The sequence below is a fragment of the Pseudomonas sp. FGI182 genome (assembly GCF_000511325.1).
GTDB classification, from domain to species: domain Bacteria; phylum Pseudomonadota; class Gammaproteobacteria; order Pseudomonadales; family Pseudomonadaceae; genus Aquipseudomonas; species Aquipseudomonas putida_Z.
Genome location: NZ_CP007012.1, coordinates 3,162,064 through 3,219,734 on the forward strand (window position 1 = coordinate 3,162,064; position 57,671 = coordinate 3,219,734).

45 protein-coding genes (1 of these 45 running past the window's edge) are annotated in these 57,671 nt (G+C 65.2%); 12 read left to right on the forward strand and 33 right to left on the reverse strand.

The features are described 5' to 3' along the window. The 3 genes from C163_RS13940 to C163_RS13950 all read left to right on the forward strand — a co-directional run. Positions 1 to 177 carry the 3' portion of a phage receptor gene (locus C163_RS13940; RefSeq protein WP_025339344.1) on the forward strand. 2,829 nt of this gene lie to the left of the window's left edge, so only the last 177 of its 3,006 coding nucleotides appear in the window; its start codon lies beyond the left edge, outside the window; its stop codon occupies positions 175 to 177. After that, complete coding sequence (locus C163_RS13945) at positions 177 to 1,016, forward strand: DUF4434 family protein (protein ID WP_025339345.1); 840 nt, start codon at positions 177 to 179, stop codon at positions 1,014 to 1,016. The genes C163_RS13940 and C163_RS13945 overlap by 1 nt, the downstream gene beginning before the upstream one ends. Before the next feature lie 125 nt (positions 1,017 to 1,141). Beyond that, positions 1,142 to 2,233 carry a diguanylate cyclase gene (locus C163_RS13950; protein ID WP_025339346.1) on the forward strand — a complete coding sequence of 364 codons (1,092 nt, stop codon included), beginning with the start codon at positions 1,142 to 1,144 and terminating at the stop codon, positions 2,231 to 2,233. 116 nt (positions 2,234 to 2,349) lie between these two features. On the opposite strand, the gene C163_RS13955 is transcribed toward C163_RS13950, so the two are convergent. Both C163_RS13955 and C163_RS13960 read right to left on the reverse strand, forming a co-directional pair. Further along, entirely contained in the window at positions 2,350 to 3,648 is a 1,299-nt protein-coding gene (locus C163_RS13955) for an ATP-binding protein (RefSeq protein WP_013972839.1), read from the reverse strand. Between the two features lie 6 nt (positions 3,649 to 3,654). Continuing rightward, positions 3,655 to 4,356 (reverse strand): response regulator transcription factor, encoded by a 702-nt coding sequence (locus C163_RS13960; RefSeq protein WP_003259958.1) that lies wholly within the window; start codon positions 4,354 to 4,356, stop codon positions 3,655 to 3,657. Between the two features lie 272 nt (positions 4,357 to 4,628). On the opposite strand from C163_RS13960, the gene C163_RS13965 reads away from it, so the two are divergent. The 3 genes from C163_RS13965 to mobA all read left to right on the forward strand — a co-directional run bounded on the left by C163_RS13965 (position 4,629) and on the right by mobA (position 9,581). Further along, on the forward strand, positions 4,629 to 5,804 hold the full coding sequence (locus tag C163_RS13965) for an efflux RND transporter periplasmic adaptor subunit (protein WP_025339347.1): 1,176 nt from the start codon (positions 4,629 to 4,631) through the stop codon (positions 5,802 to 5,804). Between the two features lie 11 nt (positions 5,805 to 5,815). Beyond that, positions 5,816 to 8,944: an efflux RND transporter permease subunit gene (locus C163_RS13970; protein WP_025339348.1), complete on the forward strand. Its 3,129-nt coding sequence runs from the start codon at positions 5,816 to 5,818 to the stop codon at positions 8,942 to 8,944. 61 nt (positions 8,945 to 9,005) lie between these two features. Beyond that, complete coding sequence (mobA, locus tag C163_RS13975; protein ID WP_025339349.1) at positions 9,006 to 9,581, forward strand: molybdenum cofactor guanylyltransferase MobA; 576 nt, start codon at positions 9,006 to 9,008, stop codon at positions 9,579 to 9,581. Positions 9,582 to 9,710: 129 nt separating this feature from the next. Here the strand turns inward: mobA and C163_RS13980 are convergent, their stop codons facing one another. The 5 genes from C163_RS13980 to peaA form a co-directional block, all read right to left on the reverse strand. Next, on the reverse strand, positions 9,711 to 11,384 hold the full coding sequence (locus C163_RS13980) for a fatty acid CoA ligase family protein (protein WP_025339350.1): 1,674 nt from the start codon (positions 11,382 to 11,384) through the stop codon (positions 9,711 to 9,713). Between the two features lie 138 nt (positions 11,385 to 11,522). Continuing rightward, positions 11,523 to 12,644 (reverse strand): quinohemoprotein amine dehydrogenase subunit beta, encoded by a 1,122-nt coding sequence (gene peaD, locus C163_RS13985; RefSeq protein WP_025339351.1) that lies wholly within the window; start codon positions 12,642 to 12,644, stop codon positions 11,523 to 11,525. A 32-nt stretch (positions 12,645 to 12,676) separates the two neighbouring features. Next, a complete protein-coding gene (gene qhpC / locus C163_RS13990) occupies positions 12,677 to 13,000 on the reverse strand; it encodes a quinohemoprotein amine dehydrogenase subunit gamma (RefSeq protein WP_004375838.1) in 324 nt (107 codons plus the stop codon). Position 13,001: 1 nt separating this feature from the next. Then, positions 13,002 to 14,432, reverse strand: coding sequence for a quinohemoprotein amine dehydrogenase maturation protein (peaB, locus tag C163_RS13995; protein WP_025339352.1), 1,431 nt, complete (start codon positions 14,430 to 14,432; stop codon positions 13,002 to 13,004). 49 nt (positions 14,433 to 14,481) lie between these two features. Then, positions 14,482 to 16,047 carry a quinohemoprotein amine dehydrogenase subunit alpha gene (gene peaA, locus C163_RS14000; protein ID WP_025339353.1) on the reverse strand — a complete coding sequence of 522 codons (1,566 nt, stop codon included), beginning with the start codon at positions 16,045 to 16,047 and terminating at the stop codon, positions 14,482 to 14,484. A gap of 492 nt (positions 16,048 to 16,539) precedes the next feature. Here peaA and C163_RS14005 point away from each other — a divergent pair, with 492 nt between their 5' ends. Both C163_RS14005 and C163_RS14010 read left to right on the forward strand, forming a co-directional pair. Further along, a complete protein-coding gene (locus C163_RS14005) occupies positions 16,540 to 18,033 on the forward strand; it encodes an aldehyde dehydrogenase (protein ID WP_025339354.1) in 1,494 nt (497 codons plus the stop codon). A gap of 151 nt (positions 18,034 to 18,184) precedes the next feature. After that, complete coding sequence (locus C163_RS14010; protein ID WP_025339355.1) at positions 18,185 to 19,498, forward strand: hypothetical protein; 1,314 nt, start codon at positions 18,185 to 18,187, stop codon at positions 19,496 to 19,498. A gap of 371 nt (positions 19,499 to 19,869) precedes the next feature. On the opposite strand, the gene C163_RS14015 is transcribed toward C163_RS14010, so the two are convergent. From C163_RS14015 to C163_RS14030, 4 genes are read right to left on the reverse strand one after another with little or no spacing between them, the layout of a single operon-like run. Beyond that, on the reverse strand, positions 19,870 to 21,162 hold the full coding sequence (locus C163_RS14015; RefSeq protein WP_025339356.1) for an NAD(P)/FAD-dependent oxidoreductase: 1,293 nt from the start codon (positions 21,160 to 21,162) through the stop codon (positions 19,870 to 19,872). After that, complete coding sequence (locus C163_RS14020; protein WP_025339357.1) at positions 21,155 to 21,832, reverse strand: peptidase S8; 678 nt, start codon at positions 21,830 to 21,832, stop codon at positions 21,155 to 21,157. The genes C163_RS14015 and C163_RS14020 overlap by 8 nt, the downstream gene beginning before the upstream one ends. Further along, positions 21,822 to 23,555 (reverse strand): ABC transporter ATP-binding protein, encoded by a 1,734-nt coding sequence (locus C163_RS14025; protein ID WP_025339358.1) that lies wholly within the window; start codon positions 23,553 to 23,555, stop codon positions 21,822 to 21,824. Before C163_RS14025 ends, C163_RS14020 begins: the two co-directional genes overlap by 11 nt. A 1-nt stretch (position 23,556) precedes the next feature. After that, positions 23,557 to 25,467, reverse strand: a complete 1,911-nt coding sequence (locus tag C163_RS14030; RefSeq protein ID WP_025339359.1) for a sigma-54-dependent Fis family transcriptional regulator — start codon at positions 25,465 to 25,467, stop codon at positions 23,557 to 23,559. 889 nt (positions 25,468 to 26,356) lie between these two features. Here C163_RS14030 and C163_RS26495 point away from each other — a divergent pair. After that, on the forward strand, positions 26,357 to 26,575 hold the full coding sequence (locus tag C163_RS26495; protein WP_256220357.1) for a PAAR domain-containing protein: 219 nt from the start codon (positions 26,357 to 26,359) through the stop codon (positions 26,573 to 26,575). 215 nt (positions 26,576 to 26,790) lie between these two features. Here the strand turns inward: C163_RS26495 and C163_RS14035 are convergent, their stop codons facing one another. The 20 genes from C163_RS14035 to mnxG form a co-directional block, all read right to left on the reverse strand. After that, a complete protein-coding gene (locus tag C163_RS14035; protein ID WP_025339360.1) occupies positions 26,791 to 27,027 on the reverse strand; it encodes a hypothetical protein in 237 nt (78 codons plus the stop codon). Positions 27,028 to 27,818: 791 nt separating this feature from the next. Continuing rightward, entirely contained in the window at positions 27,819 to 28,670 is an 852-nt protein-coding gene (locus tag C163_RS14040; RefSeq protein WP_025339361.1) for a CsgG/HfaB family protein, read from the reverse strand. A gap of 33 nt (positions 28,671 to 28,703) precedes the next feature. Further along, positions 28,704 to 29,117, reverse strand: coding sequence for a curli assembly protein CsgF (locus C163_RS14045; RefSeq protein WP_025339362.1), 414 nt, complete (start codon positions 29,115 to 29,117; stop codon positions 28,704 to 28,706). After that, positions 29,114 to 29,515 (reverse strand): curli production assembly/transport protein CsgE, encoded by a 402-nt coding sequence (gene csgE / locus C163_RS14050; RefSeq protein WP_025339363.1) that lies wholly within the window; start codon positions 29,513 to 29,515, stop codon positions 29,114 to 29,116. Before csgE ends, C163_RS14045 begins: the two co-directional genes overlap by 4 nt. Further along, complete coding sequence (locus C163_RS14055; protein ID WP_013972856.1) at positions 29,512 to 30,039, reverse strand: type II secretion system protein; 528 nt, start codon at positions 30,037 to 30,039, stop codon at positions 29,512 to 29,514. The genes csgE and C163_RS14055 overlap by 4 nt, the downstream gene beginning before the upstream one ends. Further along, the gene (locus tag C163_RS14060) at positions 30,014 to 30,388 is read right to left on the reverse strand and encodes a type II secretion system protein (protein ID WP_024087221.1); all 375 of its coding nucleotides are present in this window, start codon (positions 30,386 to 30,388) and stop codon (positions 30,014 to 30,016) included. Before C163_RS14060 ends, C163_RS14055 begins: the two co-directional genes overlap by 26 nt. A gap of 5 nt (positions 30,389 to 30,393) precedes the next feature. After that, positions 30,394 to 30,873: a type II secretion system protein gene (locus tag C163_RS14065; RefSeq protein ID WP_025339364.1), complete on the reverse strand. Its 480-nt coding sequence runs from the start codon at positions 30,871 to 30,873 to the stop codon at positions 30,394 to 30,396. Beyond that, on the reverse strand, positions 30,870 to 32,735 hold the full coding sequence (locus C163_RS14070; protein WP_025339365.1) for a secretin N-terminal domain-containing protein: 1,866 nt from the start codon (positions 32,733 to 32,735) through the stop codon (positions 30,870 to 30,872). The genes C163_RS14065 and C163_RS14070 overlap by 4 nt, the downstream gene beginning before the upstream one ends. Further along, a complete protein-coding gene (locus C163_RS14075) occupies positions 32,732 to 33,241 on the reverse strand; it encodes a hypothetical protein (protein WP_025339366.1) in 510 nt (169 codons plus the stop codon). Before C163_RS14075 ends, C163_RS14070 begins: the two co-directional genes overlap by 4 nt. Continuing rightward, positions 33,241 to 33,804, reverse strand: coding sequence for a GspMb/PilO family protein (locus C163_RS14080; RefSeq protein WP_025339367.1), 564 nt, complete (start codon positions 33,802 to 33,804; stop codon positions 33,241 to 33,243). Before C163_RS14080 ends, C163_RS14075 begins: the two co-directional genes overlap by 1 nt. After that, positions 33,791 to 34,333, reverse strand: coding sequence for a PilN domain-containing protein (locus tag C163_RS14085; RefSeq protein WP_025339368.1), 543 nt, complete (start codon positions 34,331 to 34,333; stop codon positions 33,791 to 33,793). Before C163_RS14085 ends, C163_RS14080 begins: the two co-directional genes overlap by 14 nt. 1 nt (position 34,334) lies before the next feature. Beyond that, positions 34,335 to 35,126 carry a hypothetical protein gene (locus C163_RS14090; RefSeq protein ID WP_025339369.1) on the reverse strand — a complete coding sequence of 264 codons (792 nt, stop codon included), beginning with the start codon at positions 35,124 to 35,126 and terminating at the stop codon, positions 34,335 to 34,337. After that, positions 35,110 to 36,783, reverse strand: a complete 1,674-nt coding sequence (locus tag C163_RS14095; protein ID WP_025339370.1) for a GspE/PulE family protein — start codon at positions 36,781 to 36,783, stop codon at positions 35,110 to 35,112. Before C163_RS14095 ends, C163_RS14090 begins: the two co-directional genes overlap by 17 nt. Before the next feature lie 165 nt (positions 36,784 to 36,948). Beyond that, positions 36,949 to 37,482: a response regulator gene (locus C163_RS14100; protein WP_025339371.1), complete on the reverse strand. Its 534-nt coding sequence runs from the start codon at positions 37,480 to 37,482 to the stop codon at positions 36,949 to 36,951. A gap of 248 nt (positions 37,483 to 37,730) precedes the next feature. Then, complete coding sequence (locus C163_RS14105) at positions 37,731 to 38,372, reverse strand: SurA N-terminal domain-containing protein (protein ID WP_025339372.1); 642 nt, start codon at positions 38,370 to 38,372, stop codon at positions 37,731 to 37,733. Between the two features lie 12 nt (positions 38,373 to 38,384). Continuing rightward, the gene (locus C163_RS14110) at positions 38,385 to 39,869 is read right to left on the reverse strand and encodes an ABC transporter substrate-binding protein (protein ID WP_256220359.1); all 1,485 of its coding nucleotides are present in this window, start codon (positions 39,867 to 39,869) and stop codon (positions 38,385 to 38,387) included. Between the two features lie 257 nt (positions 39,870 to 40,126). Then, complete coding sequence (locus C163_RS14115) at positions 40,127 to 40,792, reverse strand: SCO family protein (protein WP_025339374.1); 666 nt, start codon at positions 40,790 to 40,792, stop codon at positions 40,127 to 40,129. Continuing rightward, positions 40,789 to 41,445, reverse strand: coding sequence for an SCO family protein (locus tag C163_RS14120; RefSeq protein ID WP_025339375.1), 657 nt, complete (start codon positions 41,443 to 41,445; stop codon positions 40,789 to 40,791). Before C163_RS14120 ends, C163_RS14115 begins: the two co-directional genes overlap by 4 nt. Further along, positions 41,442 to 43,418, reverse strand: coding sequence for a cytochrome D1 domain-containing protein (locus C163_RS14125; protein WP_025339376.1), 1,977 nt, complete (start codon positions 43,416 to 43,418; stop codon positions 41,442 to 41,444). The genes C163_RS14120 and C163_RS14125 overlap by 4 nt, the downstream gene beginning before the upstream one ends. Positions 43,419 to 43,438: 20 nt before the next feature. Beyond that, positions 43,439 to 49,285, reverse strand: coding sequence for a manganese-oxidizing multicopper oxidase MnxG (gene mnxG / locus C163_RS14130; protein ID WP_025339377.1), 5,847 nt, complete (start codon positions 49,283 to 49,285; stop codon positions 43,439 to 43,441). A 966-nt stretch (positions 49,286 to 50,251) separates the two neighbouring features. Here mnxG and C163_RS14135 point away from each other — a divergent pair. The 3 genes from C163_RS14135 to C163_RS14150 all read left to right on the forward strand — a co-directional run bounded on the left by C163_RS14135 (position 50,252) and on the right by C163_RS14150 (position 56,156). After that, complete coding sequence (locus C163_RS14135) at positions 50,252 to 54,832, forward strand: RHS repeat-associated core domain-containing protein (protein ID WP_025339378.1); 4,581 nt, start codon at positions 50,252 to 50,254, stop codon at positions 54,830 to 54,832. A gap of 783 nt (positions 54,833 to 55,615) precedes the next feature. Continuing rightward, positions 55,616 to 55,879 (forward strand): hypothetical protein, encoded by a 264-nt coding sequence (locus C163_RS14145; protein WP_025339380.1) that lies wholly within the window; start codon positions 55,616 to 55,618, stop codon positions 55,877 to 55,879. A gap of 4 nt (positions 55,880 to 55,883) precedes the next feature. Next, a complete protein-coding gene (locus tag C163_RS14150) occupies positions 55,884 to 56,156 on the forward strand; it encodes a DUF3077 domain-containing protein (protein ID WP_025339381.1) in 273 nt (90 codons plus the stop codon). A gap of 231 nt (positions 56,157 to 56,387) precedes the next feature. Here the strand turns inward: C163_RS14150 and madM are convergent, their stop codons facing one another. Both madM and madL read right to left on the reverse strand, forming a co-directional pair. Beyond that, positions 56,388 to 57,152, reverse strand: a complete 765-nt coding sequence (madM, locus tag C163_RS14155) for a malonate transporter subunit MadM (protein ID WP_024087229.1) — start codon at positions 57,150 to 57,152, stop codon at positions 56,388 to 56,390. A gap of 2 nt (positions 57,153 to 57,154) precedes the next feature. After that, complete coding sequence (gene madL, locus C163_RS14160; RefSeq protein WP_003258591.1) at positions 57,155 to 57,577, reverse strand: malonate transporter subunit MadL; 423 nt, start codon at positions 57,575 to 57,577, stop codon at positions 57,155 to 57,157. Positions 57,578 to 57,671: the final 94 nt, after the last annotated feature.

Below are 57,671 nucleotides of genomic sequence, written 5' to 3' on the forward strand. Positions count from 1 at the left end.
TGGCGCCAGGACGCCCGGGCCGGGGTTGGTGTGCGCTGGCAGTGGTGGTTCGATGACGACCGCTACAACGCCTACCGCGGTTCGCTGAAAGTGCGTGCCGAATACCAGCAATCGCTGGGCGGCAATCTATACGAGCGCGCCAACGGCGTGCTGGTCGGTGCGGAGATGACCTTCTGATGCGTACGTTCCTGGCCCTCTGCCTGCTTGCCCTGTGCCTGCCAGCCAGCGCCGACCAGCGCCTGTTCTACCAACCCCTCAACCGCGACGCCAATGTCACCCCCGCCCAGTGGCAGCAACTGTGGCACGCCACCGTGGCCCAGGGCGGCAAGACCCTGATCGTGCAGTGGAGCGCCTATGGCGACAGCGATTTCGGCGGTGCCCAAGGCTGGCTGGCCGACAGCCTGCGCAGCGCGCGTGCCCAGGGCCTGCAACTGGTGCTGGGGCTGTACATGGACCCGGCCTATTACCAGCGCATCGACGAACTGGACGGTGAAGGCCTGAACAGTTACTGGAAAGCGCAGCTGGGGCGCTCGCTCAGCCAGTACCAGCGGCTGCGCCAGGCGTGGCAGTTGCCGGTGGACGGCTGGTACCTGCCCATGGAGCTGGACGACCATCATTTTCGCGAGGCCGAGCGCCGGGATGCCCTGCACACCCAATTGCAGGCTTTCAACCGGCAGTTGGACAAGCCTTTGCATATCAGCGCTTTCAGCGCCGGCAAACTCTCACCGCGGGTCAATGCCGCATGGCTGGATCAACTGGCCGGGTTGGGCTTGACTGTGTGGTGGCAGGATGGCGCCGGGACCGGGCGCTTGCCCGCGTTGGTGCGCCAGGGCTACGAGCAGGCCTTGCCATGCCGGGTGGGCGTGGTGCGCGAGGCGTTCCGCCAGGTGAGCGCGCCAGGCCAGGCGTTTCGGGCTGAGCCTGCCCAGCCGAAGCTGACCGGCGGGTGCCATGCCGAGGCGGTGTTCGACCTGCGTTACCGGCCATGGGCCCGGGGTGTTCTGCCCACCAATTGAGTCTCCAGGCCTGGCCCTTTCGCAGCACAAGGCTGCTCCTACAGGAGAAATGCGTCACCTGTAGGAGCAGCCTTGTGCTGCGAAAGGGCCAGGCCTGGTAAAGCAGTACTCTCAGGAGCCCAGCGATGTTCAAGACCATCGAAGCCCACGTTCGCAAACAGGTCGCCCCCGCCGCCCTGCGCGCCGAATTCCGCCAGCACGAGTTCGAGGCCATGCGCCCATTCTGCCTGTTGGTATTCTGCGTCAGCATCCTGATCTGGCTGGTCTTCGACCTGATCGTCAGCTTCCTCGGCGGCCAGGGTTTCACCTGGCTGTCCTATCTGTTCATCACCCTGCTCGGCGCCCTCACCGTGGTGCTGCGGTTCACCCGTCGCAGCCATCATTTCGATGTGCTCAACCTGCTGTTCATCGCCTCCATCACCCTGGGCATGCGCCTGGTGATCGAAGGCATCCCGGTGGCCCTGCGCCCGGTGTGGCTGGTGCTCGGGGTCTCCACCGTGCTGTATGCCGTGTCGGTGCTACCGGTGCGGCGCTGGTCGTTCTTCTGCGCCATGGCCATCACCTGGGTGGTGCTCAACCCGTTCTACCACACCCGTATCGGGCCGGACGAACTCGAAGGCGCCATGCTGATCAGCTACGCGGTGTTCCTCAGCGGCCTGGTCATCTACAGCTACCTGCAGATGCGCAAGGCCAAGCTGCACAACTTCTACCTGTCCAAGGTGCTGCTGGACCAGGCCTATGTTGATGCCCTGACCGAAATCCCCAACCGCCGTTCGTTCATGGCCCAGGCCGACCGCCAGCTGCGCCTGGCCACGGCCGAGCAGTACCTGGCGATGATCGACATCGACAACTTCAAACGGGTGAATGACCGTTTCGGCCATGACGTGGGCGATGAAGTGCTCAAGCGCGTGGCCCTGCATATCAAGGCGAGCATGGCCGGTTACGAGTTTGCCCGACTGGGCGGCGAGGAATTCGCGATCTTTTTCCAAGGGCTGGACCAGCAAGGCGCCGAGCAACGGGTGGCGGCGCTGTGCCAACGGGTGCGCGAAGACGTTGGCGAGCACCCGGTGACTGTCAGCATCGGCCTGGCCCGGGTGGACCAGGGCGATAGCCTGACCACGGCGCTGGTGCGCGCCGACCAGGCGCTTTACGAGGCCAAGCACAGTGGCAAGGACCGGTTTGTGCTGTGGTCTGCCCGGCTGGCAGAAAGTGATTAGCAGGCCCGGCCTCTTCGCGGGCTCGCCCGCTCCCACAGGGACCGCACCGGCTTCGAACCCTGTGAATGCCCTGTGGGAGCGGGCAAGCCCGCGAAAGGGCCGGTACAGGCAACCCATCACCCGGCAGGCAAGCGAATTCGGAACTGCGCGCCACCCAGCGCCGACTGCGCCACGGTCAAGGTGCCACCTTGCCCCTCGATCGCCCGCCGGCTGATCGCCAAGCCCAGGCCAAACCCGCCGGTATTGCGGTCACGGCTACGGTCCAGGCGGTAGAACGGCTGGAAAATCCGCTCGCGCTCCTCCACCGGAATACCAATCCCGTCATCCTCCACCGTCACCAGGCAGGCGCCATCGTCTTCCAGGCGCAAGCGCAGCAACAGGCTTTCGTCGCAGTAACGCATGGCATTGCGCACCAGGTTCTGCACCGCCCGTGCCGTCAGCCGTGGGTCCAGCACAAAACGCGGCAGATCCCCCTCGGCCCGCACCTCCCACTGGATACCCCGGCCATCCAGCTCCTCGGCAAAGCCGCCGAGCACGCTGTCGACCAGCTCCAGCAACGACACCTCGACCCGCTCGCGGGCCTGGTCGGCGTTGTACAGCCGGCTGTAGGACAACAGCTCCAGCACCAGCTCATCCAGCTCACGCACATGCCCCACCAGCTCCAGCAGGCGCTTGCGGCTGGCCGGCGGCACTTCGTCGAACAGCAGCACCAAGCCGAAATCCAGCCGGGTCAGCGGTGTGCGCAACTCGTGCGACACCGCATTGAGCAGCTCGCGCTGCTGGTTCACGTGGCGCTCCAGGTCACTGGCCATGGTGTCGAACACCCCGGCCAGCTCACCGATGTTGGAGTGCGGCGAGATGTGCGTACGCTCGGCCATCTGCCCCTGGCCCAGGCGCCGGGCGGTTTCCTTGAGGCGCTCCAGGTCGCGCCAGTGCGGCCATACCCACAGCAGCAGGCAACCGAGCATGGCCGCACCGATCAGTACGGTCACGCCCCACGACAGCACGTTGATATCCAGCGGGTCTGGCGGTGAGTGCAGGCGCACCAGCCATTCCTTGTCCAGCGGCGCCAGCACCGTCTCGTAGTAGCCCCATTCGGCGATGCGCACGGCGTACAGGCCGTGCTCCAGGCGCGCCTGCTCGTCCTCGCTCAGGTCAGCCTGGTCCATGCGCAGCAGCTGCAGTTCCAACGGCGCGAAATCACTGGCCAGCTCTTGCTCCACCGCCGGCCACTGCTCACGCGGGGCCTGGCGGAACTGGCGTACGATCAGCGACTGCACGCCCTTGGCCTGGTCCAGGTTGTAGGCCATGAAGCGGTCCTGGAACAGGCCGACGATGGTGTCGGGGATGAACAACAGTGCACCGGCATAGGCAACGATGATCACCAGGTACAGCCGCACCAGAATCTTCAGCATGGGCGGTCAGCACTCCCACTCGACACGGCTGAACAGGTAGCCCTTGCCCCACACGGTCTTGATCTTGCGCGCTTCGCCGGCGTTATCGTCGAACTTGCGCCGCAGCTTGGAGATGGCCACGTCCACCGAGCGGTCGGTGCCGTTGAATTCGATACCCCGCAGTTGCTGCAGGATGCGGTCGCGGTTCAGCACTTCGCCGGCATTGCGCGCCAGTACCACCAGCAGGTTGTACTCGCCGCTGGACAGCTCCACCTCTTCGCCGCGCCAGCTCACGGTGCGCTCGGCCAGGTCGATGCGCAGGCCACCGATCAGGATCAGGTCGTTGTCCAGGCGCGGCTCGTTGACGCTGCTGCGGCGCAGCAGGGTGCGCACGCGGGCCAGCAGCACACGCGGCTCGCAGGGTTTGGTCACGTAGTCGTCGGCGCCCATTTCCAGGCCCAGGACCTGGTCGTGGCTGTCGTCGCGGGCGGTCAGCATCAGGATCGGCAGGCCCTGCGACTCCTGGCGCAGCAGGCGGCACAGCTGCAGGCCATCGATGCCCGGCAGCATCAGGTCGAGGATGACCAGGTCGGGCTTTTGCCGGCGGTACTCGTCCAGCACATGATCGCCACGGGCGATCACCTGGACATGGAAGTCGTTGCGTTGCAGGTAGCTGGCGATCAGCTCGGACAGGGCGCTGTCGTCTTCGACCAGGAAAATATTCGGCATAGGTGCTTGTAAGTCTGGGTTGTGGTAGGCCTTGCCGGCCTCTTCGCGGGTAAACCCGCTCCCACAGGGACTGCACAGGTTCCAGATGCTGTGCGGTCCCTGTGGGAGCGGGTTTACCCGCGAAGAGGCCGGTACAGGTACACGCAGAATATAGAACCCTACAGGTCGGCAGGATTGTTCTTCACACTTTTTCACACTCGTCCTACAGGTATTAACAGCCACCCAAGGAACGCCTGCCGTAGCATACCGGCGGTCATCATCGGAAGATCCGTATGTCTACTACCCTCCCCCCACGCTTGCGCCCGTTGGCGCTTCTGGCGTTCCTGAGCCTGTCCCTGGCCGGCTGCGACGACAGCGCCGAACAGGAAGAACAGGCCCCCACCCCGCAAGTGCGGGTGGAAACCCTGCAACTGCAGCCACTGGCCATCAGCAGTGAGCTCAGCGGCCGTATCCTCGCACCGCGCACCGCAGAAGTGCGTGCGCGCGTGGCGGGCGTGGTGCTCAAGCGGGTGTACCGCGAAGGCAGCGACGTCAAGCAGGGCGATGTGCTGTTCCTGATCGACCCGGCACCGTTCAAGGCCGACCACGACAGCGCCCGCGCCACCCTGGCCAAGGCCGAGGCCACCCTGTACCAGGCACGCCTGCAGGAGCAGCGCTACCGCGAGCTGGTCGACGACAAGGCCGTCAGCCGCCAGGAATACGACAACGCCAAGGCCAGCTACCTGCAGGCCGATGCCGCAGTGGCCGAGGCCAGGGCCGCCCTGGAGCGCGCCCGCCTCAACCTCGGCTACGCCACCGTGACCGCGCCGATTTCCGGCCGTATCGGCCGCGCCCAGGTCACCGAAGGTGCGCTGGTCGGGCAGAACGAGACCACGCCACTGGCGACCATCCAGCAGCTGGACCCGATCCACGCCGATGTCACCCAGTCGACCCGCGAGCTCAACGCCCTGCGCCGCGCCCTGCGTGCCGGCGAGCTGCAGCAGGTCGGTGACGGCCAGGCCCGGGCCACGCTGATCCAGGACGATGGCAGCACCTACCCGCTGCCGGGCAAACTGCTGTTCTCCGACATCAGCGTCGACCCCAGCACCAACCAGATCACCCTGCGCAGCGAGTTCCCCAACCCGGACCTCGACCTGCTGCCCGGCAGCTACGTGCGCGTGCGCCTGGAGCAGGCCGTGCAGCCCAAGGGCCTGAGCGTGCCGCAGCGCGCCATCCTGCGTGACAGCGCTGGCGTGCCCAAGGTGCTGGTGGTCGACCCGCAGGCCCGGGTCAGCGACCGCCAGGTGGTACTGGGCAGCGCCCAGGGCGACCGCTGGATCGTCAACGAAGGCCTGGCCCCCGGCGAGCGGGTGGTGGTCGAGGGCCTGCAACACGTCAAGGCCGGTGACCAGGTGCAGGTCGACAACGCATCAGGGGCATCGCCCATCGCACAGCACACTGGCCAGTGAGGGCCTGATTCATGCCGCAATTCTTCATCGACCGCCCGGTATTCGCCTGGGTGGTCGCCCTGTTCATCCTGCTGGCCGGTGCCCTGGCCATCCCGCAGCTGCCGGTGGCCCAGTACCCCAACGTGGCCCCGCCGCAGGTGGAAATCTACGCCGTGTACCCGGGCGCCTCGGCGGCGACCATGGACGAGAGCGTGGTCAGCCTGATCGAGCAGGAGCTCAACGGTGCCGACAACCTGCTGTACTTCGAGTCGCAGAGCAGCCTGGGCAGCGCCACCATCACCGCCACCTTCGCCCCGGGCACCAACCCGGACCTGGCCCAAGTCGACGTGCAGAACCGCCTGAAGGTGGTCGAGTCGCGCCTGCCGCGCCCGGTGACCCAGCAAGGCCTGCAGGTGGAAAAGGTCTCCACCGGCTTCCTGCTGCTGGCCACCCTCACCTCCGAAGACGGCAAGCTCGACGAAACCGCCCTGTCGGATATCCTTGCGCGTAACGTGATGGACGAGATCCGTCGCCTCAAGGGCGTCGGCAAGGCCCAGCTGTATGGTTCGGAACGTGCCATGCGCATCTGGATCGACCCGCGCAAGCTGATCGGCTTCAACCTCACGCCCAACGACGTGGCCGAGGCCATCGCCGCGCAGAACGCCCAGGTGGCCCCCGGCAGCATTGGTGACCTGCCCACCCGTGGCACCCAGGAAATCACCGCCAACGTGGTGGTCAAGGGCCAGCTGAGCACCCCGGAGGAGTTCGCCGGGATTGTCCTGCGTGCCAACCCGGACGGTTCCACGGTGACCATCGGCGATGTCGCCCGGGTCGAGATCGGTGCCCAGGAATACCAGTACGGCACGCGCCTGAACGGCAAGCCGGCCACCGCCTTCAGCGTGCAGCTGTCGCCGGGCGCCAACGCCATGGAAACCGCCACCCTGGTGCGGGCGAAGATGCAGGACCTGGCGCGCTACTTCCCCGAAGGCGTCAAGTACGACATCCCCTACGACACCTCGCCATTCGTCAAGGTGTCGATCGAGCAGGTCATCAACACCCTGTTCGAGGCCATGCTGCTGGTGTTCGCGGTGATGTTCCTGTTCCTGCAGAACCTGCGCTACACCCTGATCCCGACCCTGGTGGTGCCGGTGGCCTTGATGGGCACCTTCGCCGTAATGCTGGCCATGGGCTTCTCGGTCAACGTGCTGACCCTGTTCGGCATGGTGCTGGCCATCGGCATCCTGGTCGACGATGCCATCGTGGTGGTGGAAAACGTCGAGCGGATCATGGCCGAGGAAGGCCTGCCGCCCAAGGAAGCTACGCGCAAGGCCATGGGCCAGATCAGCGGCGCGATCGTCGGCATTACCCTGGTGCTGGTGGCAGTGTTCCTGCCCATGGCCTTCATGCAAGGTTCGGTGGGGGTGATCTACCAGCAGTTCTCGCTGTCGATGGCAGTGTCGATCCTGTTCTCGGCGTTCCTGGCCCTCAGCCTGACCCCGGCGCTGTGTGCCACCCTGCTCAAGCCGGTGGCCAAGGGCGAGCACCACGAACGCAAGGGCTTCTTCGGCTGGTTCAACCGCCGCTTCGAGGGCATGAGCAACGGCTACCAGCGCTGGGTGATGCAGGCGCTCAAGCGCAGCGGCCGCTACCTGCTGGTATACGCGCTGCTGCTGGCGGTGCTGGGTTATGGCTTCAGCCAGCTGCCCACGGCATTCCTGCCCACCGAAGATCAGGGCTACACCATCACCGATATCCAGCTGCCGCCTGGCGCCAGCCGCATGCGCACCGAACAGGTGGCGGCACAGATCGAGGCGCACAACGCCGAAGAGCCCGGCGTGGGTAACACCACCTTGATCCTGGGTTTCAGCTTCTCGGGCAGCGGGCAGAACGCGGCACTGGCCTTTACCACGCTCAAGGACTGGTCCGAACGCGGCGCCGACGACAGCGCCCAGTCGATTGCCGACCGCGCGACCATGGCCTTCACCCAGCTCAAGGACGCCGTGGCCTACGCCGTGCTGCCGCCGCCGATCGACGGCCTTGGCGAGTCGACCGGCTTCGAGTTCCGCCTGCAGGACCGCGGCGGCATGGGCCACGCCGAGCTGATGGCCGCCCGCGACGAGCTGCTGGCCAATGCCGGCAAGAGCAAGGTGCTGACCAACGTGCGCGAAGCCTCGCTGGCGGAAAGCCCGCAGGTTCAACTGGAAATCGACCGCCGCCAGGCCAACGCCCTGGGCGTATCGTTTGCCGATATCGGCTCGGTGCTGGATGTGGCCGTGGGTTCCAGCTACGTCAACGACTTCCCCAACCAGGGGCGCATGCAGCGGGTGGTGGTGCAGGCCGAAGGCGACCAGCGCAGCCAGGTCGAAGACCTGCTGAAGATCCACGTGCGCAACGACAGCGGCAAGATGGTGCCACTGGGCGCCTTCGTCCAGGCCAGGTGGGTCAGCGGCCCGGTGCAGCTGACCCGCTACAACGGCTACCCGGCGGTGTCGATTTCCGGCGAACCGGCGGCCGGCTACAGTTCGGGCGAAGCCATGGCCGAGATCGAGCGCCTGGTGGCCCAGCTGCCGGCCGGTGCCGGCCTGGAATGGACTGGCCTGTCGCTGCAGGAGCGGCTGTCCGGCAGCCAGGCACCGATGCTGATGGCGCTGTCGTTGCTGGTGGTGTTCCTGTGCCTGGCAGCGCTGTACGAAAGCTGGTCGATCCCCACCGCAGTACTGCTGGTAGTACCGCTGGGCGTGCTCGGTGCGGTGCTGGCGGTGACCCTGCGTGGCATGCCCAACGACGTGTTCTTCAAGGTCGGCCTGATCACCCTGATCGGCCTGTCGGCGAAGAACGCCATCCTGATCATCGAGTTCGCCAAGAGCCTGGTCGACCAGGGCGTCGATGCCGCCGACGCCGCCGTGCAGGCCGCGCGCCTGCGCCTGCGGCCGATCGTGATGACCTCGCTGGCGTTCATCCTCGGCGTGGTGCCACTGGCCATCGCCAGCGGCGCCAGTTCGGCCAGCCAGCAGGCGATCGGCACCGGGGTGATCGGCGGCATGCTCAGCGCCACCCTGGCAGTGGTGTTCGTGCCGGTGTTCTTCGTGGTGGTGATGCGCCTTGCCGGGCGACGCCAGGCGGGTAATGCCGACACGCGGACCGTGACCAGCGAAAGCTGACTGGACAAGCCCCGCGTGAAATGGGAGGGTTCCCGGCATTGACTGCCCGGAACCCTTTTTCATGCCTGATGCCCTGCCCCCCTGCTCCATCCTCATTCTCGCCGGTGGCCGCGGCCAGCGCATGGGCGGCCGCGACAAGGGCCTGGTCGACTGGCAGGGCGAACCGCTGGTGGCGCATGTGCAGCGCGTGGTACGGCCGCTCAGCGATGACCTGGTGATTTCCTGCAACCGTAACCAGCAGGCCTACCGGGCGTATGCCGACCAGTTGGTGGGCGATGCCGAGGCGGACTACCCCGGGCCGTTGGCGGGGGTGATTGCCGGGCTCAAGGTGGCGCGGCATGAATGGGTGGTGCTGCTGGCCTGTGATGCACCGCTGGTTGACCGGGGGTTGATCGAGGATCTGCTCAGGCTGGCGGTGACCAGTGACAGTGCGGCCATGGTGCGCCAGGGTGGGTACTGGCAGCCGATGTTCAGCGTGCTGCCACGCCGGGTGTTGCCGGTGCTGGAGCAGGCCTGGGCGGCGGGCGAGCGGAGTTTGCAGAAGGCCCTGCTGCGTGAAGCGGTGCAGGGGCTGGAATGTACCGACGACGATCGCAGGTTGAGCAACTTCAACAGCCCGGAGTTGTTGCAGGGTTGAGATCATCTGCTGCCTGTGCCGGCCTCTTCGCGGGCATGCCCGCTCCCACAGGTACATCACAGGTCTGACGGGCACTGAATTTCCTGTGGGAGCGGGCGTGCCCGCGAAGAGGTCGGCACAGGCAACACATCACCCGGCAGACAATTCCTCGACACTGATCTCGCGCATGCGGAACTTCTGCACCTTGCCAGTCACCGTCATCGGGAACTCATCGACAAAGCGGAAGTACCGGGGCACCTTGAAGTGCGCAATCCGCGCCTTCGCCCACTCGCGCAGTTCCTCCTCGCTGGCCGTATGCCCCGGGTGCAGCCGCACCCAGGCCACGATCTCTTCGCCGTACTTGCTGCACGGCACGCCAATCACCTGCACATCGGCCACCGCCGGGTGGGTGAAGAAGAACTCTTCCAGCTCACGCGGGTAGATGTTCTCGCCGCCGCGAATGATCATGTCCTTGCTGCGCCCGACAATACGCACATAGCCCTGCTCGTCCATCACCGCCAGGTCGCCGGTGTGCATCCAGCCTTCTTCATCGATGCTTTCGGCCGTGGCCTTGGGGTTGTTCCAGTAGCCCAGCATCACGCTGTAACCCCGCGTGCACAGCTCGCCGATCTCGCCACGCGGCACGGTGTTGCCGTCGGCATCGATCACCTTGTTCTCCAGCCGCGGTTGGGTACGCCCGACGCTGGTCACGCGGCGCTCCAGGTCGTCGCTGGCGCCGGTCTGCAGCGACACCGGGCTGGTCTCGGTCATGCCGTAGGCAATCTGCACCTCAGCCATGTGCATCTCGCCGATGACCCGGCGCATCACTTCGATCGGGCAGGTGGCACCGGCCATGATCCCGGTGCGCAGGCTCGACAGGTCGAACTCGCCACGCTGCGGGTGGTCCAGCTCGGCGATGAACATGGTCGGCACGCCATACAACGCAGTGGCCCTTTCTTCCGCCACCGCACGCAGGGTGGCCAGCGGGTCGAAGGCATCGTTGGGGTAGATCAGGGTGCTGCCGTGGGTCATGCAGCCGAGGTTGGCCATGACCATGCCGAAGCAGTGGTACAGCGGCACCGGCACCACCAGCCGGTCATGCTCGGTCAGGCCCAGGCTTTCACCGACCATGTAGCCGTTGTTGAGGATGTTGCTGTGGCTGAGGGTGGCGCCTTTCGGGAAACCGGTAGTGCCCGAGGTGTACTGGATATTGATCGGGTCGTCGCAGCGCAGTTGTGCCTGGCGCTCGGCCAGGGCTTCGCGGCTGACGGCTTCGGCACGCGCCTGCAACTCATGCCAGGCGAGGAAGCCCGGCGGTGGCGCGGCGGCCAGGCTGACCACGCCGCGCAGCTCGGGGAAGCGCTCGCAGATCAGGGCGCCCGGCTGGCCGGTGGCCAGGCCCGGGACCAGGCCCAGCAGCATGGCGTGGTAATCGGAGGTCTTGAACGCGTCGGCGCAGATTACCCAGCGGCAGCCGGACTGGCCGAGGGCGTAGTCCAGTTCGCTGGAGCGGTAGGCCGGGTTGATGTTGACCAGGATCGCGCCGACCTTGGCGCTGGCGAACTGGGTGATGCACCACTCTGCGCAGTTGGGGGCCCAGATGCCAAGGCGGTCACCGGGCTGCACGCCCAGCGCCATCAGCGCGCGGGCGTGCTGGTCGACGGCTTCGGCTAGCTGCCGCCAGGTGTAGCGCAGGGCCTGGTGGCGGACTACCAGGGCTTCGCGGTCGGGGAAACGGGCGACGGTGGTGTCGAGGGCGTCGCCGATGCACTGGGTAAGCAGGGGTTTGTCCGGGTTGCCCTGGGAGTAGCTTGGCTGAGGCATGGGCGGTCTCTTGTTGTTTTTGTATTGTCTGTACCGGCCTCTTCGCGGGCTCGCCCGCTCCCACAGGTACCACACAGGTTTTCAGGCCTGTGCAGCCCCTGTGGGAGCGGGCAAGCCCGCGAAGAAGCCAACACCGGTTTAACGGATGAACACCTGCGGCGTGGTGGTGGACATGTCCCCACCCGGCAACTTGATGTTCTTCACCTTCTCCAGCGTATCCGGGTTGAACACCGCCAGGTCGTTGAAGGTGCCGCCCAGGTACAATTTGTCGCCCTTCTTGTCGAAGGTCACGCAGTAGTAAGTGTGGTCCAGATTCGCCGCCTTGATCAGCTTGCGCTGCTTGAGGTCATACCTGGCCAGGCGGTTGAGCACGCCGTAGATCTGGTTCGGATCTTTCGGCGAACGCAGCCCGGTGAAGTACAGCTCGGTCAGGTCGGCGAATTCCTGGGTGTGGGTCTTGCCGGTCTTCAGGTCGACGCTCAGGTAGCCATACAGCAGCTCGGCGGTGGCCGGGTCCTGCTTGTCATCCTTGAACCTGGCAATGGTGTACAGCATCGAGAACTCGTGGCGCGGGCTCTGGTGCGGCCAGAAATACAGCACGTCCGGGGCGCTGTAGCCTTTGCGGCTCCAGTTGCGCAGCGGCAAGGCCACCGTGTACTTGCCGGTCTTCACGTCCATCTTGTAGATGTCCGGCCCAGCGACGTACAGGCTGCCATCGTCCGCGGCACGCATCAGGTACACCTGGCGCGGCATCGGGAAGGTGCGCACCGGCTTGGCCTCCAGGCCATCGGCGGTGCTGAACACTTCCAGCCGCGGTGGCTTGACCACGTAGTGGTCGTTCAGCCGTTGGGTCGGGTTGACCGTGGCGTACACTTCCTTGCCATCCGGGCTGATGGCGAACGAGTACATCGACCGCCCCACCTCACCCGGCACACTGGACAGGTTGGCGTGGAAGGTATTCTTGCAGGTGTCCAGGTCGATGCCGTAGATGTCGCCGTAGTGGTTGTTGAGCACGTAGGCGGTGCGGTTGTCCGGCGCCATCATCGCGGTGCCGGGGCCGAACTTGTCGGGCATGACGCAGCTCTTGTACACCGTGTCACTGGCCACATCGACCACGTGCAGGTTGTTCGGGTAGTTGGTCACGATCATGTATTCGTGGCCAGCCTTCAGCGCCGGCCCGGTGTCGGCGGCCTGAACCAGCCCGGCACAGGCCGTGGCGGCGATGGTGAGCGCGAGTGACGCGCAGCGTCCAGCTTTCATGCGGTTTCCCCTTGTCATTCTTGTTGGGCCGGTCACTTGTCTTTCGGGAACACGGTGCCGAGGTTGCGCCAGTCTTCGGCTGAGTTGCTCGCCTGGGCGTTCCAGTCCTGGTAGGTGCTCATCATGTCCGGCACCTGGGCCGGCCACCAGCAAGGGTCGGAGCAGCCATACAGGTCGGCCTCCATCGGCTGGCACAGCGAGCTCACGCCACCAAAGGCGTCCACTTCCCAGCCCGGGTCGGTGGTGGCGGTGCAGCCAGCCACCGCGCTCATCGCCATGACTTCTTCGACGCGGTCTTCGGCGGCGGCCTGCTCGAGGATGCGCGCCTTGTTGTTCAGGGGCTTCAAGTGCTTCATGTCAGTGCGCCTTCCGCGGGGTGATGTAGCGATCGATGAAGGCCGGGTTGGCGGCCATGATGCGGCTGTAGACTTCAATGCCGAAGTCGACCCAGTCGCGCATCAGTTCGCAATAGTGGTAGGTCGGGTGCTGCGGGTCGCCGTAGCGGGCATAGCTTTCGTGGTAGCAGCCGCCGGAGCACAGGTTGCGGATGCGGCAGCTGTCGCAGCCGGTGTTGCTGCGGTCCAGGCGCTGCGACAGGAAGTCGTTGAGCTGTGCCTGCTTCACGCCCTGGTGCACATTGCCGAAGGTCGGCAGGCTGGAGCCGGTGAAGCGGTGGCACAGGTTCAGCTCGCCCTCGTGATCCACGGCCAGCATCTTCAGCCCGGCGCCGCACGGCAGGGCCTTCTTGTGGCCTTCGTGGATGTCGGTGATCAGCTGGTGCAGGTTGGAGAAGCCGATGTTGCGGTGCTCCAGCGCTGCTTCCAGGTAGCGCCGGCCCAGCGCCTTCATGTTGGCGAACACCTGCACCAGCTCTTCGCCGGTGAGGTTGAAGTTGGCCATGTCACCGGAGGTGACCGGGGCAAAGCCGACTTCGGCGAAACCCAGTTCGTTGAACAGGTGGTTCCAGATGGTCTCGACGTCGGTGATGCCACGGGTCAGCGTGACCCGCGCACCTACCGGGCGGCTGTGGTAGCGCGACAGCAGCATGTCGACCTTGCGCCGCACAACGTCATAGGTGCCCTGCCCGCCCACGGTGATGCGGTTGCGGTCGTGCACGGTCTTGGGGCCGTCGATGCTGATCGACAGGCCGAAGCGGTGGGCGTTTAGCCAGTCGATGATCTCTTCGGTGAGCAGCGTGGCATTGGTGGTCATGATGAACTCCACCTGCTTGCCCGCCTCGGCGAAGCGCCGCTCGCAGTAGGCAACCATGTGCTCGATCAGCGGCCGGTTGGACAGCGGCTCGCCACCGAAGAACACCACGCTGTAGCGCTCCTCGTCGGGCGACTCCTTGAGCAGCATCTCCACCGAGGCTTCAGCGGTGGCGGTGCTCATCTTCTTGCCCGCGGACGGCTTGTCCAGGTCCTCCTTGTAGCAGTAGGTGCAGCTGAGGTTGCAACCGGTGTTGACGTTGAGCACCACGGTGTTCAGCGCAGTGCGCTCGACCTGCTTGAGGGCGATTTCCGGGGTCAGCGGCGAGCCGTCGCTGACCAGTTCCAGCGCGATCAGTTCACGCAGGGTGTCCTGGATATCGTCGCCGGCAAACTGCTGGCCAAGGCGCTGCATCAGCTCCTCGGCCGAGCAGCCTTGCTGGCGCAGGGTGTCGATGATGCCGCCGGTCACCGCGTCGGCGGTGAACAGCGAACTGCTGGGGATATGGAACAGCATGCGGTCGGCATCGACCTGCACTTCATGCAGGTTGCGTTCGACCAGGTTCAGTAGTGCGCCCATGGCGACCTCCCGATAATCAATTCGTTGGAAAACCGTAAGCCCCCTGCCGTTACGGCAGCGGCGGGTTGTTCCAGCGCTGAACGGTGACGATCATGTGCCCTTCGCCCGTCTGGCCACCGTCGGCCAGGGTAGCGATGACCTTCAGGTTGCCGGCGTTGTTGGTCATCATCTTGCGCTCCGGGTTGGGGCCAGCGCCGCCTGGCACGAACACGCCATCGGCCTGCATCTTCCCGGCGAACCTGACGTCCTCGTCCTCGACCGCACGCTCGTTGAACGGCTCGACCTTCCAGCTGGCCGGCAGGTAGCCGATGCGCAGCGGCTGGCCATTGGCGTCCTTGCCCCAGGCTTCGGCCTCGAAACGGCCCTGTACCTTGGGCACCGAGGCGCCGTTTTCGCCGATTCGGGCGATGGAGAATGCCGGCACCACCTTCACTTCCTCGACCTTGTCGTAAACCGCCAGGTTGACGCCCTTGAGCGCACCTATGGCGACTTCGCGCTGACCAGGCTTGGCATCGGCCGCAGCGCGGGCCTTCACCCGTAGCAGGGTCGGGGTCTGCTCCAGCACTTCGGTCACTTCCACACCAGCGCCCAGGTCCGGTTTGCCGGCCAGGCCGCTGCCGACCAGGGTGATTTCGCTTTCGCCACCAACCTTGATGAATGCCGGCTGTACCGCCAGCAGGCGCGCCTTGCCCTCCTTCACGGCAGTGAAGTCCAGGCCACGCTCATCGTGCTCGGCCTCGAACATGCGGCCCTTCATTTCGCCATCCAGCGCGGCGAACACCTGGCGCAGATTGGCGTCGCCGACCTTGACGTTGCCACGCCATTCATAACCGTTGTAGAGGATCGCCGAGCCGCTGCCATTGAACGGTGTACCGTCGGCATAAGCGCCCTTGACTTCGACCTTGAAGGTGTCGCCCTGGTCAGGCGTGACACTCATCACCCCGCGCACATCGCCCTTGGCCAGCATGTGGCCGCTGAATGCCCACTGGCCCGGCAGCGCATCGGCCTTGGGCCTGGCCTTCTGCCATTCAGCCCACGCCGCGCTTTCCAGCGGGTAGCGCTTGGCCAGGTCAGGGACCACTTGCTGCAAGGCGATCGGCAGCCAGTCGCGGTCACGCGCCTGGGCCTGGTATTCGAGGGCGGGCCACTGGCCGAGATGGAAGTTGACCAGGTGCTCCCACTCCTTGGCCGGGCGCCGCTGCAAGGCGACACGGGCACCGGAGTGGCAACGGCCACAGGTTTCGCTGAGCTGGGTGTCGAACTGCTCGACGGTATTCAGCCGGCGCTCCATGGCATAACGCACGCCATCGGTTTCGCTGGGCGCCAGGCCCTGCTTGTCGGCCAGGTACTTGACCAGGGTGCGGCGGTCGTCGTCGCTGATCTGCAGGCCGTGCATCACCTGCATGCGGGCGATGCTCATCAGCCAGCCTTCCGGTGTCTTGCGCTGGTGGCTGATACGGCTGTAGGTGTCGTTGCCTTCGGGGATATGGCACCCCATGCACTTGTTCTGCAACAGGCTCGGGCCCTGCTCGGCCGCCATGGCCTGGGTGCTCAGCAGCGCGGCGGCGACCAGCGCCAGTTTGCCCGCATGCCGCCGGAGTCGAGTCGTCTTCAAGGTCAGACCTCCACGGTTGTTGTTCTTATCGTTTTCGCACGCTTTGGTACAACAGGTGTGCATGTGACGGTTGTGATACAGGAACTGTGCCAGGTGATGTAAAAGTGTTTTAAATCAAGCCATTGAGGTCAATTACCGGATAATGGCAATGCAAGGACAGCTTCTTTGAGCGTCCCATTCCGCGACTGAGTGTTTCACCTTGAGACACTGGGCCTGCTGCGCAGGCCTTTCGCGACACAAGGCCGCTCCTACAAGGGATCGCGTACGGCCTGTAGGAGCGGCCTTGTGTCGCGAAAGGGCCGCACAGCGGCCCCCGCTTTTACTGTTTCACCACCGTCTCACACCGTCTCAATGTGCAACAGCGCAACTCTGCAATCCCAACCTTGCACCAGGACAAAACCCAACCCGCTCAAGGGTTTGCAGCCATCTACCGACCTTGGCACGCCCATTGCGCCTATGCCTGTCACATCCAATGACAAGAGGCACCGTCCCATGCTTTCCGAACTGCCCATCCTGCCCGCCACCCGCGCCTTTCTCGAACGCAAGCTGAAGATGCGCATCGGCGCCGACTGGCAGGACGCCGCCAGCGGTCGCACCCTGTCGTTCCGCAACCCGGCCACTGGCGAGGTACTGGGTGAAGTGCCCGCCGCCGAGGCCGAAGATGTCGACCGCGCCGTGCGCGCCGCGCGCCAGGCCTTCGATGATTCGCCGTGGAGCCGCCTGCGCCCACGCGAACGGCAGAACCTGCTGTGGCGCCTGGCCGACCTGATGGAGCGCGACGCCCGCCAGCTGGCCGAACTGGAATGCCTGAATAACGGCAAGAGCGCCGCCGTTGCCCAGGTGATGGACGTGCAACTGGCCATCGACTTCCTGCGCTACATGGCCGGCTGGGCCACCAAGATCGAGGGTAGCACCGTCGAAGCCTCGATGCCGTTGATGCCCAACGACCAGTTCCATGGTTTCGTGCGGCGCGAGGCAGTGGGCGTGGTCGGCGCCATCGTCGCCTGGAACTTCCCGCTGCTGCTGGCCTGCTGGAAGCTCGGCCCGGCCCTGGCTACCGGTTGCACCGTAGTGCTCAAGCCCGCCGACGAAACACCGCTGAGCGTGCTCAAGCTGGCTGAGCTGGTGGACGAAGCCGGCTACCCGGCAGGCGTGTTCAACGTGGTCACCGGCACCGGCCTGAACGCTGGCGCCGCACTCAGCCGCCACCCCGGCGTGGACAAGCTGACCTTCACCGGCTCCACCGAGGTCGGCAAGCTGATCGGCAAGGCGGCCATGGACAACATGACCCGCGTCACCCTGGAACTCGGCGGCAAGTCGCCGACCATCGTCATGCCCGACGCCAACCTGCAGGAAGCCGCCGCCGGCGCGGCCACGGCGATCTTCTTCAACCAGGGCCAGGTGTGCTGTGCCGGGTCCCGCCTGTACGTGCACCGCAAGCACTTCGACAACGTGGTGGCCGACATCGCCGGCATCGCCAACGGCATGAAGCTGGGCAGCGGCCTGGACCCGGCAGTGCAGATGGGCCCGCTGATTTCGGCCAAGCAGCAGGACCGCGTCACCGGCTACATCGAGCTTGGCCGCGAGCTGGGCGCGACCATCGCCTGCGGTGGCGAAGGCTTCGGGCCGGGCTACTTCGTCAAGCCGACGGTGATCGTAGATGTCGACCAGCGCCACCGCCTGGTGCAGGAAGAGATCTTCGGCCCGGTGCTGGTGGCGATGCCGTTCGATGACATCAACGAAGTGATCGGCATGGCCAACGACAACCCCTATGGCCTGGGTGCGAGCATCTGGTCCAACGACCTGGCCGCCGTGCACCGGATGATCCCACGCATCAAGTCGGGGTCGGTGTGGGTCAACTGCCACAGCGCCCTCGACCCTGCCTTGCCCTTTGGCGGCTACAAGATGTCCGGCGTCGGCCGTGAAATGGGGGCGGCTGCCATCGAGCACTACACCGAGCTGAAATCGGTGTTGATCAAGCTCTGATCATTTTCCTGTACCGGCCTTTTCGCGGGCTCGCCCGCTCCCACAGGTATTGCATTCCTTTCACGACCTGAGGAAGTCCTGTGGGAGCGGGCAAGCCCGCGAAGAGGCCGGTACAGGCAACCCCAAAAACAACAAAAACATGGAGCAAACCATGAGGCACAAACTCGCCTGCACATTGGCCCTGCTGTTCGCCGCCCCGGTCACCCAGGCCTACGAGCTGTACAACCACGACGGCACCACCCTCAACGCCGACCTCGAAGCCCTGTTCGGCGCCTTCCACAGCGACGAAAGCTTCAACCTGGCCGGCAACCGCAAGCCCGGCAGTACCGCCTGGCAGGAAGGCTACGTCAAATATGGCCTCAGCGGCAGCCAGGCCCTGGCCGACAGCGGCGCGCTCTACGGCGCCTTCAACCTGCTCAGCTCCGCCACCTGGGGCGATGGTGACGCCGCCGGCCTGACCCTGGGTGACGAGCGCCGCACCGCCATCGAAGACCTGTACCTGGGCTGGCGCTCGGCCAACCTGTTCCCGGCCCTGGGCGAAGACGGCGTGGACATTTCCGGCGGCCGCCAGGTGGTAACCCTGGGTGACGGTTTCCTGATCCAGGGCGACCCGGTGAACCTGGGCAAGGTCGATCTGGGCGCCAACTTCGACCGCGGCGGCGCCTACTACCTGGCCGCACGCAAGGCCTTCGACCGCACGGCCGTGCTGCGCCTGGGCGGCAAGCAAGGCTGGCGCAGCGACCTGATGTGGCTGAAGTCCGACAACCACTACCAGGCCGACACCTCGCTGGCGGTGGCCAACCTGGAACACGTCGCCGACGCCGGCACCGTGGGCCTGAGCTGGATCCGAGGCCTCGACGTAGACCAGCGCTACGCGCAGATCATGGGCCTGGAACACCGCGACGGCATGGACACCGCCAGCCTGCGCGGGCGTGGCAACCTTGGGGTGAAAGACCTGGAACTGGCCGCCGAATACGTGACCCAGGACAAAACCGGCGGGCGGGAGAACGCTTGGTACCTGGAGGGCAACTGGACCTTCTCCGCACTGCCCTGGTCACCCACCGCCACCTACCGCTACAGCCGCTTTTCCGAAGAATTCGACCCGCTGTTCTACGGCCTGAGCCGTGGCTATGGCACCTGGTTCCAGGGTGAAGTGGCGGCCAACTATGCCGGGCCGTTCAACAGCAACAGCCAGGTGCACCACGTGGCGCTCAAGGGCAAACCACGGGACAACCTGACCGTGGGCGCGCTGTACTTCGACTTCGATACGCTGGACACCGACCAGGGCAACCTGGGCGGGCGGGAGCTGGACCTGTATGTGGAATGGATGGTCAACGACCACCTGCTGATCAGCCCGCTGGTAGGGTTCTACAAGCCGGAACGCAGCGCGGCCAATGGCGGGACGCAGCTGGGCGGGCGGGATACCGGGACCTATATGCAGCTGATCGTCGGGACTTTTTTCTGATTCGAAATCCTGGGGCTGCTGCGCACCCCATCGCGACACAAGGCCGCTCCTACAGGTACCGCGCTGCCCTCAAGGTCTGTGCCGGACCTGTAGGAGCGGCCTTGTGTCGCGAAAGGGCCGCAAAGCGGCCCCGGCAATCTCAAGCCAAGCCCTGCTCCAACAACCACCGCCGCACCATCATCTGCTGTTCCCCTGCAGGGATACCGGGACTGATCGTCGGGACTTTCTGCTGATTCGAAATCCTGGGGCTGCTGCGCCCCCCATCGCGACACAAGGCCGCTCCTACAGGTACCGCGCTGCCCTCAAAGTTTGTGCCGGACCTGTAGGAGCGGCCTTGTGTCGCGATGGGCCGCAAAGCGGCCCCGGCAATCTCAAGCCAAGCCCTGCTCCAACAACCACCGCCGCACCATCATCTGCTGCTCCCCTGGCAGGCCTGACAACACTGCCTCGAGAGGTCGGCCGCTACGCAGCCCCCGCACCACCGGCGCCAGCTCCACCCCCTGCAGATGCCACACCCCCAACGGCTGATCCGCCGTCACCACCACCTCGGCCTCATCCACGAGCCCGTCACGCAACACCGGCCGCCGCTCGACCCTCACCGCGCTCCAGTCCGCCGCCACGTGCAATGCCTGCATGTCCGGCCAACCCTGCCGCCGCGCCCAGAACGGCTGCCCCACCCGCCCCTGTTCTTGCCCATAAAAATCCCGCCCAATCCGGGCAAAACGCAAAAACAGCTGTTCGATCCGCTGCTGGTGAAACTGCCGCGCCAACCCGCCCCGCTCGGGCCTGCGCAGCAAGGTATTGATCACCACCGGCGCCTGCAGCGCCGAAGACAGCGACTGGAAGATCCCGTTGCCCGACAGTGGGTCAACGGCCATCGCAGCATCGCCCACGCGTATCCAGTCCTGCCCGACGCACTCACCTGCCAGAATCGCGGTGCTGCTGCGCGCATGCACCTCTGCCGGCGCCAATGCCCTGGCATCGAACAGCTCGGCCACCAGCGCGCTGTCGGCTCGCCGGGCCGCGCAATAATCCGCCAACCCGGCCTTGCCCGGCAGCCCGGCGGCGTCCAGGGTGACTTGCCAGTAGCAGCGGCCGTCTTCCAGGCGCGCCATCCACGCCCAGCCATCCGCCAGGCTTTCCACTGCCGACGCGGGCGCCCCGGGGGCGGCCTGCCAGACATTCAGCAAGCTGACCGTCTCCGGTCCGCGCAGGCGGTCGGCAGCCAGCGGGGCCTGGCGGCCTCGGGCTTCGACCAGGAAATCGGCCTGCAATACCTCTCCGTCGTCCAGGCGAATACCATGACCGATTTCGCGAACCACCTCACGCACCCGCCCCTCGACCACGCTCACACCCGCACGCTGAAGGTCGTCGCGCAGCGCCCGGTCAAACCTTTGCCGATCCAGCAGAAACTCCTGGTTCAGGTGCAGCTGCTGGCCGTTCCAGTGCACTTGCCGAGTCGCCGGCATCGCCGCCTGGCTCAACGCCCCGCCAAGGCCGGCGTGGCGCAGACCGTCCAGCACCCGCTGCGAAACCCCTTCGACCGCCGCGAACCGGCGCCACTCGGACACCACCGTCACCGCATAGCCCAGCCGCCGCAAGCCAATGGCCGTGGCCGCACCCGCAGGGCCTGCCCCCAGCACCACGATGCGCGGTTCAACCATGGCCGGCACCTCGTCGCTCGGGGCCGGTAAACGCCGCGTGGTGGCGCAACCAGTCATGAACCTGCTGGTGGCCCATGCCCGGCTCATCACGCAGCAACGCAGCGATCGTGCCACTCAGGGCCGCACAGCCCAGGCTCGCGCCCGCCCTGCCGCCCGCGCCCACATAACCGCCAAAGTCCGCCTGCCGGGTACCCAGCCAGGACCACTGGCCCGGTGCACAGCGGGCATCGCCGGTAACCCGGATCACCCCGGGGTAGCTGGCCGGGTACACCGGCCCGCCCTGGGCCGGGCTGGAGGCGCACAACAGCACACCCGCGGCCAAAGCCTCGGCGCAAGCCTGGTGCAGCACAGGCCGGTCCTGCTGCAGGCCAAGGCTGAGGTTGACCAGCGTAACCCCCGCCTCCACCAGCCACAGCAGCGCGGCCGCCACCTGCAAGGCACTGGTGCTGGCCTGGGCGCCGAAAACCTGGGCCAGCAGCACGGGCACCGGCCCGGCCTCCCGCTGCAAGCCGGCGAGCACCGCGCTACCGTGCCCAAGCTGGTCGGGCAGCATGTCACCTTCGCGCAACTGGCCGTCCTCCAGCCAGAAGCGGCGCGCGCCCAGCAAGGCGCTGGCCTGCTCTGGCGTGCAACCACTGTCGATCACGCCAACACGCACGTCAGTGCCCATGTTTGATCACCTCCTCGGGCAGCACCTGCAACTGGCCAGCGTGCAGCTGCAGATGCAGGTCGGCATCGGCCAGGGTCGAAGCACGGTGGCTGATCAGGATGCGCGTGCGGCCGGCGAACAGCTGGTCGATGGCCGCGATCACTTCGCGCTCGGTAGCTTCGTCCACCGCCGAGGTGGCCTCGTCCAGCACCAGGATCGCCGGCGCTTGCAGCACAGCGCGGGCAATGGCAATGCGTTGTTTCTGCCCACCGGACAACTGCTGGCCACGCTCACCCAGCAGGCCGTCCAGGCCCAGCGGCAGGCTGTCGACCAGGCTGTCCAGCCGCGCCAGGCGCACCACCCGTTCCAGTTCCTCACGGCTTGCCTCGGGCACGCCGTAGGCCAGGTTCTGTGCCAGGGTGCCGCGGAACAGCACGATATCCTGGCTGACCACCGCAATGCGCCGGCGCAGCGCGGCCAGGTCCAGTTCGCGCAGGTCGGTGCCGTCCAGCAGGATGCGCCCGGCGTCCGGGTCGTAGAAGCGCTGCAGCAGGTCGATCAGGGTCGACTTGCCCACCCCCGAGGCACCGCTGATGGCCACCTTCAGGCCACCCCGCACGCACACCTGCACGTCGTTCAGCACCGCGCCCTGGCGCCCTTCATGGGCAAAACTCACCCCCTCGAGGCGCAATTCGCCCGGGCCGTCGGGCATCGGCTGCGGGTTGGCTGCCGGGCGCACGGCCACGGCCTCCTGCTTCAGTTCCATCACCCGCCCCAGGCTCACCGCCATGCGTTGCACCGCCACGTACAGGCCCAGCAGGCTCTGCACCGGCCCTACCGCCATGCCCATGTAGGTGGAAAAGGCGATCAGCGCACCTAGTTGCCAAGTGCCCTGGATTACCCACCAACCGCCGACCAGGAACGCGCAGGCGCGGCACCAGGAGGTCAGCGTGCCAGGGATGGCCTGGGTGAAGAATTCGGTCACCTGCACCTTGAGCAGCTGGCGCATGTAGCCCTGGCCCAGCTGGTCCAGGCGCCCCGCCTCGCGGCCTTGCTGGCCGGCGGCCTGGATGAACTTCATCGCAGGCAGGGTTTCGACCAGGAACGACGACACATCCGCCGAGCGTTCGCGCAGGTTGCGTACTTCGCGCTCCACCTTGCGCCGCATCCAGCGCAGCCACAGCACTTCGATCGGCACCAGCAGCGCCAGCAGCAGCGACAGTTGCCACGACAGCATCAGCATCAACACCACCGCGCCCACCAGGCCGATCACCGCCGACACCGCCGAAAACAGCGAATCCACGGCAAAACGCTGGATTTCCGCCACATCGCCATCCAGCCGCGAAAGGATGTCGCCGATGCGCCGCCGCCCGTAGAACGTCGGCGACAACTGCTGCAGGTGGCGGTAAAGGTCATCGCGCAGGGCAAACAGGATGCGCCCCGACAGGCGCGTATGCAGGTAGCGGTTGACCCCGGCCAGCACGGTACCCAGCAGGCCCGCGCCGATCATGATCGCCGCCATGTGCCAGAGGGTCTGGTAGTCTTTGGCCAGCAGCCCCTCGTCGATCAGTGTCTTGACCAGCCAGGGTTGCGCCAGCGCCAGCAACGAGGCCCCCAGCGACAAACCGAGCAACAGGCCGATGGCGCGTCGATGGGGGCGCACGAAGCCATACAGCCAGGCCAACGCCTGGCGCATGAGTACAGGGTCGCTGGATTCCACCAGCCGGGCGAACAGGCCGCCCATGTCAGCCGCGCAACTGCTTGAGCTTGCGGTACAGCGTCGCCCGGCTGATACCCAGCGCCTCGGCCGCCGCGGACACGTTGCCCTGATGGCGCGCCAAGGCGCCACGGATCAGCTCCAGTTCGTTGTCCTTGAGGCTGCCGGAAGGCGCGGTGCCGCTGGCCAGTTCGTCCAGCAGGCAGTCGGTGAGGTGGTCGAGGGTCAACACCTGCTCACCGTCCTCGCGCATGGCCAGCGCCGTGCGCACTACCATTTCCAACTGGCGGATGTTGCCCGGCCAGTCGAAGCCTTCGAGCAATGCGGTCAGGGCCGTGTCCAGGGTCACGCCCCGGGCATCGGACTTCTCCAGCAGCCCCTGGATGATCGCCGCCAGGTCATCGCGCTCGCGCAGCGCCGGCAAGCGCAGCGACACGCCGTTGACCCGGTAGTACAGGTCTTCGCGGAAGTGCTGCTCCTGCACCAGGCGCTTGAGGTCGCGGTGCGTGGCACAGATCAAGGCCAGGTCGATGTCCTGCTCGTCGCCGGCGCCCAGCGGCGCTACACGGCGCTCCTGCAGGACTCGCAGCAGGCGCGCCTGCAGCGCTAGCGGCATGTCGCCGATTTCATCGAGGAACAGCGTGCCACCATGCGCCTGCATCAGCCGCCCGACCATGCCGCCCCGGCGCGAACCGGTGAACGCACCTTCACGGTAGCCGAACAGTTCGGACTCGATCAGCCCTTCGGGAATGGCCGCGCAGTTGACTGCCACAAACGGTTTGTCGGCTCGCGGGCTGGCCTGGTGCAGGGCCCGGGCGACGACCTCCTTGCCGGTGCCGGTTTCGCCCAGCAGCAGCACCGGCAGGCCATTGCCCAGCCCCTGGCGGGCCATGCGCAGATTGCGCGCCAGGCGCGGGTCACCACCGGCCAGCGCGTCGAGTGCCGGCGACTGCTTGCCCAGCGCCGGCTTGCTCACCGGCGTGCTGCCGTTGACCCGGCCATGGCGCGGCAGCTGCAGGGCGCGGAAGTAGAACTCGCCCTTGGCCGTTTGCACGCTGCTCACCCCACCCTGCCACAGACGGGCGATGAAGGCCGGTGATCGTTCACCCAGCAAGTCGCTGCTGCGCCGGCCCAACAGCTCATGGCGCGGCACCTGCAACAGCTGGCAGGCACTGTCGTTGGCGGCCAGCACTTCACCGTCCAGGCTCAGCGCCAGCAGGCCATGCCAGGCGCTGTTGAGGTATTGCGGGCGGCTGTGGAAGGCCAGCACCAATTGTTCCGGGTGGCACAGGCCGAACATGCGGCTTTCGATGTTGCCGGCCGCCAGCATCAGCGTCGACAGGCTGTCCTGTGGTTGCGCCATCACCCCTTCACGGGTGATGTCGAGCACGCCGATCACCTCGCCGCGCGGGTCGCGCAGGGGTACCGAAGTGCAGGAGAACGGGCTGAGGCGGTCGAGGTAATGTTCGCCGCAGTTGATCAGCGTCGGCCGGCCTTCCACCACTGCCGTGCCGATGGCGTTGGTGCCACGCAGTGATTCGCTCCAGCAACTGCCCGGGTGCAGGTCGCGCAGGCCCTCGCGCTGCAGCACGTGCTTCTGCCCTTCGATGGCCAGCACGTTGGCCTGGGCATCGCCGAGGATGACGATGCCGGCCTTGCCCTGGCGCGCGACCAGGTAGTCCAGTTCGGGGGTAACGGCGTCGACCAGCAGGCGGTTGCGCTCCAGCAGCATGCGCAGGTCGTGGCCCTGCTCCAGGCCCAGGCCGACCTGCTCGCCCTGCAGGCAGTCCAACCCATGGCCCAGGCTGCGGCGCCAGGAGGCGTCGATCTCGTCGCGCAGCATGCCCAGTGGCAGCTCGCCTTCGCTGGCCAGCTTCAGGCGGGCCTGGCGGGATTCGTGCAGCGGGTCGTGGGCGTTTGTTATTAGTTGTCGCGCCATTTTCTACTCCGGCTGTGCCCCGCTAGGTGGCGGGGAACGGGCTTGGGAATTTTCCGCAGTGTGCGGGAGAAATCCCTGGCCGTCATCAGGCTGAGGTAGAAGGTGGCATATGGTGACGTTTACGTAAAGGGACACGCAGGAGCACCGCCTTGCTCAAGATCTGAAAGCTTGCGCAAGCTTTGTTGGAGCGGGCATGCCCGCGAACACCGGCAACGCCGGTGCCATCCACCGCGTCGCCTGCTTCGCGGGCGCGCCCGCTCCTACAGGGACGGCGCGGGCTTCGAGTTGACGCTGAACCTGTGGGAGCGGGTTCACCCGCGAAGAGGCCATCGAGGTCGATCACGGCTGCCGCTTGATTTCAACAAAGCCCAGGTACCCGCCAGACACCCGGCACCGGCCCATTCGCGGGTAAACCCGCTCCCACAGGGACGGCGTCGCACTTGAGATCACGCGGTACCTGTGGGAGCGGGCATGCCCGCGAATACCGGCAAAGCCGGTGCCATCCTCCGCGTCGTCTGCTTCGCGGGCGCGCCCGCTCCCACAGGGACGGCGCGGGCTTCGAGTTGACGCTGAGCCTGTGGGAGCGGGTTCACCCGCGAAGAGGCCCTCAAGCTCAATCACGGCTACCGCTTGATTTCAACGAAGCCCTGGCGCCCGCCAGTCACCCGGCACCGCCCCATTCGTGGGTAAACCCACTTCCACAGGGACGGCGTCGCACTTGAGAGCCGGATGAACTGCTGATGCGCTTCCTGTCTGCCGCCTGCAAACACGATCCTGATGCCGTACCGGCCGGCCTTTACGAAGCAATCCTGCAAAACAGCGCAAAGGATTGAGCGATGTCCCGACAAGGTGCGATTCGAAAAGGCGATCCCACAGCGGGGGTGGTCGGATGGGGGAAGGAAGCGGAGTTCTTGTCAACGGGCGGCAACAATGCGGTCTCGGAGATCGTGCGCCATGCGCGCTTCATGGAGGGACATTTGCGTTGGTCTCTGGCGGTGACGGTAGTGTCTTGTTCAACGGTATTTCGTTGGTGTTCGAGCCTGCAGAGCTTGCTTGTGGGTGCAAGGTTTCATCTACCTGTTCGGGACCTTATGCCAAAGAGGGCTGAACGACCTGAAGATCGTGGTTTCATGCATCGACCTCTTGGCGGGCTTGCGCGATTTGAACAGCGCACGCGTTGTCTGCTTCGCGGGCGCGCCCGCTCCCACAGGGACGGCGCTGGCTTCGAGTTGGCACTGAACCTGTGGGAGCGGGTTCACCCGCGAAGAGGCCCTTGAGGTCAATCACGGCTGCCGCTTGAGTCCGACAAAGCCCAAGCGCCAGTCAGACACCTGGCACCGTCTTCCGCCCAACCAGCTGCTGCCTCTCCACCTCATCCAGCAACGCCTCCACCACCGCCTTGGCCGAATCCAGCCCATGGTCGTTGCTCAACAACAGATCACGACAGGTCCCCTTGGCCAGCTCCAGTGCCTTGAGATTGGTCGCAAACGCGCCTTTGAGCAGCGTGGACAGATGCACCAGCGCATCTTCGTAGTCCACCCCAGAACGCACGGCAAACAACGGCGGATGGCTGCATTCGCACGTGGAGAAACTGGAGGACGCCGTGGTGGCGCGTACGGGAGGATCGGGTAAGCCTTTTGTCATTGTGTCGCTCCTTGATTCATTGGAGCCGCCACACAACGTGACCAAACGAATGGGTGGCGACTGTACGCGGGTTGGTCAACCGGGAATCAAGGAAACCGGCGCGCACGGAGGCGCCCCACGCACAGCCGCCATAAAACGAAACAGCCGGGCACAAAAAAAGCGCCAACTGTATCGCATAGCGGGCGCTTGTGCGCCTTGATGATTGCGGGTGACCAAACCCGGCTGCTGGACTTACAGCAGCGGGCAAAGACTACCGGTGTCGGGGAAGCGTTTCAAGCGAAGGGAATGTGCAGTAACACTTCCGTTGCCGCCTCTCACTTATCACCGGCCGGCGAATCAGCAGTGATCACCATGTTGTGTCGCCTGCACCGGCCTCTTCGCGGGTAAACCCGCTCCCACAGGGACGGCGTCGCACTTGAGATCACGCGGTACTTGTGGGAGCGGGCAGGCCCGCGAACACCGGCAAAGCCGGTGCCATTCACCGCGTCGTCTGCTTCGCGGGCGCGCCCGCTCCCACAGGGACGGCGCGGGCTTCGAGTTGACGCTGAACCTGTGGGAGCGGGCAGGCCCGCGAACACCGGCAAAGCCGGTGCCATCCTCCGCGTCGTCTGTTTCGCGGACGCGCCCGCTCCCACAGGGACGGCGCGGGCTTCGAGTTGACTCTGAAACCTGTGGGAGCGGGTTCACCCGCGAAGAGGCCCTCAAGCTCAATCAGGCTGTTGATTCTGGCTCAGGTACTTGTCCACCGTAGCCTGCCCGTCCCCCGCATCCCCCGCCACCTGCCACAGCCGCCGTTCAATCCCCTGCGCCAGCAAGTGCCCCACCGCCGCCTCGATTGCCGACAGCACGCACAGCTGCGCCGGTTCGTTGGTGGTGTACCCCACCTCAGCCTCGAGCAGCTTCTTGAACTCGATGAACTTGAACACCCCGGCACTGCGGCCGACCGAATAGATGGTCTTGCTGGTCATCACATTGGCCAGCACCTGCCCGGTGCGCACGTCCACCGCGCGCAGGTTCACGGTCACCTGGTCGACGCGGTACTCGCGGGAGATGTCTATGCCCAGGTAACGGGCACCTTCGCCGCCGCTGCGCACGTTGGTGTCGTAGGCGATGATGCCGCCCTCCAGCATCAGGTTGGCGGCCTGCAGCGGTGGCAGCTCGCCCATGATGTTTTCCGGTACATCGGGCTTTTTCTGCGAAGCACGGATGATCTTGCGCTCGGTCAGCAGGTTCTGCAGGCCTTCACGCTCCAGCACCACGAACCAGCCGCTGGCGTTCAGGGCGTCCATCAGCATGCTTGCCGCGCCCTGGGTGACGCTGGTGGAGAACGAGCTGGCCGGGGTCGGCTTGTACTGCCCGGTCTGGTCGCGGAAACCATACACCACCGCCATCAACCGGCCCTTGGGTCGTGGCATGTTGATCAGGTCGTAATAGGTCGACGCACGGGGGGTCAGGGTCGGGGTTTCCGAGTCCTGTTCGGCGGGCATCGGTTCGCGCAGGCCACAACCGTGCAGACCCAGGGCGGTGAGGATCAGCAGCGTGCTCAGCAGACGTTTCATGGTGTTCTCTCCCCAACAAATAGCCTTGCCCCCTCAAGGGTTCAGGCCGCTGACCTCAATGATCGAAATTTCTCCTGTGGCGCGATCGGTGACCTTGATACTCAAGGCCCCGGAATCGTCGATGACGTCGATGAGAAACGCATCGGTCGCCATGCTGCCGGTGTTGCCGTTACTGATGTTGTCCAGCAACTGCGACAACATCCGCGACTCCAGCTGGTTGCTGAAGCGCTCCAGGGCCGTGGTGCCGGTAAAGGCCGAGGAACGGTCCTTGAGGTCGGGGTCGTCGTAGTCGTTCTGCGCCTGGGCGTTGTTCAGCAACCAGGTGCCATTGAGCGGGTTGCCGCCAAAGGCCGGGTTGACCGGGGTGTACACCAGCTCGGTGGCCTGGGCGGCACATGCGCTGGCAAACAGGCAGGCGGCGATGCAACGGGGTATGTGGTACTTCATAGCTCGTCCCTCTCCAGATCGGTGGTGTCCTGCAGCAGGCGTTGCAACTTGCGTTGGATGATTTGCTGCTTGACCAGGTCGGCTGCTGCAACGGCCTCGTCCTTGAGCTCGGTGGTGTTCGGCGGCAGGAAGCGGCGGTACACCACCTCACGCTCGAATTCCACGGTGACCAGGCTGCCCCAACGGGCATCCGGGCGTTCGCGCACCACCAGGTTGAAATCAAGCCGGCTGGTGGCGCGCAGGCGGTCGGCGAAGTAGTAGTAAAAGTCGTGGCCGATGTGCGAGATGGTGTTGTCGACGATGAAGCCTTGCATCTCGTCCTCGTCCCCGGCCCTGGCCGAGGTGGCCAGCACTGCCACCAGCAGCACGCCCAGGCACAGCGCGGCCAGGCGGCTCATGGCGTGTCTCCCGGGCCGGCATGGGTCTGCACGCCACCGGCACTTTCGGTAAAGGCCTGCTCGGCGACGAACTGCCAGTCGCTGTAATGTTCCAGCCCATCGAAACCGCTCCATTCGGCGCTGAAGCCACTGCGCTTGAACGGGGTGGCGTCCGAGCGGCTGTGCACGCCGGTGATGCGGCCATCGATCGAGCGCAGCAGGCCCCAATCGTCACTATTGGTGATGGGGTCGGGGTAAAGCCGGCGAATGTGCCGCCTGGCCTGCGGGAAGCGGTTGTCCTGCAGCAGGTCGGCCAGTTCCTGCGGATACTGGGCCAGCCCTGGCGAGGCGCGGTAGTAGCTGCGCAGGGCCTGGGCATACTGGCTGCCCACCCACAACAGCTGGCGTTCGCGGTCACGCTGGGCGGCACTGGCCCAGAGCGTGCCGGTGGCGGCCAGGGCCACGCTGCTGACCGCAATCAGCAGCAACACGCCCAGGTAGGTGAAGCCGGCGTCGGCCTTACCATTCCGCGAACAGGCTGCCATCGCGCGCCCTCCCTGTGGCACCGCTCTTGATATCGGCCACGCCGCCGGCCACGCCTTCGGGCGGTGGCACCAGCTGCCAGGCATCGCTGCGCTCGGTGATCGGGTCTATCGGGGTGTTGCGCAGGTAACGCTGCTCCACCAACTGCTCCAGCGAGTCCGGGTAGTGGCCGGTGTCGCCGTAGTAGTGGTCCAGCGCCTCGCGCAGCACCGCCAGGCTCTGGCGCAGGGTGGCTTCGCGGGAGCTTTCCAGGCTGTTGAAGTAGCGCGGCATGGCAATGGTCATCAGCGTGGCGATGATCGCCAGCACCACCAGCAGTTCGATCAGGGTGAAGCCTTTGCTGCGTTTCATGGCTGTCACCATTGTCCGTAGGGGATGTTGTTCAGGCCTTTGCCGCGGGCCTTGGAGTAAACGTCGAACACGTCTTCCCCTTCGCGCGGGTTGTCGGGGCTGCTGTCGTAGGCGCGCAGCCCCCACCCGCCTTCGTCCTCATCCTTGGCCGCCACCAGCGGGTCGTGCGGGATGCGCCGCAGGAAGTAGAACTTGGCGCCCTTGGCACTGCGCACATCGCGCACGCCGTCGACCAGCACCTGCAGGTTCGGCGGGTAGCCACTGGCGTCCAGGCGCTTCTCGATGTAGCCGGCATCGAACGCGCGCTTGTAGGCGTCGATGGCGTCGCGAATCTGGTACAGCGCCTCGCGCAGCTGCTGTTCCTTGCCGCGGCGCACCACGGTTTCGGTCAGCGGCGCGGCCATGCTGGCAAGCAGCCCGAGCAGTGCCAGGGTCAGCACCACCTCGATCAGGCTGAAGCCCTGCATGCGGCGCTGCGCGATCATGGCCGCGGGCTCCCTTTGGCCGGGGCGATCGCCATCTGGCTTTCCACCACCGGGGCATCGGTGGCCGGGGCATTGCCAGGCACATCCGCCGGCGGCAACGGCGCCATCTGCCGCACCTGCATGGCCGACTCGGTGCCGGTGGCGAACTCCATGTCCGACGGGCTCTGGTACGGCAGGTTGCGCACGATGCGCGGGGTGATCGCCAGCACCAGCTCCGACTTGCTCATGTCGTCCTTGTTGCTGCCGAACAGCCGCCCCAGGCCGGGGATGTCGCCAAGGCCCGGGATCTTGTTGCCGCTGGCGTTGTGGTCGTTGCGCACCAGGCCGGCCAGCACCTGGGTTTCGCCATCGTGCAGGCGCAGGGTGGTCTGGGCGTTGCGGGTGTCGACCTGGACCGGGATGGTGCCCTGGCGCGTGGCTTCCAGCGGGGTGGCGTTGCTCACCTCCAGGGCTACCTTGATCGCCACTTCGTTGTTCAGGTGCACGGTGGGCTGCACCTCGAGCTTCAGGCCCACATCCAGGTAGGTGACGCTTTCGGTGATCACCGGGCCCTGGGTGGACGGCACCGAAGTGGCGCTGATGATCGGCACCCGCTGGCCGATGTGTATGCGCGCCTGCTCACGGTTGCTGACGCGGATCACCGGGCTGGCCAGGGTGTTGATGTCCTTGTCCTGGGCGTTGATCTTGGCCTGCGGTGCCGGCGCGATGCTGATGCGGCTGGAGTCGATGCCCTTGAGCTGGTCGAGCACGCTCACCGGCTGGCCGTCGGAGCTCAGCACGCCGAAGGTGTTGGGCCATTGCAGGCCGAGGTCGAGGATGCGCGAGGTGGCCACTTCCATCACCTCCACTTCCAGCACCACCTCGGGGTTGGACTGGTCCTGCGACTGCAGCAGCTTCTCGGCCATGCGCACGGCATCGGGGGTGTCGCGCATGGTCAGGGTGTTGAGGCGTTCGTCGACGAACACGTCGCGGGTCTTGAGCATGGTCTTGACCATGTTCAGAGCAGTGTTGGAGTCGATGCTGGTCAGGTAGAAGGTGCGCATGACCAGTTCCTGGTAGTCCTTGGTCTTCTGCGGCGAGTCGGGGTAGATCATCAGGGTGTTTTCGTTGACGATCTTCTGCCGCAGCTGGTTCTGTTCCAGCAGCAGCGCCACGGCGTCCTCGATGCGCAACTCGCGCACGAAGATGGTGGCCTTCATGTCCGGGCGCATGTCCTTGTCGAAGATGAAGTTGATGCCAGCGACCTGGGACAGCACCTCGAAGATGGTCTTCAGGTTGGCATCGCGAAACTCCAGGGTCACCGGCCGCTCCAGCTTGCTGCGCAGCTGCGGGAACGGTTGCGCGGTGCGCGCCTGCACGTTCTCGATGTCGCTGCGCAGGGCAATGCCCTTCTGGTTCTGTGGGTCCAGGCGCAGCACTTCGCGCATGTAGCGCTCGGCACCGAACAGGTCACCCTGGCGCAGCGCCGCCTGGCCCAGCGCCACGCGCTCGTCGAGGGTGCGGATCAGCTCCAGCTGGCGGATACCTTCCTGGGCGCGGCGGTTGTTCGGCTCCAGGGTCAGCACCCGGCCATAGCCCATGCGGGCGCTGGCGAAGTCGTGGCGGATGCGGTCGGCATCGGCCTGGGTCAGCAGCGCCTCGACCGCGGCCTGGCGGCTGTGGGCCAGGGCGATGTTCAGTTCGGTGTCACGCGGGTCCTCCCGCAGGGCTTCTTCCAGGCGGGCGATGCCGGCTTCGTACTGGCCCTCCTTCATCAGCTGGTCGCTGTCCTTGCGTACCGCGCTGGAGCCGCAGCCGGCAATGGCCACGCACAGCGCCACTAGCAGGAACGGAGCCGGTTTGCACAGCTTTGACGACTTCATGGTGCGCTCCCTACAGACAAAGTCTGCGACTGATGCAAAGGCAGGTAGACCAGGTGCAGCTCGCTGGCCGATACCCGCTCGAGGCGGTAGGTGTCTTCGATCACGTCGCCCTGGCGCACGACGTAGAGTTTTTCGCCGCTCTGCAGGAAGATCTGCAGGTCGTCGCGGTCGCCGATGCGGCCAATGAACTGGAATGGCAGGGCCGGTGCAGTCGGGGCTGCGGCTACGGCGGGTGCGGTGACCACGGGTTGTTCGGTGACGGTGGCCAGGGCCTGGGGTTTGGTCCATTGCTGGGTTGGGAAGAGATCTCTTGAGGCTTGTTCCGGCCCTTTCGCGGGTAAACCCGCTCCCACAGGGACCGTGGATACCGCCGCTTTTGTGGGAGTGGGTTTGCCCGCGAAGGGGGCAACACTGTCTTCCTCGCCGAACCAATGACCCGGAGCCCAGGCCAGCGCCGCGCTCACGCCGAGGAAGCCAGCCCAGATGACAGCACGTTGTGTGTTCATCACGACCTCGACAGGTAAAGGGTCATGCGCAGGCGGGCGTTGAGCTCGCTGTCGCCAATGCGTTTGCGTTGCAGCTCCAGGTCTTCCAGTACCAGGGTCGGCAATTGCTTGAGCAGGCCCCTGAGGAAACCGCGAATCTGCGGGTAGCTGCCGCGTACCGGCAGCACGATCTGGTAGCGCGCCAGTTGCGTCCTGGGGTCGATGCCCAGGGCATATTCGCCACGCGCCAGGCTGATATGCTCGGCACTGGCCAAGTGGTACAGGCGCTCGATCAGCTCGCTGGCCCGGGGCTGCCCCGGCAGTTGCTGGCGCAGGCTGTCGAGGGCCTGCTGCTCGGGTTTGATGGCGATCTTCAGTTCGCCACGCCTGACCCGCTCGACCTGCACGCTGGCGTCCGCTTCAGCGGCGCGCAGCTCGCGCAGGTTCTGCCATTGCGGCAACACCCCGGCGCACAGCACGCCCACGGCCAGCAGGCCCACCGCAATTGCAGCCAGGCCGACCGGGCCGACGCGACGCAGGCGTTCCTGGAGGATCAGGCTGTTCAGCGATTCACGGGCGCGCATGGCCGGTCTCCCAGGTAGCGGTGAGGGTGAAGCGCACCGGGTGCTCGGGCTGCGCGGCCAGCACCTCGTGGTTGAGCAGCGACACATCGCTGAGCTCGGCACTGGCTTCCAGGCGCTGGTGGTACTGCAGCATCGCTTCCAGGTTGCGCGCCTCGGCGGTGATGCGCAGCTGGCCTTTGCGCGCGTCGGGGGCCAGGCTGAGCAGCGCCACGTCGTCCTGCGGCTGCGCTTCGAGCATGGCGAACAGCTGCTGCCAGGGCCGTTGCAGCTGCTGCGACACGCTTTGCATCTGCGCCAGGCGCTCGGCCTGTTCGCGGCTGGCGGCGCTGCTCAGTGGCGCGACAGTGGCCGGGCGACGCCCCAGTTGCTGCTCCAGGCTGTGCACGCTGGCCTCCACTTCGACCTGCTCGGCCTGCAAGCTTTGTTGCAGCAGCACCAGGCTGGCGACCATGGCACTCGCCACGGCCAGCAGCGACCAGGCCAACGGGCTGCTGCGCCGGGGCTGGAATTCCAGGTCGAGGCGGCGCATGTCAGGCCACCGCCCGCCACATGGCGCACAGCGGGTCGGCGTCGCTGGCCGGCTGGCACAGCTGCACCGCCGCCAGTTGCGGCACCTCGCCCCGGCCCGGGGCATGCAGGTAGACCCGTGGCAGGTGCTCGCCGTACAGCTCGCAGGTGCGCTCGATCAATGCTTGCAGGGCCTGGTCGCTGTCGGCGCAGCCTTGCGCCAGCACTTGCTGCCAGGCCCCGCCGGCGGCCAGCAGCAGCACGCTGCGGCGCGGTTCGGCCAGGACGAACAGGAAGTCGCCCTGCTCCAACTGTGCCGAGCAGCGGTTGTAGGCGGCCATCAGGTACGGCTGCACCGAGCGCAGGCTCAGGTGGCTTTCCCGGCCCAGCGCCTGCAGCCGCTGCAGCAGGGCTTCGGGCAGCGCCGTGGCGATGCGTGCGGCACCGGCCGGCTCGGGCGACAGCACGATGCGCCAGTCGTCCAGCGGCTGCCCGTAGAGATTTTCGAAACAGGCCCGGGCGTAGGCGTCCAGTTCGCGCGGGTGGCTGATGGCATCACTCCAGGGCACCAGGCAGAAGCGGCTGTAGCGGGCCGACAGCAGCACCCGCAACTGGGCACCGCGCACGGCATGCTCGGCCAGCAGCGTGGCCAGGGCATCGACGGCGGCCTCCCAGGCCGGTTGGGCGGCATCGCAGGTAAAGTCGCGGCTGCCCAGCCATTGGTGGTGATTGGCGTGCCAGCTACCCAGGCCCACACCTTCGGCACCGAGTACGGCACTGTATCTGTAAGCGCCACGATCAGATGAATGTGACACGGTTGATCTCCTCGAGAGTGGTACGGCCATCCCGGACCAGGTCCAGGGCCGAGGCCCGCAGCAAGCGCAGGCCGCGCTGGCAGGCGAGGTTCTTTATTTGCGACAGGGGGCGGCGCTCGACGATCATCTGCCGCAGGTCGTCGTCCAGGTGCAGCAGTTCGGCGATGGCGCTGCGGCCGCGGTAGCCACTGCCGCGGCACTGGCCGCAGCCCTGGGCGCGGACGAACTTCCAGCCGGCCACGCCCTCGCGGGTCAGGCCCGCGCCGTACAAGGTGTCGTCGTCGACTTCGCACGGCGTGGCGCAGTGCTGGCAGGCCAGGCGGATCAGGCGCTGGGCCAGCACCGCATTGAGCGCGGAGACGAAGCTGTAGGGGTCGACCTGCATCTGGCTGAAGCGGCCGATCACATCGAACACGTTGTTGGCGTGGATGGTGGTGAACACCAGGTGGCCGGTGAGCGCCGACTGCACGGCGATTTGCGCGGTGTCCGGATCGCGGATTTCACCGACCAGGATCTTGTCCGGGTCGTGGCGCAGGATCGAGCGCAGGCCGCGGGCGAACGTCAGGCCCTTCTTCTCGTTGACCGGGATCTGCAGCACGCCGGGCAGCTGGTATTCGACCGGGTCCTCGATGGTGATGATCTTGTCCACGCCGTGGTTGATCTCGCTGATCATGGCGTACAGGGTGGTGGTCTTGCCGCTGCCGGTGGGGCCGGTGACCAGGATCATGCCGTAGGGTTCGGCGGCCAGCCGGCGCAGGGCGCGCAGGGTTTCCTCGGCAAAGCCCAGGGCCTGCAGCTGCACGCCGCTGACCCGGTCGGACAGGTCCTGCTTGTCGAGCACCCGCAGCACCGCGTCTTCGCCGAAGATGCTGGGCATGATCGATACCCGGAAGTCGATTTGCCGGTCGCCCACGGCAACCTTGAAACGGCCGTCCTGGGGCACGCGTTTTTCGCCGATGTCCAGCTCGGCCATCACCTTGATGCGCGAGATCACCTGGTCGGCGAAGGCGCTGCCGCTGGCCTTGCCGGCGCCGTTTAGCACACCGTCGATGCGGTACTTGATGGTCAGGCCCTGGCCGGTCATGCCCAGGTGGATGTCGCTGGCGTGCAGCTTGAGGGCGTCGTACAGCGTGGAGTTGACCAGCTTGACCACGCGGCTCTGGTCTTCGCTGATGCTGGCCAGCGACAGGCGCTGCAGCGGGTCGCTTTCGCTGCTGGCTTCGGCGTCGTGGTCGAGGGCGTCCACGGCGTGGAAGCTTTCTTCGTGGCGGGCCAGGAAGGTGGCCAGGTCGGCGGCGTGGGCCAGGTACAGCGGTGCGCCTTGCAGCACGTCGTCGATCCAGGCCAGGCGGGCGTGGTCGAAGGGGTCGGCGAACACGCCCAGCAGTTGGCCGCCCTGCTCGATCAGCACGAATTCACGCTTCAGGCACATCGCCAGGCTGACCTTGTCGAAGCGTGGGGTGCTGGCCAGCAGGGTGTGGCTGCCCAGCACCGGGTAATGCAGGGTCAGGCCCAGGCGCTGGGTGAAGGTGTCGGGGGTGTCGCCGGCCAGCTGTTCCAGGCGGGTGAGCAGGCGTTCGTCGCTGGTTTGCAGGCGGGCCTGGGCCAGCAGGTCGCGGGGGTAGGCTGAGAATGGTGTTGGATTCTTCGCGGGCATGCCCGCTCCCACAGGTACAGCGCAATCCTGAAGGCAACGCGAATCATGTGGGAGCTGGCTTGCCGGCGATAAGGCCGTAACGGTTGCATCGAATGCTTCTGGCATGGCCTGCGACTCCGCTCAGGGGCGCGTCGCAGGCTGGCTCGGCCAGGGGTGCGGGCGCCGCTATTCCCCTGTGAGCAGTTGATCGTCGTCGGGCCCTGGGGGCTTGGCGCCGTTGCGGCGGCGGTCGGCCAATACCCAGCTTCCATCGTACAACTGCAGGGGGAACGATTCGTTCCTGTTCTGGCGTCGTTCGACGAACCCTTCAGCCGGGTTGTCCGTGGCCCTGCGCCGGCGCTCGATGCCCATCAGGTCGAAGACTGCACGGGCCAGTTCCACCAACGGGAACGGCTTGAACAGGACATGGCTCACACCCAGTTCGGCGGCCCGCTCACGCACTTCGACGGTGGGGTGGGCGGTAATCAGCACGAAGTGGCACTGCCTGTTCCTGTGTACGGTCTCCAGAACCTGAAAACCCTCCATGTCGGGCAAGCGGTAATCCAGCACGATCACTTGCGGTGCCAGGCTTGCAGCCTGCTCGATACCACTGGCACCGTCGTGGGCAACATGAACTTCCAGGCCTTGCGCCTGCAGGTACGCTTGCAGGTTCTGCGCAAGAGTCTGTTCGTCATCGACTACCAATACTCTGTTCACCAAGGTCGACTCCCAAGAACTGCCCGGTTACCCGGTCTGCGAAGTGCGCCCCTGTACAGGCTTGAGCAGGCTTCGTGCCAGGCGTGAATAGTCATGCTGAATAACCGTAACTCATTGATTTTGCAGGAGCACCGATCACTCCCCGCGACGCGGCGGGCAGGCGCACCGGCCCCGTTCCCCACATGCGGGGAAACTGATAGCACACTGCCATTTCGTTATTCCCCAGCATTGGGGAAACGCCATCAGGGGCCTCAGTCGGCGATCTCCACGGTAGCGGACGCACGCAAACGTTGGCGCACGGACTGGCGCGCCTGCGCCTCCCGCTGCCCGATGAGCGTGGCCCTGGCCAGGACCAGGCCCTGTTCGCGTATGACCGAAGGCTCGTCACTTTGTTGCTGCACTCCTTGCAGGTTTTGCGAATTGGCATCATAGAATGCCTCCACTTCGGCCTCGCTGGGCGCGGCGACCGCGCTGAGCTGGGCGTACACCTGCTGCGCGGCCAGCTCGCGCCGGGTGTACTCATTGTACTGTGCCCTATCGAAGCCCGCTTCCGCCAGCCGCCGCTCAAAAATTGCCGGGCTGCCAAGCGCGGACTCGATGTCGCCCACATGCGCCGACACCTGCTCGTCGCTGATGGCTATGCCGAGGCGTTGGGCCTCCTGCCACAACAGCTCCTTGTCGATCAGTTCATCCAGTGCCTGATCGCGCAGGCGCTGGTACAGGTTCGGGTTGCGGATGCTGGCCACCGCGCGGCCCTGGGCGTCCAGGTATTCGCTGAAATAGCGCTCCAGGCGCATCGTCTCGATCTCCACACCGTTGACCCGCGCCGCCGGCATATCGGCCCAGCTTGCCTTGGCCAGCACCTGCAACAGGCACAACAACAGAACACGCATGGCAACCTCCGCTCAAGGGCTGTCCGGCAGTGGCCGGTACGGGGTGACCGCGGTAAAGCGCGGCCCGGGCAGGGCCACCGCCACCACATGGGCACCGGCCATGCCCTGGCGGCGACCGGGGCCGAAGCCCAGGGCCGGGGTCAGGCCGGTGGACACATCATGCAGGCCTTCCAGCGCGGCAATCAGCTGCTCGCGGCTGGTGTCACGGCCAGTCTGCTTCAACGCTTCGCTCAACAGGCGCAGGGCGCACAGGGTGTTGACCTGCAACGACGCCTGGCGAGGGTCGAGGCCCTGGCGCTGCTGCAGGCCGGCCAGGGTCGCCAGGCCCTGTTCGGTCCAGTCCTCGGGCACGTAGGGATAAGCCAGGAACACCCGTTGCGACCAGAACTCGGGCAAGCGCGCCACGGCGCCGGTCACCTGGCTGGAGGCGCCAAACAGGTATGGCTGGCGGCCGGCTGCCTGCAGCGCCGAAGCCAGTTCGGCAAAGGCCTGGGCACGGCCGAGGAAGACAATGCCCTGCCCGTCCACGGCTTTGCCTGCAAAGGCCTGGGCCGCGGGTGGTGCCCAGCCCTGCTGCTGCAGGCGTTCGCGCACCTGCTCGGCCAACGCCGCATGTTCATTGCCGGCATACACCACACGCAGGTCGCTGGCAGCCAGGCCCAGCGCTGCGCGGGCGTGGCCGGCCAGGCTCAGCAATTGCGCGGGCAAGCCGGGCAACGGGTCGAAAATCTGTGGGCTGCCGCCGCTGCGTGGGGTGCTGCCGATCAGCGGTACATTGTGTGGCACCAGCAAGGTTGCCAGGCGCTGGTCGAGCATGGGTACCAATGGCGCGATCAGGGCGAACACCCGCTCCTGCTCCAGCAACTGCTGCAGCGCCCGTTCGGCGCTGGCCGGGTCGGCGCCCGGGTCGAGCACCACCAGTTCCAGGCGTCGCCCGTGGATGCCACCCTGCTGGTTGAGTTGCGTCAGGCCGTCTTCCAGCACCGCACGCACCACCTGCCCGGCCTCGGCCAGCGGGCCGGATGCAGGCAGCAAGGTGCCCAGGCGCAGCACGCCCTCCTCCACGCCGGGGTCGCGTTCCTGGGCCAGGCGCTTGAGGTAGGCCGTGAGGTTGCGCTGGTCGGCCAGGGTCAGCTCGAAGCGTGGCATGGCCGGGTCCAGGCGATTGCCGGCCGGGTCGACGCCGTGCTGAATGGCCCGGGCCAGGCTGCTGTCGGTGTAGGCCGGATAGCGGCGGCCGTTGACCTCGCGTTCGCCCTGGCCTTGCGCCAGGCGCTGCCAGTCGAGGCTGGGCGGGCGTACCCCCCCTTCGGCGCGGCCACGGCCATCGTTGCCGTGGCAGCTGGCGCAGGGCAGCACGCTGGCGGGGACCGTCATGTCGCTGGCACCGACCCGGGCCTGCAATTGTGCGTCGCTGCTGGAGACGCCCTGGCGGTAGAGGTGTTTGCCGGCTTGTTCATGTTCGGTCAGGTCCAGGGCGAGTGCACCGCTGCACATGGCAATACCTAATGCGAATGCCAGATAGCGCAGCACTGCTTCAATACAGACGCGAATCCCTGTAGGAGCGGCCTTGTGTCGCGATCGGGCGCGCAGCGGCCGCAGGACCGGCGAATGTGTTTCATCAGGTACTCCGGGTATGCCGGTTTTACGGCCGCTGCGCGCCCGATCGCGACACAAGGCCGCTCCTACAGGGATTCGCGCCGGGATTCGCGCCAAATTTGGCGTCGGCATTGGCGAAGTACTGCGCATGATGCTCACCGCCCTGCCAAAGGCAGTGCCAGCAACTGCATGCGCTGGGCAATCGCCGCAGGCGGTGCATCCGGGCGGATCTTGCTCCAGCGCTTGCCGGCCACATCGCCGGCAATCAGCTGTGTCGAATGCTGCTCGGGGCTGGGCAGGAACTGGCCGATGCGGCCGAGCACCAGGTCGACATTGGCCTTTTCACCCGTCAGGAACAACCAGTTGGGCCCATCCACGCCCTGCTTCTCGGCAAAAGCCTTGAGCACTTCGGGGGTGTCGTTGAGCGGGTCGCTGCTGATCGACACGAAGGTCACCTGGCTGGCCAGCTGCGGCCCCATGGTCTCGCGCACTTCACGCAACTTGCGGGTAATCAGCGGGCAGGCGTCGGTGCAGTGGGTGAAGATCACGTTGAGCATCACCACCTTGTCCTTGAGCACATCGCTGTAGAAGCGCAGCTCGCGGCCGTTCTGGTCCTTGAGCACAGTGTCGGTGAACCAGGTCCGGGCATCGCGGGTGCCGCCGCCACTGGTCATCGCCTGCGGTGCCGGCTGCGGTTCTGGTGCCTGCGGGGCATGGCCTTCGTGGGCGAACGCCACCGAGGCGAGGATCCACAGGCAGCCACCCAGCACCAGCCAGTCAAAACCGCGCATGCCAACGCGGCGGTTGCTTACCTGGCTCATGGTTGCACCTCGTGATGGTCGGCAATGGCCGTGCTCTTGGCATGCACCCGGCGGGCGCCGAGGCGGTTGATTTCGTCGATCAGCACTGCCGGGTCGGTGAACCCGTAGTAGCGCGTCCAGTGCCCGGTGCGCCCGTCACCCACCAAAATCAGCGGCGGGTGCTGGCTGAGGTCGGCGCTGAAGCTGCCCAGGCCCTTGAGGGTTTCGCTGATGGCGTACGGCGTGCCGGTCAGCCAGCTCCAGCCCGGCCCCTTCTGGAAGGCCTTGGCGTAGTCCTGCAGGCGCTTGGCGTCGTCACGTTGCGGGTCGATGCTGATCGACACCAGATGAATGTCTTGCCCTACCCGGCCACCCAGTTGCTGCTGGACCTTGCCCATGATCGACGACACCACCGGGCACACCGTGGTACAGCTGGTGTAGATGAAGCCCATGACCACCAGGTGGTCGCCCACCAGGTCTTTTTCCAGGCGTACCGGCATGCCGTCCTGGTTCAGCAGCGAGACATCGGCAAAGCGCACGCTGGCCTTTTCCTGGCGCGCCGCCGGCGGCTGTTCGGCGTGGCCGTTGTGATCGTGGCCACCATGGGCCAGAGCCAGGTTGCCGGCCAAAGCCAGGCTCAGGGCCAACAGTTTGCAAGCATGCTTGGCGTTCATCGCAGGTTCCTCACGTCATTCTCGGAAACGGTGGACGTTGCGGCCGGCAGGACGCGCAGGCTGGTGTAGTTTTCCTCGGCGAACCTGCGCCCCAGCGACGGCGACTGCACGTGCAGGTACCAGGCGCCGGCTTCGGGCAGGGTCAGGGCTGCCTGATAGATGCCCTCGCCCACCTCCTCCAGTTGCAGGTTTTGCGGCATGGACGAAGGCGCCAGGAAGTAGCGCAGGCTCAGGTCGCTCAGGCCCAGGCGCGGCTGGCCGTCGTCGCCGACGATGCGCACCCGCGCGGTAACGGCACTGTGCTGCGACAACGGCCGGTCCAGGCCGATGAACTCGGCGTGGGCGCCCTTGCGCTTGCCGGCATTCGGCGCCGCGGCCACATCGGTGCTGAAGCAGTGGATGATCTGCGGCTGGTTGAGCAGGAAGGCCACGTCGAACTTGCCGGCAGCGGGCATCTTCACCGTCGAGCCGTACACGCCCGGTGCCAGTTCGCGCAGGCTGCGGTCGACGACGATGGCGGCGCGGGCCTGGTGGCCGCGGTTGTTGTAGCCGGACATTGGTGCGTTCATGCCTTCGGCGTAGAAGTAGGTAGTGTTGTCCACCGGGTTGACCACGAACACCGAATTGTCGTCGCGCGACACCGACAGCCCCTGGGCCAGCGGCAGGTCACCGGCCTGGCGTGGCGCCGCCGGGCCAGCCTCGAAGCCCTGGATGATCGGCGAACGCCCTTCGCCCAGGCTGGCCAGGTTGATCATGCTCACCTTCGGTGACGCCAGGCCCCGTACGTAGGCATAGCCCTTGGTGAAGGTCAGCTGGTACGGTTCGGCCGCCACCGGGATCTGGTGGATCAGCTTGTCGGTACTGGCGTCGATCACCAGGGCCTGGTTCTCCAGGGTGTTGAGCACGATGCCGTAGCGGCCATCGCTGCTGAAGCGCATCGGCCCCAGGCCCTGGGCGGCCTGGACCGTGTGGCGCAGCTGGTGGTTGCGGGCATCGAACACGCGCACGCTGCCCTCCTCGCCATCGACCACGTACACCGCCTGGGACAACGCCGAATAACTGACCGAAAGCGGGTGCGGGCCAACCTTGATGGTCTTGGCCAGGCGCATTTCCGGGATGTCGATGACACTCAGGGTGCCGCTGTCGCGGTTGCTGACATAGGCGTAGCGCGAGTCGGCACTGAAGGCGATTTCGTGGTGGCCGCCGCCGGTGTTGAAGGTTTTCAGGGTGTTGCGCCCCGGTACATCGATCACCGTTACCCCGCCCTTGGCCGGGTCGCTGCTGTTGTTGCCTACCCACAGCCGGTGCTGGTCCGGCTGCAGGGCCACGCGCAGGGGCTGGTCGCCAGCGTTCAGGTCGGCCACGCGGGTGAAGGTTTCGGTGTCGATCACCGTGACCTTGCCGCGCTCTGGGATGGACACGAACACCAGCTTGTCGTCACCGGTGGCCACCCAGTCCATGGGCCGCCCAGGCAGGCCGATGCGGGCCATGGTGCTGGTCACGCCGCCCACCGAAACGGTCGGGTCGATCACCGTCAGGCTGGCGTCCTTGTTCATCATCAACAGGAAGTAGCTGTTCAGGTCGAGCAACGGCCGGGCGCCGATACTGCTTTTGAGGAACAGCGCGACACGGGCCTTGCAGCTCTGGTCGCGGTCGCCCTCCGGGGCCGACTGCGTCGGGTCGATCCACGCCCCTGGGGCCATGCCCGACAGCGGCTGGCCACTGGCCTGGTCGCTGACCTTGAAACGGATGTTGGCGAAGCTGCCCTCCTGCAGTTCTCCCCCCGCCAGCGGCCGGGCCTCGAACTCCACGGTCACGCCGTCGCGGCTGAGCCGGTGCGGGGCCTGCGGGTCGTCAGAGCCCTGCAAATACTCGCGCGGATCGCACCAGAGGCTTTCATAGGCCACGCCCAGGCCGATCAGCACAGCCCCCAGTGCTACCCCCATGTATGCAAGGCGGGTCTTCTTGTTCATGTTCGCGCCCCCATTTACCGTCACTGCGCCGGTGCCGTTGCCGGCGGCGCTTCATTGGTCACCCGCAAGATCCCCCACAGCCCCGAAAGGTTGCCGTAGGCGGCGTAGTCGCGGAACAGGTAGTCGCCCGCCACCGCGTTGGCACCGCCGGCACTGGGCAGCATGAAGCTGAAGTGCGCAGCCGGCAGCACGCTTTCCTGGGCACCGATGTACATGGCCATCGGGTTGTAGCCGAAGCGCACCGAGCCGATGCCAGGCAGGCTCAGCGGGTAGCCGTCCACGTCGTTCTTCTCGGCCTGGTAGTTGTGCAGCGGCCACAAGTGGCCATCCAGCTGGTAGACCATGCCGCGGCTGCCACCACTGGGCATCACGATATGGTTGCGCACTGGCTGGCCGGGCTTGGCGTACAGCACCGGGGTTTGCGGGTCGCCGCCGACCAGGGCGTTGGCGTAGGCCATGTGGGCGTTGGGCACATCGCCAAAGCCCAGGCCGGCGGCGCGGCCGAAGGGTGAGTCGGGGGCCATGCCGAAGCGCAGCCACAGGGGCTCGGTCTTGTAGTTGACCGCCATGTTGCCGTTGTCCTGCGGGTCGCCGGCGGCGCCGTTGCCTTCGGTATTGATGCCCTCCACCGGGCGGCCGTCGGCCCAGCGCATGTTCAGCGCACGCTGCCAGACCGTGACGAAGTCGCGGTAGTCCGGCTGGCCGGTGACCTTGACCGTGGCCTGGGCCCGCGTTGCGCTGTCCTCGGTCCAGGTGGCGGTCTGCGGCAGGATGCTCATGGCACCCACCAGGCCTTTCTGCGGCTGCTTGATGAAGTCCGACGGGGTCAGGTTGAGGCCGCCGAACTCGATGGCCGTGGTGTTGATGTTGTCCACCGTGCGGCCCAGTTGCGACACCGGCTTGCCTTCACGCTCCAGGTGGCCGGCATAGTACTGGTAGGTACGGGTCGGCCAGGCGCCACTGGTGCCGGCACGCGGGGCCACGGTCTGCACCGGGTTGAGGCCGACGTTGGCGCCGTCGGACTTGGTGATGTCGTAGGCCAGCAGCTGGGCATGCAGGCCCACGTGGCTGGACGGCCGCATCAGGTTGTTGGCAAAGGCGGTAGCACCCTCGCTGTCGAAGCGGTCACGCTTGACCACGTTGTGCATCACCGCAGTGCTGGGCAGGTCCGGCATCACCAGTGGCAGGCGGTTTTCCAGGGTGATGCTGATGCACTCGCCGGCGTTGGCGCGCAGCACCAGCGGTTCCACGGGCACGCCCGCCTTGAGCTTGCCGGTGGTGGCGTCCAGGTCTGCCTTGCGCACGTACAGGATCGCGGTCGGGTCGTGCAGCGGCGCGCTGTGGCCACCGATGGTGAAGGGTTCCCCATCTTCGGGGTCAACCCCACTGACCAGCGGGATGGCGGTCTTGCGGCTGTTGAACACCAGGGTGCCGCCGTTGGCCTTGAGCGGGCCGCCGACATGCTGGCCGACACCGGCCGGGTCGTTAATGCTGACGCCGTTGCGGTTCTCGAGGATATCGTTGGCCAGTGCCGCGACGATCTCGTAGCTGCGCTTGACCGTGGGGCGGCTGCCGATGCCGTTGGGGTTGGCCGTGGTTTTCGGGCAGATGCCATCGAAGTTCACGGTGTTGCGCATGGCCACCGGCTGCGGGTTGTTGGGCAGCGGGAACAGGTCGGCACGCTGCGCGGTGTAGTTGCGCATGATGCCCCAGATGCCGTTCCAGTAGCCCTCCAGGGCCGCATCCAGCGAATACAGGTAGTCACCGTTGGTGGCTGCCGAGCTGGAAATCATCGACACCGGTGCCATGAAGCCCAGTTGTTCGGAAATACCGATCATCTGCGATGACTTCCAGCCCGAGTTGGAGCTGTTGCCGTAGCCGGTGCCGTTCTGCAGCCACTTCACGCCATGCAAGGTGATGTTGTGCTCCTCTTCATGGCCACCGGCATGCATGCGCAGGCGTACGTTGTCACCGGAGTAGGTGCGCAGCATCGGGGTGAACGGGTCGCCCGGTTCGCTGCCAGCCACGTTGATGTGCGGCGGGAACAGCGTGGTGCCGCCGGTGGGGCCGACCGCCGAGGTGATCGCCGAGGGCGCCAGGTTCAGTGCCGGGATGGCGCGGTCGGTACGGGTTTGCAAGGCGTAGCTCAGGTCGCCGGCCAGGCCGTCGGCCTGCATGCCACGCTTGCCGTCCGGGCCGACCTTGTTCGGGTCGTACACACGCAGGGCCAGGGGCTCGTTGCGGTAGTTGACGACGAACATGCCCGGGTCATCCACCGATATTGCCTGCGGGCAGGGCCGGCTTGGGCAACCGGGGTTGATGCCGCCGCGTTCCTCGACGATGGCCTCCAGCAGGTTCGACGCCTTGCCGCGCACCGGCGGGTTGATGGCGTAGCGGAAGCTGTCGGCGGTGGCCGGGTACGACTGGGCATTGGGGATGCCGTCCGGCCCGGCGCCGACATACACACCAGCCTCGTAGGCGTGCTGGAAGTCGCTGTATTCCAGGAAGAACTCGCGGTAGCTGTCGTTCTTGCCGTCGCCATCGTGGTCACCGGTCTGGATCACCGCCTGCCACGAGGTCGGGCCACCGTCCTGGCGCGTGGCCGGGTTGTACAGCTTCTCGCCGGTTTCGGCGTGGTACCAGGTGGAGTTGGCCGGTTCGGCCAGCACGGTGGCATACAGCCCAAGCTGCTGGTGGGTCGATGGGCCGAGGTGGTCGTGGGTGAAGATGGTGCCCAGGCCACGGTCGACGTTGTACACGTTCACCAGTGGGTCGGCGAACCAGCGCTGCATGGCCGTGCGTGCGCCCAGCCAGTCGGCCCGGCCGAAGCGGCCGAAGTACGGGTGCTGCCGGGCTTGCGGGCAGGCGGCGGTGCCGTCGCGGCTGTCGCCCTGGGTGCAGCCGTTGTAGGCACGAATGGCCTGCACCCGCTCGACCACGCTGCCGGGCGAGAGGATGCCGTCTTCGTAGTTCCAGCCGTTCGCCGAGCCATCGGCGGCGGTCAGGTCCCACTTGGGCAGGTGAATGTGCTGGCCGATCACGTCGGTCGGGGTGCGCACCTGGTAGTCGTCCATCTCATAGATGTTCGGGATCAGGTTGGTGTGCTGGTACATGGTGCAGTCGAAGGTGTTCATGCGCATCACCAGCGGCTCTGGCGGGCGCTGCTTGGTGATCACCGGCCAGGCGTCTTCCCACAGGGCGATGATGCGGGCCTGCGGGAAGTGGTAGCCGACCTTGTTGTACACCGCGTCGAACTGGATGTTGGCGCCCTTGTAGATGCGTGGGCGGTCGGCGGTGAAGGCCGAGGCGCCACGGAAGTTCAGGCCCGCCAGGCTCTCGCCGCTGAAGTACTCGCCTACCCCGGAAGACTGGGTCAGGCGTTTGCCCCGGTCATCCATGCACGGCTCGTAGAACGGCGCGCCGGCAGTCGGCAAGGCGCCGTTGGTGCGGAACGCCTTGGCCACCGGCTGGCTGCCGGGGATCAGGGCGAAGCTTGGGTGTTCAGCCAGGGCGTGGAACTGCATGGCCGCCTGCTCGACATCGGTGCCCTCTTCGGGCAGGTAGATCGGCTTGGCCTTGTGTACCACCTTGGTGAAATCGAGCTTGGTGGTGGTGGTTTCGGCCTCGCCGCCGGCGGATACGCCGTCCAGCGCGTGGCGCCCCAGGCCGCCGTCCCAGCCATCGACCTGGTTCGGGTCGAGGTTGGCCCACAGTGCGTTGCCGCTTTCCTTGAGCTGGCGTGCCATGGCCGGGTCGAGCATGTCCAGTGGCGGGGTTGGTGGGCGGTTGCCCACGCTGCTTTCCATGCCGCCGATCCAGAACGGATAGCCAGGGTTTTTCAAGGTGCCGTCGGCGTTGCGGTTGGCGTCACTGCGGTCGACCAGCGCCAGCGAGCCGATGGCCTTGCGAACCGGTTCCTGGTTGGCTGGCTCCTCACCCTCTTCTTCCTCGGGCTCGTCGTCATCATTGGCGGCAACCAACTCTTCGGACAGCTTCGGTACCACCACCACCTTGCCTGGCATCGGCGCCATGGCCTTGCCGGGCAGCGGCACGATGGCCGGGATCGGCGTGCCGGCAACGATCTCGCCATCGGGCAGGGCCCGGGCGCCAACCGCCGGCTTGCCGCTGCGCAGGGCGAACGGGGTGTTGTGGAAGCCGTTCTCGCCCTGACCGCTCACCTCGAGGCGGGTGCCTTCCTCGAACACGTCGTGCACCCGCCACATGGCCCACATGCCCTGGGCGAAGTGCGGGTAGAAGTGGCAATGGTAGATGGCATCGCCCGCCACCCGGTTGCGGTTGCCCGAACCGCCGTTGGCGATTTCGTAGGTGTAGCCGACCCCCGCGCCGATGCCCTGGGCATCGATGTAGTCGGAATTGTCGTCATTGGGGTTGAACAGCCACTGGTGGCCGTGCAGGTGGAAGATGTGCTGTTCATGGCCGTTGTGGGTGTTGCGGAACTTGGTGAAGTCACCGATGTAGCTGTGGTGCACGTTGGCCGGTTCTGCCGGGAACAGGGCCATGCTGGCCTTGACCCCGACGGCGCTGGCCGGTGGTACCTCGCCAGGGCGGATGTGCTCCAGGCCGACGTTGGCCGGCACGTCCACCAAGGTACCGACGTCACCGACAGTGTGCGCACTGAGGAAGAACTCCTCATAGGCGCACGACAGGCAGTCGTGCATCGGCCCCACGCCCAGGCGGTTGGCCACCACTTCGGCGCCCATGCCACCGGAACCGTAGTTGATCATGAACGAGTCGCGGGTGGGTTCCAGTACGTGGCCCATCACCGGGTCGGCCCAGTAGCCAGGGAACGCCTGGGTGCCGGCAACCTCGTCGGCGAACTGCGAGGCGAAGTCACGGAACGCCTCCAGGCGGTTGGGCAGCGCCGGGTTGCGCTTGCCCAGGCTTTCCAGCGGGTAGGTGGATTTGGGGAAGCTGCCATCGGGGTTGGGGCCCATGACGATGGCATCGGTTTCGCTGTTGATGATCTGGTTGCCGTCGACCATGGCAATGATCGGCTTGCCGGCCTTGCCTTCGGCGATCCAGGGTTGCATTTGCGGGTAGCGGGCTTCGTAGTCGATCACCGGCTGGCCGGTGGCGGTACGGCCGGTGGTGGCCAAGCGCATTTCTTCTTCGGTGAGGGTATTGCGGTAGGTGCGGCCGAGCTTGGGCACTACCACTACCTGGCCGAACAGGCCGTTGGCAACGTTGCCCGCAGTGCCCTCGCCGCCGAAGGTGGCGGCTTTGCTGGTAGCGGCGAAAGCGCCTTCGCGTTCGGCGTACAAGGTATAACTGCGGGTGCTGCCGGGGCTGACGAAGAAGTTGCCGTTACGCCCGGTGTAGGCAGAAATGTCGGCAATGCTGTTGACCGCCTGCATGCCGTTGACCTGGAAGCCGACCATGCGCTCGGCCACCTGCTCGTCGGCGACGAAGCCTTCGGCGGCTTCGTTTTCGAGCTCCGGCCCCTCCTCTTCGCCCTCAGCCTCTTCGGCCTCGATGCCGTGCTTGTTGGGGTTGGCCTTGTAGTCGAGCAGGTTGGTCAGGTTGACGGTAAGGCATTCACCGGCGGCCACCCGCAGCACGATGGGCCGCGGGCGCTTGTCCGGGCGCAGGGTGACCTTGCCCGGTACTGCCGCCCCGCCGCTGCTGAGGGGGACCATCTTGTCGTCCACCACATCCTCGCGCAGGGCGAACATCATGCCGTTGGCGTTTTGCGCGCCAAGGCGGTTGAACATCAGTGGCTGGTCCAGCGCCACCACGTTGGCGACCAGGGTGCGCTGGCACTGCACGGCGGCTTCGCTGGTCGACTCCCAGCCGAGCAAGGCCAGAACGAGTGATGACAGGATGGGGCCTTTGAGTGGCATAGACATGCTGCACCTCCGGGACACAGAATCTCTGCGTGGAGCTGGAGCAAGGTGTATGCCAGAAGCGGATTGCTTTTATTTTCAGTTGGTTGCAGCGGCAAACGAAACAGGTTGGGGAGGATTCCCCAGCGGTTTTCCCCGAAACGGGGGGGTGGGTTGCAGGTGTCCGTCATGAGATTTTCATTGCCTGGGAGATCGAGCGCCGCCCGCGCGGCGCTTCGCGGGACAAGCCCGCTCCCACATTTGTTGCAACGTGGCCATGTCTGTTAGGCCATGGTTGTCAGCCTTGTTGGTCTGACTCAATTTCTCGGTTGGCACTGCTGCCGCCTCACTAGTCTCAAGACGTGCTCCAAAGCAGGCAACCATGGCCTGACAGGTTCGGCACGTTGCAACAAATGTGGGAGCGGGCTTGTCCCGCGAAGCGCCGCGCGGGCGGCGCTCGATCTCACAGGCACCGACAATGTGGTGGCGAGCCCGTGGCGGCCCTAACCCAATCCCCCGCCCTGCACCTCACAATCAACAAGTCGCTACCCGTACTGGCCTCATCGCAGGCAAGCCAGCTCCCACAGTTACTGCACATGGCTTGAAACCGATACGGTCGATGTGGGAGCGGGTTCACCCGCGAACACCGGCGCAGCCGGTGCCATCCATCACGTCGCTTGGTTCAAGGGCCTGCCTGTGACCACTTATTACATCCCCAACACCCTGTAACGCCACGAGTCGAACTTTCCTACACATTTTTCGGAAGCCGGACTAGCGACCCGGAACCCTTGCCTCGTTAGTGTCCGGTGCTTGCACCCCGTGCAATTCACCACACCTGCCCGCATGCGCCAGGAGGCTGCATGCCGGCGTTCACCTGCCCGACGGAATGAACAGCAGGAACACTAATGAGCGCACAACACACTCTATGCGTTACCCCAAATACCCTCACTCCAGCCTGGATGATTCATCCCGTCACCTGGGGTACCCACCATGGATAAATGCTCCGGCGTCGTCGCCCCCACCGAGACCTTCGACCAGGACGATGTCGGCGCCAGCACCGAACTGCTGGCGCAATGGCTGACCGACCTCACCGGCCATCTGGTCAACTGGCGCACCGTCATCACCGTCGCGGAGGTAATGCCCGTCGCCGGTTCGGTATTCGCCGCCACCGACGCCATCGGGGACATCATCAGCCTTGTCCAGGGCACTCCGGAATACCGGGCCGACCTGTTCAACTGGGTTGGCCTTGGCATCAACCTGTTCGCCATTGCACCGATACCCGGCATGAGTCCCGCTCGCAAAGTGATGCGGCCGGTGTTGAAGTCCGCGAGGGCTGCCTCCAAGGACGGCATGGCCCAAGCCCTGCTGATCGCGATGGAAAACGCCCTCGCCGACGTCTGCCGGGGCGACCTGGAAAACTTCGTCAAGGAAATCGACCGGCAGTTACAAACCATCCTGGCCAGCTTTGCGCAGAAGGTCGTGGATATCTGCCAGTTCTTCGCAGACCTTATCCGCTCGGCCGCAGACGGCACCGTCAAAAGCACTGCCCTGACCGTTATCTTCCCGGGGTTACGCCTGGTTGCCGAAGCCTCCGATTACGCCAAACGCAAAACCGGCTACGGCTTGAGCAGAGACCAGCTTGGCCTGGGGCCGGACCCAAAACTGCTGGCACTGCTCGAACCCATTGCGCTCAGCCTGGAAAGCCTCGGCCGAATGGCAGGCAACAAGATCGCCCAGATCGGCAACAAGGCCACCCCAGGCAGCCTGGCGGCGATCCTGGATGCGTTGAAGCTGGCCCTGAGCAAGCGCAAGCCTGTAGTGATGCGGGCCAACGTGAATGCCGACGGCAGGGTCACCCAAGTGCGGCGCGTTCACCCACAAAACGGCACCGAAGCAGCCCCGCGGCAACGCCCTGCCCGTGCCGACCCCAACTGCCGCAAAGCCGGGGTCGCCGGCGGCACAGGATGCAGCATCAGTTTTGCCCTGGGCAGCGAAACGATCAGCCACACGGACTTCGCGCTACCCGGCGTGTTTCCCATCAACTGGAACAGAACCTATCGCTCGACTCTAGGCGCCTACGACCATAGCCCGTTCGGCGCCCGCTGGATCACGCCGTTCTCCAGCCGCTTCGACCTGGCCGGGGACACGCTCGTCTACCACGGCATCGATGGCCGTAGCCAGCACTACCCCTTGCCTGATGTCAGCAAGCATCACCACGACCCGATCGAAAACCTGTGGGTCGGACGACCAGAGGCTGACAAGCTGGTGCTGGCGCGCGGGCATGTGATGCATGAGGTGTACGTGCGCGACGGTGACCAGTTCCGGCTGGAGCTGATCTCGCATCAGGGCGGTGCATGCATCGCACTGTTCTATGAGCACCGCCATGCCGACCGCTCTGTGCTGTCCGACCTGGTGACCTACCAGTACGAAACCGCCCATCAGCACATCCACACGCAACTGGACGATCACGGCCGGATCGTCGCCCTGTGGTTGATGCGTGATGGCCAGCCAGAGCGTCAAGTCGCTGGCTATGAATTCGATGCCCAGGGCGACCTGTGCAGTGCGCGTGACGAACATGGCGCGCAATGGACCTACCAGTACGCCCATCACCTGATCACCCGCTACACCGACCGTACGGGCCGGGGCATGAACCTTGAATGGGTCGGCGAAGGCTCCGACGCCAAGGCCATCCGCGAGTGGGCCGACGACGGCAGCCTGGATACCCGATTGAACTGGGACCCAGATATTCGCCTGACCTGCGTGACCGATGCCAACGGCAACCAGACCCAGCACTTCTACGACAGCTTGGGTTACACCTACCGCATCATCCACCCGAATGGTGACGAAGAATGGCTGTACCGTGACAGGGACAAGAACGTTACCCAGCATGTGCATACTGATGGCACCGCTGATCACTACGTCTATGACAACCGCGGCAATCTGCTGCAGCACACACGCCCGGACTACACGACCGTCCACCACGCCTATGACGACCTGGACCAGCGCTTCAAGACCCGCGATGCCGAGGGCGGCCTGTGGAAGTACGACCATGACCAGCGCGGCAACATCATTGAAACGGTCGACCCGCTGGAGAACAAGACCGAGTACACATACAACAGCGAAAACATGCTCGTAGGCATCAAAGATGCCAATGGGAATGACAGGAAGCTGGGCTATGACCGTGATGGCCGGCTGACCAGCTACACCGACTGCTCAGGAAAGACCACGCAATGGAAATACAGCGCGCAAGGCCAACTGGCCAAGCTCATCAATGCAGCCGGTGAAGCCACCGAATATCAATACCAAGCCGGCCAGCTGACCCGTGTGGTCCTGCCCGACAAAACCTCCGAGCGCTTCGAGCATGATGCCGAAGGTCGTATGCTCAAGCACACCGATGCCCTGCACCGGCGGACAATCTGGACCTATAACGAAGCCGGTCGGCTCAAACAGCGTCGCAACGACGACGATTCCACGCTCACTTATCACTGGAACAAGCTCGGCCAACTGGTGCGCCTGCGCAACGAAAACAACGCCGAGGCCACATTCAAGTATGACGCGGTCGGCCGACTGACGCGTGAAACCGGTTTTGACCGGGAAACCACCGATTGGCTCTACGACAACGGCAGCCAGTTGCCCACCCGCCGCATTGACGGTGATCGCATCACCCATTTCGAATATGACCCCATGGGAAGGTTGCTGGAGAGCAATGCCGGGCGGCGCGGTGGCAAAGCATGGGAAACCGAGAAGTTCAGCTATGACGGCAATGGCAACCTGCTGCTCGCTGTTAATGACGCCTGCAAACTGCAGTGGTTCTACGATGAGGCAGGCAACAACATCCGCGAGCACCAGCACTTCCGATACATGAAGGAACAGAAGGTCGCCGTCTTCAAGCACGAGTACGACGCTCTTAACCAACGTATCGCCACCGTACGACCTGATGGACACCGGGTCAGCTGGCTGACCTATGGCAGCGGCCACCTGCTTAGCCTCAAGTTCGATGACCGCGAGCTGCTTAGCTATCAGCGTGATGACCTGCACCGCGAAATCGGTCGTGAGCAAGGCAACGGCCTGATCCAGCACCAGACCTGGAGCCCGAATGGCCAGTTGCTGGAACAGACCGTAACGCCCAGGGGCCAGTCGAAACGCTTGGCTATGCGCGATTACCAATACGACGAGTCGGGCCGTCTGGGCCACATTCGCGACCTTCAACGCGGTGACACCTACTACCGCTACGACCCTGTGGGCCGACTGCTGGAGGCAGGCGACTATCACAAGAAGGAAATTTTCGCCTTCGACCCGGCAAGCAACTTGCTCGACCCGCAAGCGCCACCCGGGCCCAATCCTCATTCTCCGCGCCGAGTGAACGACAACGTCCTGCGCAACTACTGCGGCATCCAATACCGCTATGACGAGCGCGGCAACCTGCTGGAACGGATCGAGAATGGCAAGAAAGTCGAGTTTGTCTGGGACCTCTACAACCGGCTACGGCGCTACGAAGATAACCGGCTGGTAGTCACTTTTGCCTACGACGCGTTGGGTCGGCGCCTGTACAAGAACTCCCGTTCCAAGTACCGCGACCGGCCGCAGGCGGGGCCTGCCTGGAACGAAAACGCGCGACGGGAGTTGGATGGGAGGCTGGGATGCGGCTTTACCTACTATGGCTGGGACGGCAACACCCTGGCCTTCGAATGCCGCGATCCCGATGGTACTGGGCCGATGACCCATTACATCTTCGAACCCGGAACCTTCGTGCCGATTGCACAAGCGGTGTCGAAGGCTAGCTTGGAGTTGATACCTCAACCCGTTTACCAAGCGCCCTACAACATCAATCGGGATCCAGTTTGGCAGTACAAACCCACGCCGACCCCGCTTGACGCCTTTGCCTGGTACCAGTGTGATCACCTTGGGACCCCGATGGAGCTGACCGATGAAATCGGGCAGGTGGCTTGGAGTGGTGTATACAAGGCTTGGGGGGTAGCGGAGGAGAAGCGCAGTGAGCATGCGAAGTGGGCGGATATTCGCAATCCGCTGCGCTTTCAAGGACAGTATTTTGATATCGAGACAGGGCTGCATTATAACCGGCATCGATACTATGACCCGAGTATTGGACGATTTATAGGTAAGGATCCAATTGGCTTCTCAGGCGGACTAAATGTTTACACCTATGCAGCGAACCCCATTGAATGGCTTGATCCCTTAGGGCTTATATCCAACAGAGACTTTAGGCCGACTGCAACTCTCGACAAAAAACTATCCGCATTGGAAGGTGCTCAATCCAGAGCGGTCAGAGAGAGGCATTTATTGGACGGTAGAATCAGATACTATGAGCGAGAATCTCCTGCTAGAACCCAAGGACCCACTAGAGGGCGATCACACGCCACCGAGTGGAATCCAAAAACAGGTGAAGTCAGAAGCTGGGAGGAAAGCTATGATCACTCCGGGAATGTCAACCGCATTCATCCAAAGTCAAAAAACGGAAGAGAAATGAGGCTCCCTCATTACCCTCCAACATTGGCTGACATTGAGCAAGGCTTGGCTGAGCCATCTAAAAATTGCAAATGCGGAGATTAAGCAAATGCCCTTAGAAACAGCAGGATTGACTATTGCTAAAGACCTAGTGGAGCACCTATCAACTCGCAAATACGACGCAGTAAAATTTGCAATGTATGCGTACTCCATCTGGCTAGACTACAAACTTTATCAATCAGACGACACCCAGCTAGTGGAGATAATGGAAAAATTGCGAAGCATGGACGCAGGAGAGGAATTCGAATACTCCAAAGAGGAAATCCTAGAAATATTAAACGGATATATAGAAAATAACGAATCCAACTAGAACCCTAACGGCGGAGCACATGCTTATTCCGGCGAATTGCTCCGCTATGTGTAACATCAACTTCACCGCGCCGGTTGAACGACAACGTTCTCCGCAGTTATTGCGGCATTCGGGGCCGCGACGACGAGCGCGGGAACTTGCTGGGCCCGCGTAGCGGCCCGATCGCGACACAAGCCCGCTTCAAGAGGACCGCGCAGCCTCCGTAGGACATTTCTGAACATGAAACCAAATGCTTCAGAATGAACCCACTTAGGAATTATCCTACGCGCGCTGCCGAACTATCGCTGTTGTCGGGGAAACGCCTCACGGATAACGTTTTCGGGTCGCTTCGGTGACCGGGTGTGAGAACCCGACTGATACAAGGCACCGTCGTTATGGCGGCCGCGCGCGGGCAGGCTTAGGTCTGGCCGAGTTTTGCCTTTGTTCCTCGGTTTCTCACCCCGCGCACGGCTGCCACCCACAATCCGTGAGAAAGATTGAAGTGGCAGTCTCCTTGAGCAGAACAAAGGTGATATACCATGAATAACATTGTCCCCGGCCCACCACGCCGTCCCATCAACACCCCATTCTTCACCGTCAAATCCGACATCTACCCTCCCCACGCCCTCGCCCACGTCATCGAACTACTGCGCGGCGTTATCGATACCCTCGACGAACACTGCCGCACCCACGCTGGCGAGCCCGGCCTGTGCAATGCCTTGCATGCCACTGAAATCGCCCACTCGCTGGTAGCGCATTCGCATGCGTGGCTGTTCGGCGCAAAGGAAAAGGAAGAGGAGTGACGACATGACAGACGAACCCAAAGTCATCCTCACCATCGGCGCAGAGACCTTCCTCGAGGTCGGCAACCCGCCGATCAATCTGCTGCGGGTCCAGCCCGGCATTCCTATTGATGATGCCTACGAGCAAGTGTCGATCCTGCTGAGCTATATCAAGCACCTGCTGCGCGAAGGCGATATGGAGGACGACCACAAGTTCCTGGGCGCCGCCGATTACCTCACGGCCTTGGCCAAGGCTTTGATGAACGAGGTTGAGCTGACCAAAAATACCTTGCGCTAAAGCTCAGGGTTCTGCCTGTACTGGCCTCATCGCCGGCAAGCCAGCTCCCACAGGTACAGCATTGCTCTCGAGGTTATCGCTGTACCTGTGGGAGCGGCCTTGTGTCGCGATGGGGCGCGCAGCGGCCCCAGGATCTTGGCTGCGGTGCGGATATCGCTGGGGCCGCGTTGCGGCCCTTTCGCGACACAAGGCCGCTCCTACAAGGGGGCTGCGCAGTCCAGGGGATTGATGTCAACCGACCAGGGCGCGTACGCAGAAGTACAGGATCGACGGGCCCATCAGGCAACCCAACCCGGTATGGAAGGTGGCTGTCAGCGCCCCGTACGGCACCAGGCGCCGGTCGGTCGCCGCCAGCCCGGCCGTCACCCCCGACACCGTCCCCGCCAACCCGCCGAACACCATCGCCGAACGTGGGTTGTCCAGCGCCAGCAGGCGCGCCGATACCGGGGTAAACACCATCACCAGGATCGCCTTGATCAGCCCGGTGGCAATCGACAGCGCCATCACGTCCGAGCTGGCCCCCAGCGCCGCACCGGTCACCGGCCCGACGATATAGGTCACCGCACCCGCACCGATGGTGGTCATGCTCACCGCATCACGGTAACCGAAGGCGTAGGCCACCGCAGCGCCGACAATGAACGGCAGCACCGTGCCAAGCAGCAGCGCCACCGCGCCGATCATCCCTGCCCTGCGCGCCTCGGTGGCCTGCACCTCGAAGGCCGTGGCGACAATGGCGAAGTCGCGCAGCATGGCCCCGCCCATCAGGCCGATGCCGGAAAACAGCGCCATGTCGGCCAGGCCTTTCTGGCCACCGGTAATGGTGCCGCCAACCCAGGCCAGCACCAGGCCGATGACGATGGCGATGGCCGAGCCGTGCACGCGGCCGAAAGTCAGGTACTTCGACAGCACCACCGACAACCACATGATCGCGCCCACCACCGCGAAGGCAGTGATCAAACCGTTATGTTCCAGGGCATTGTCAATGATCGGCCACATGATCAACGCCCTCCTGCAGGGGCAGCCTGCACATTGCTTTCGGGGCCGGCCTCCACTGCCGGCAAGGGTTCGCCGCGGTGGCTGCGGCTGATCAGGGCAATGGTCGCACCGCACACCAGTACCGCACCCACCGCCGCCAGCAACGCCACCGGCCCGCCGTGCAGGGCGGTGACCACGTTCTGCTGGGCAGCCATGGCCACCACCACCGGGATGTACATGGCGCCCCAGAAGCCCACGCCGAACTCGCATTCCTTGCTCATGCCGCCGTTGCGGTGCATGTACAGGCGTGCGCAGATCAGCAGGATCATGGCGATGCCGACCCCGCCCACATTGGATTTGACGCCCAGCAGCACGCCCAGGAAGTCGCCGACGATGACGCCAGCAAGCGTGCAGACCGCCAGCAGTGCCACACCATAGATGATCATTGTTGTTGTCCTCAGGTAGTGTCGAAGTTGCTTGTTGTTGTTCTTCGTAAACACACTTTTGTGCAGCTTTTGCCCCCATGGAACTGAACTCTGT

Coding starts and splice junctions, on each gene's coding strand:
- C163_RS13960 (WP_003259958.1), bottom strand. CDS start 4,356: ATGCCGAATATTTTCCTGGTCGAAGACGACAGCGCCCTGTCCGAGCTG.
- C163_RS14030 (WP_025339359.1), bottom strand. CDS start 25,467: ATGGCGCGACAACTAATAACAAACGCCCACGACCCGCTGCACGAATCC.
- C163_RS14065 (WP_025339364.1), bottom strand. CDS start 30,873: ATGATCGCGCAGCGCCGCATGCAGGGCTTCAGCCTGATCGAGGTGGTG.
- C163_RS14125 (WP_025339376.1), bottom strand. CDS start 43,418: ATGAACAAGAAGACCCGCCTTGCATACATGGGGGTAGCACTGGGGGCT.
- C163_RS13955 (WP_013972839.1), bottom strand. CDS start 3,648: ATGCTGAAGATTCTGGTGCGGCTGTACCTGGTGATCATCGTTGCCTAT.
- C163_RS13950 (WP_025339346.1), top strand. CDS start 1,142: ATGTTCAAGACCATCGAAGCCCACGTTCGCAAACAGGTCGCCCCCGCC.
- C163_RS14120 (WP_025339375.1), bottom strand. CDS start 41,445: ATGAACGCCAAGCATGCTTGCAAACTGTTGGCCCTGAGCCTGGCTTTG.
- qhpC (WP_004375838.1), bottom strand. CDS start 13,000: ATGAAGCACTTGAAGCCCCTGAACAACAAGGCGCGCATCCTCGAGCAG.
- madM (WP_024087229.1), bottom strand. CDS start 57,152: ATGTGGCCGATCATTGACAATGCCCTGGAACATAACGGTTTGATCACT.
- C163_RS14055 (WP_013972856.1), bottom strand. CDS start 30,039: ATGGCAGCCTGTTCGCGGAATGGTAAGGCCGACGCCGGCTTCACCTAC.
- C163_RS14075 (WP_025339366.1), bottom strand. CDS start 33,241: ATGAACACACAACGTGCTGTCATCTGGGCTGGCTTCCTCGGCGTGAGC.
- mobA (WP_025339349.1), top strand. CDS start 9,006: ATGCCTGATGCCCTGCCCCCCTGCTCCATCCTCATTCTCGCCGGTGGC.
- C163_RS14040 (WP_025339361.1), bottom strand. CDS start 28,670: ATGAAACGTCTGCTGAGCACGCTGCTGATCCTCACCGCCCTGGGTCTG.
- C163_RS14045 (WP_025339362.1), bottom strand. CDS start 29,117: ATGAAGTACCACATACCCCGTTGCATCGCCGCCTGCCTGTTTGCCAGC.
- C163_RS14060 (WP_024087221.1), bottom strand. CDS start 30,388: ATGAAACGCAGCAAAGGCTTCACCCTGATCGAACTGCTGGTGGTGCTG.
- C163_RS14005 (WP_025339354.1), top strand. CDS start 16,540: ATGCTTTCCGAACTGCCCATCCTGCCCGCCACCCGCGCCTTTCTCGAA.
- C163_RS14020 (WP_025339357.1), bottom strand. CDS start 21,832: ATGGGCACTGACGTGCGTGTTGGCGTGATCGACAGTGGTTGCACGCCA.
- C163_RS13970 (WP_025339348.1), top strand. CDS start 5,816: ATGCCGCAATTCTTCATCGACCGCCCGGTATTCGCCTGGGTGGTCGCC.
- C163_RS14085 (WP_025339368.1), bottom strand. CDS start 34,333: ATGCGCCGCCTCGACCTGGAATTCCAGCCCCGGCGCAGCAGCCCGTTG.
- csgE (WP_025339363.1), bottom strand. CDS start 29,515: ATGAGCCGCCTGGCCGCGCTGTGCCTGGGCGTGCTGCTGGTGGCAGTG.
- C163_RS14135 (WP_025339378.1), top strand. CDS start 50,252: ATGGATAAATGCTCCGGCGTCGTCGCCCCCACCGAGACCTTCGACCAG.
- C163_RS13945 (WP_025339345.1), top strand. CDS start 177: ATGCGTACGTTCCTGGCCCTCTGCCTGCTTGCCCTGTGCCTGCCAGCC.
- C163_RS13980 (WP_025339350.1), bottom strand. CDS start 11,384: ATGCCTCAGCCAAGCTACTCCCAGGGCAACCCGGACAAACCCCTGCTT.
- C163_RS14110 (WP_256220359.1), bottom strand. CDS start 39,869: ATGTGCAGCGGTGCACTCGCCCTGGACCTGACCGAACATGAACAAGCC.
- peaB (WP_025339352.1), bottom strand. CDS start 14,432: ATGGGCGCACTACTGAACCTGGTCGAACGCAACCTGCATGAAGTGCAG.
- C163_RS13965 (WP_025339347.1), top strand. CDS start 4,629: ATGTCTACTACCCTCCCCCCACGCTTGCGCCCGTTGGCGCTTCTGGCG.
- C163_RS14115 (WP_025339374.1), bottom strand. CDS start 40,792: ATGAGCCAGGTAAGCAACCGCCGCGTTGGCATGCGCGGTTTTGACTGG.
- C163_RS26495 (WP_256220357.1), top strand. CDS start 26,357: ATGGGGGAAGGAAGCGGAGTTCTTGTCAACGGGCGGCAACAATGCGGT.
- C163_RS14070 (WP_025339365.1), bottom strand. CDS start 32,735: ATGAAGTCGTCAAAGCTGTGCAAACCGGCTCCGTTCCTGCTAGTGGCG.
- C163_RS14025 (WP_025339358.1), bottom strand. CDS start 23,555: ATGGGCGGCCTGTTCGCCCGGCTGGTGGAATCCAGCGACCCTGTACTC.
- peaD (WP_025339351.1), bottom strand. CDS start 12,644: ATGAAAGCTGGACGCTGCGCGTCACTCGCGCTCACCATCGCCGCCACG.
- C163_RS14010 (WP_025339355.1), top strand. CDS start 18,185: ATGAGGCACAAACTCGCCTGCACATTGGCCCTGCTGTTCGCCGCCCCG.
- C163_RS14145 (WP_025339380.1), top strand. CDS start 55,616: ATGAATAACATTGTCCCCGGCCCACCACGCCGTCCCATCAACACCCCA.
- C163_RS14105 (WP_025339372.1), bottom strand. CDS start 38,372: ATGCGTGTTCTGTTGTTGTGCCTGTTGCAGGTGCTGGCCAAGGCAAGC.
- mnxG (WP_025339377.1), bottom strand. CDS start 49,285: ATGTCTATGCCACTCAAAGGCCCCATCCTGTCATCACTCGTTCTGGCC.
- madL (WP_003258591.1), bottom strand. CDS start 57,577: ATGATCATCTATGGTGTGGCACTGCTGGCGGTCTGCACGCTTGCTGGC.
- C163_RS14150 (WP_025339381.1), top strand. CDS start 55,884: ATGACAGACGAACCCAAAGTCATCCTCACCATCGGCGCAGAGACCTTC.
- C163_RS14095 (WP_025339370.1), bottom strand. CDS start 36,783: ATGCCCGCGAAGAATCCAACACCATTCTCAGCCTACCCCCGCGACCTG.
- C163_RS14080 (WP_025339367.1), bottom strand. CDS start 33,804: ATGCGCGCCCGTGAATCGCTGAACAGCCTGATCCTCCAGGAACGCCTG.
- C163_RS14015 (WP_025339356.1), bottom strand. CDS start 21,162: ATGGTTGAACCGCGCATCGTGGTGCTGGGGGCAGGCCCTGCGGGTGCG.